57 protein-coding genes, 3 tRNA genes and 1 pseudogene (1 of these 61 cut by a window edge) are annotated in these 53,938 nt (G+C 75.2%); 37 read left to right on the top strand and 24 right to left on the bottom strand.

Annotated elements, in window-relative coordinates; translation table 11 throughout:
* Position 1, bottom strand: a 1-nt sliver of a protein-coding gene (locus H505_RS0122895) for a DUF397 domain-containing protein (protein ID WP_425248267.1). Its footprint begins 185 nt before the window's first position; a 1-nt sliver of its 186-nt coding sequence is all that appears in the window; the start codon is cut by the window's left edge — 1 of its three bases falls inside, at position 1; its stop codon lies beyond the left edge, outside the window.
* Between the two features lie 232 nt (positions 2-233).
* Here H505_RS0122895 and H505_RS0122890 point away from each other — a divergent pair, with 232 nt between their 5' ends.
* Entirely contained in the window at positions 234-830 is a 597-nt protein-coding gene (locus H505_RS0122890; RefSeq protein ID WP_026403841.1) for a hypothetical protein, read from the top strand.
* On the opposite strand, the gene H505_RS0122885 is transcribed toward H505_RS0122890, so the two are convergent.
* Positions 827-1,471 (bottom strand): TetR/AcrR family transcriptional regulator, encoded by a 645-nt coding sequence (locus tag H505_RS0122885; RefSeq protein ID WP_026403840.1) that lies wholly within the window; start codon positions 1,469-1,471, stop codon positions 827-829. The two genes, H505_RS0122890 and H505_RS0122885, sit on opposite strands and share 4 nt — an antisense overlap.
* A gap of 62 nt (positions 1,472-1,533) precedes the next feature.
* Here H505_RS0122885 and H505_RS43795 point away from each other — a divergent pair, with 62 nt between their 5' ends.
* From H505_RS43795 to H505_RS43790, 3 genes are read left to right on the top strand one after another with little or no spacing between them, the layout of a single operon-like run.
* Positions 1,534-2,166 (top strand): class I SAM-dependent methyltransferase, encoded by a 633-nt coding sequence (locus H505_RS43795; RefSeq protein ID WP_051301059.1) that lies wholly within the window; start codon positions 1,534-1,536, stop codon positions 2,164-2,166.
* A gap of 46 nt (positions 2,167-2,212) precedes the next feature.
* Positions 2,213-2,815, top strand: a complete 603-nt coding sequence (locus tag H505_RS0122875; protein ID WP_084550667.1) for a TetR/AcrR family transcriptional regulator — start codon at positions 2,213-2,215, stop codon at positions 2,813-2,815.
* Entirely contained in the window at positions 2,808-4,097 is a 1,290-nt protein-coding gene (locus H505_RS43790) for a glycosyltransferase (RefSeq protein ID WP_034519379.1), read from the top strand. Before H505_RS0122875 ends, H505_RS43790 begins: the two co-directional genes overlap by 8 nt.
* Here the strand turns inward: H505_RS43790 and H505_RS0122865 are convergent.
* Positions 4,085-4,507 (bottom strand): hypothetical protein, encoded by a 423-nt coding sequence (locus tag H505_RS0122865; protein ID WP_026403838.1) that lies wholly within the window; start codon positions 4,505-4,507, stop codon positions 4,085-4,087. The two genes, H505_RS43790 and H505_RS0122865, sit on opposite strands and share 13 nt — an antisense overlap.
* 90 nt (positions 4,508-4,597) lie before the next feature.
* On the opposite strand from H505_RS0122865, the gene H505_RS47980 reads away from it, so the two are divergent.
* Positions 4,598-5,083 carry a hypothetical protein gene (locus H505_RS47980; RefSeq protein ID WP_157433093.1) on the top strand — a complete coding sequence of 162 codons (486 nt, stop codon included), beginning with the start codon at positions 4,598-4,600 and terminating at the stop codon, positions 5,081-5,083.
* 19 nt (positions 5,084-5,102) lie between these two features.
* Here H505_RS47980 and H505_RS0122855 read toward each other — a convergent pair whose 3' ends face one another.
* From H505_RS0122855 to H505_RS47975, 3 genes are all read right to left on the bottom strand, one after another.
* Positions 5,103-5,372, bottom strand: coding sequence for a hypothetical protein (locus H505_RS0122855; RefSeq protein WP_026403837.1), 270 nt, complete (start codon positions 5,370-5,372; stop codon positions 5,103-5,105).
* 121 nt (positions 5,373-5,493) lie between these two features.
* A complete protein-coding gene (locus tag H505_RS43780; protein WP_034519377.1) occupies positions 5,494-5,706 on the bottom strand; it encodes a hypothetical protein in 213 nt (70 codons plus the stop codon).
* Positions 5,703-8,156 carry a beta propeller repeat protein gene (locus H505_RS47975; RefSeq protein WP_157433092.1) on the bottom strand — a complete coding sequence of 818 codons (2,454 nt, stop codon included), beginning with the start codon at positions 8,154-8,156 and terminating at the stop codon, positions 5,703-5,705. The genes H505_RS43780 and H505_RS47975 overlap by 4 nt, the downstream gene beginning before the upstream one ends.
* A gap of 1,051 nt (positions 8,157-9,207) precedes the next feature.
* Between H505_RS47975 and H505_RS0122840 the strand changes: the two genes are divergently transcribed.
* The 8 genes from H505_RS0122840 to H505_RS0122805 all read left to right on the top strand — a co-directional run bounded on the left by H505_RS0122840 (position 9,208) and on the right by H505_RS0122805 (position 16,793).
* On the top strand, positions 9,208-9,552 hold the full coding sequence (locus H505_RS0122840; protein WP_026403835.1) for an NADH-quinone oxidoreductase subunit A: 345 nt from the start codon (positions 9,208-9,210) through the stop codon (positions 9,550-9,552).
* Between the two features lie 85 nt (positions 9,553-9,637).
* The gene (locus tag H505_RS43770; RefSeq protein ID WP_051301057.1) at positions 9,638-10,492 is read left to right on the top strand and encodes a hypothetical protein; all 855 of its coding nucleotides are present in this window, start codon (positions 9,638-9,640) and stop codon (positions 10,490-10,492) included.
* Positions 10,485-11,348, top strand: coding sequence for an NADH-quinone oxidoreductase subunit H (locus H505_RS0122830; RefSeq protein ID WP_026403834.1), 864 nt, complete (start codon positions 10,485-10,487; stop codon positions 11,346-11,348). The genes H505_RS43770 and H505_RS0122830 overlap by 8 nt, the downstream gene beginning before the upstream one ends.
* Positions 11,349-11,843, top strand: a complete 495-nt coding sequence (locus H505_RS43765) for an NADH-quinone oxidoreductase subunit J (protein ID WP_034519375.1) — start codon at positions 11,349-11,351, stop codon at positions 11,841-11,843. It abuts the gene before it with no gap.
* On the top strand, positions 11,833-12,135 hold the full coding sequence (gene nuoK, locus H505_RS0122820) for an NADH-quinone oxidoreductase subunit NuoK (RefSeq protein WP_026403833.1): 303 nt from the start codon (positions 11,833-11,835) through the stop codon (positions 12,133-12,135). Before H505_RS43765 ends, nuoK begins: the two co-directional genes overlap by 11 nt.
* The gene (locus H505_RS0122815) at positions 12,132-13,904 is read left to right on the top strand and encodes an NADH-quinone oxidoreductase subunit 5 family protein (protein WP_026403832.1); all 1,773 of its coding nucleotides are present in this window, start codon (positions 12,132-12,134) and stop codon (positions 13,902-13,904) included. Before nuoK ends, H505_RS0122815 begins: the two co-directional genes overlap by 4 nt.
* A 4-nt stretch (positions 13,905-13,908) precedes the next feature.
* Positions 13,909-15,414 carry a complex I subunit 4 family protein gene (locus H505_RS0122810; protein ID WP_026403831.1) on the top strand — a complete coding sequence of 502 codons (1,506 nt, stop codon included), beginning with the start codon at positions 13,909-13,911 and terminating at the stop codon, positions 15,412-15,414.
* Between the two features lie 2 nt (positions 15,415-15,416).
* Positions 15,417-16,793: an NADH-quinone oxidoreductase subunit N gene (locus H505_RS0122805; RefSeq protein WP_026403830.1), complete on the top strand. Its 1,377-nt coding sequence runs from the start codon at positions 15,417-15,419 to the stop codon at positions 16,791-16,793.
* A gap of 13 nt (positions 16,794-16,806) precedes the next feature.
* On the opposite strand, the gene H505_RS0122800 is transcribed toward H505_RS0122805, so the two are convergent.
* Positions 16,807-17,097, bottom strand: a complete 291-nt coding sequence (locus H505_RS0122800) for a putative quinol monooxygenase (RefSeq protein WP_026403829.1) — start codon at positions 17,095-17,097, stop codon at positions 16,807-16,809.
* Between the two features lie 195 nt (positions 17,098-17,292).
* On the opposite strand from H505_RS0122800, the gene H505_RS0122795 reads away from it, so the two are divergent.
* The 6 genes from H505_RS0122795 (at position 17,293) to H505_RS0122770 (ending at position 25,220) form a co-directional block, all read left to right on the top strand.
* Positions 17,293-18,726 carry an MFS transporter gene (locus tag H505_RS0122795; protein ID WP_026403828.1) on the top strand — a complete coding sequence of 478 codons (1,434 nt, stop codon included), beginning with the start codon at positions 17,293-17,295 and terminating at the stop codon, positions 18,724-18,726.
* Between the two features lie 63 nt (positions 18,727-18,789).
* Positions 18,790-20,370 (top strand): FGGY family carbohydrate kinase, encoded by a 1,581-nt coding sequence (locus H505_RS43760; protein ID WP_051301056.1) that lies wholly within the window; start codon positions 18,790-18,792, stop codon positions 20,368-20,370.
* A complete protein-coding gene (locus H505_RS0122785) occupies positions 20,367-22,049 on the top strand; it encodes a glycerol-3-phosphate dehydrogenase/oxidase (RefSeq protein WP_026403827.1) in 1,683 nt (560 codons plus the stop codon). Before H505_RS43760 ends, H505_RS0122785 begins: the two co-directional genes overlap by 4 nt.
* Entirely contained in the window at positions 22,046-23,596 is a 1,551-nt protein-coding gene (locus H505_RS0122780) for an FAD-binding oxidoreductase (protein WP_026403826.1), read from the top strand. Before H505_RS0122785 ends, H505_RS0122780 begins: the two co-directional genes overlap by 4 nt.
* Positions 23,597-23,605: 9 nt before the next feature.
* Positions 23,606-24,220 carry a glycerol-3-phosphate responsive antiterminator gene (locus H505_RS0122775; RefSeq protein ID WP_199747944.1) on the top strand — a complete coding sequence of 205 codons (615 nt, stop codon included), beginning with the start codon at positions 23,606-23,608 and terminating at the stop codon, positions 24,218-24,220.
* Positions 24,221-24,281: 61 nt separating this feature from the next.
* Complete coding sequence (locus H505_RS0122770; protein ID WP_245592608.1) at positions 24,282-25,220, top strand: DMT family transporter; 939 nt, start codon at positions 24,282-24,284, stop codon at positions 25,218-25,220.
* A gap of 124 nt (positions 25,221-25,344) precedes the next feature.
* Here H505_RS0122770 and H505_RS0122765 read toward each other — a convergent pair whose 3' ends face one another.
* From H505_RS0122765 to H505_RS0122745, 5 genes are read right to left on the bottom strand one after another with little or no spacing between them, the layout of a single operon-like run.
* Positions 25,345-25,761: an NUDIX hydrolase gene (locus H505_RS0122765; RefSeq protein WP_034519371.1), complete on the bottom strand. Its 417-nt coding sequence runs from the start codon at positions 25,759-25,761 to the stop codon at positions 25,345-25,347.
* 21 nt (positions 25,762-25,782) lie between these two features.
* Positions 25,783-26,532 carry an amino acid ABC transporter ATP-binding protein gene (locus tag H505_RS0122760; RefSeq protein ID WP_026403822.1) on the bottom strand — a complete coding sequence of 250 codons (750 nt, stop codon included), beginning with the start codon at positions 26,530-26,532 and terminating at the stop codon, positions 25,783-25,785.
* Positions 26,529-27,413 (bottom strand): amino acid ABC transporter permease, encoded by an 885-nt coding sequence (locus H505_RS43755; protein WP_034519369.1) that lies wholly within the window; start codon positions 27,411-27,413, stop codon positions 26,529-26,531. Before H505_RS43755 ends, H505_RS0122760 begins: the two co-directional genes overlap by 4 nt.
* Positions 27,410-28,264 carry an ABC transporter substrate-binding protein gene (locus tag H505_RS0122750; RefSeq protein WP_051301055.1) on the bottom strand — a complete coding sequence of 285 codons (855 nt, stop codon included), beginning with the start codon at positions 28,262-28,264 and terminating at the stop codon, positions 27,410-27,412. Before H505_RS0122750 ends, H505_RS43755 begins: the two co-directional genes overlap by 4 nt.
* Positions 28,265-28,324: 60 nt before the next feature.
* The gene (locus H505_RS0122745; RefSeq protein ID WP_026403820.1) at positions 28,325-29,152 is read right to left on the bottom strand and encodes an SAM hydrolase/SAM-dependent halogenase family protein; all 828 of its coding nucleotides are present in this window, start codon (positions 29,150-29,152) and stop codon (positions 28,325-28,327) included.
* A gap of 147 nt (positions 29,153-29,299) precedes the next feature.
* Here H505_RS0122745 and H505_RS0122740 point away from each other — a divergent pair, with 147 nt between their 5' ends.
* The gene (locus tag H505_RS0122740; protein ID WP_034519416.1) at positions 29,300-30,223 is read left to right on the top strand and encodes a LysR family transcriptional regulator; all 924 of its coding nucleotides are present in this window, start codon (positions 29,300-29,302) and stop codon (positions 30,221-30,223) included.
* Here H505_RS0122740 and H505_RS0122735 read toward each other — a convergent pair.
* The 5 genes from H505_RS0122735 to H505_RS0122715 all read right to left on the bottom strand — a co-directional run bounded on the left by H505_RS0122735 (position 30,220) and on the right by H505_RS0122715 (position 33,292).
* A complete protein-coding gene (locus tag H505_RS0122735; RefSeq protein WP_026403818.1) occupies positions 30,220-30,621 on the bottom strand; it encodes a RidA family protein in 402 nt (133 codons plus the stop codon). The genes H505_RS0122740 and H505_RS0122735 overlap by 4 nt on opposite strands.
* Positions 30,622-30,700: 79 nt before the next feature.
* Entirely contained in the window at positions 30,701-31,006 is a 306-nt protein-coding gene (locus tag H505_RS0122730; protein ID WP_026403817.1) for a DUF202 domain-containing protein, read from the bottom strand.
* Positions 31,007-31,061: 55 nt separating this feature from the next.
* Positions 31,062-31,451, bottom strand: a complete 390-nt coding sequence (locus H505_RS0122725; protein ID WP_026403816.1) for a YidH family protein — start codon at positions 31,449-31,451, stop codon at positions 31,062-31,064.
* A 425-nt stretch (positions 31,452-31,876) separates the two neighbouring features.
* The gene (locus H505_RS0122720) at positions 31,877-32,500 is read right to left on the bottom strand and encodes a MerR family transcriptional regulator (RefSeq protein ID WP_026403815.1); all 624 of its coding nucleotides are present in this window, start codon (positions 32,498-32,500) and stop codon (positions 31,877-31,879) included.
* A 72-nt stretch (positions 32,501-32,572) separates the two neighbouring features.
* Positions 32,573-33,292 carry an IclR family transcriptional regulator gene (locus H505_RS0122715; protein ID WP_026403814.1) on the bottom strand — a complete coding sequence of 240 codons (720 nt, stop codon included), beginning with the start codon at positions 33,290-33,292 and terminating at the stop codon, positions 32,573-32,575.
* Between the two features lie 116 nt (positions 33,293-33,408).
* On the opposite strand from H505_RS0122715, the gene leuC reads away from it, so the two are divergent.
* The 4 genes from leuC to H505_RS0122695 all read left to right on the top strand — a co-directional run bounded on the left by leuC (position 33,409) and on the right by H505_RS0122695 (position 36,256).
* Positions 33,409-34,806: a 3-isopropylmalate dehydratase large subunit gene (gene leuC, locus H505_RS0122710; RefSeq protein WP_026403813.1), complete on the top strand. Its 1,398-nt coding sequence runs from the start codon at positions 33,409-33,411 to the stop codon at positions 34,804-34,806.
* A gap of 9 nt (positions 34,807-34,815) precedes the next feature.
* The gene (gene leuD / locus H505_RS0122705) at positions 34,816-35,403 is read left to right on the top strand and encodes a 3-isopropylmalate dehydratase small subunit (protein WP_026403812.1); all 588 of its coding nucleotides are present in this window, start codon (positions 34,816-34,818) and stop codon (positions 35,401-35,403) included.
* Between the two features lie 182 nt (positions 35,404-35,585).
* The gene (locus tag H505_RS0122700) at positions 35,586-35,819 is read left to right on the top strand and encodes an SCO5555 family protein (protein WP_026403811.1); all 234 of its coding nucleotides are present in this window, start codon (positions 35,586-35,588) and stop codon (positions 35,817-35,819) included.
* A 158-nt stretch (positions 35,820-35,977) separates the two neighbouring features.
* Positions 35,978-36,256, top strand: a complete 279-nt coding sequence (locus tag H505_RS0122695) for an HU family DNA-binding protein (protein ID WP_026403810.1) — start codon at positions 35,978-35,980, stop codon at positions 36,254-36,256.
* A gap of 122 nt (positions 36,257-36,378) precedes the next feature.
* Here the strand turns inward: H505_RS0122695 and H505_RS50680 are convergent, their stop codons facing one another.
* Together H505_RS50680 and cofC are read right to left on the bottom strand one after the other, a co-directional pair.
* Positions 36,379-36,591: a cold-shock protein gene (locus H505_RS50680; RefSeq protein WP_026403809.1), complete on the bottom strand. Its 213-nt coding sequence runs from the start codon at positions 36,589-36,591 to the stop codon at positions 36,379-36,381.
* A gap of 29 nt (positions 36,592-36,620) precedes the next feature.
* A complete protein-coding gene (gene cofC / locus H505_RS0122685; RefSeq protein WP_026403808.1) occupies positions 36,621-37,295 on the bottom strand; it encodes a 2-phospho-L-lactate guanylyltransferase in 675 nt (224 codons plus the stop codon).
* An 85-nt stretch (positions 37,296-37,380) separates the two neighbouring features.
* Between cofC and H505_RS43750 the strand changes: the two genes are divergently transcribed.
* The 3 genes from H505_RS43750 to H505_RS0122670 all read left to right on the top strand — a co-directional run bounded on the left by H505_RS43750 (position 37,381) and on the right by H505_RS0122670 (position 40,415).
* Positions 37,381-38,211 (top strand): lysophospholipid acyltransferase family protein, encoded by an 831-nt coding sequence (locus H505_RS43750; RefSeq protein WP_051301054.1) that lies wholly within the window; start codon positions 37,381-37,383, stop codon positions 38,209-38,211.
* Between the two features lie 17 nt (positions 38,212-38,228).
* Positions 38,229-39,218 carry an NAD(P)H-dependent glycerol-3-phosphate dehydrogenase gene (locus H505_RS0122675; RefSeq protein WP_034519411.1) on the top strand — a complete coding sequence of 330 codons (990 nt, stop codon included), beginning with the start codon at positions 38,229-38,231 and terminating at the stop codon, positions 39,216-39,218.
* Between the two features lie 78 nt (positions 39,219-39,296).
* Positions 39,297-40,415: a D-alanine--D-alanine ligase family protein gene (locus tag H505_RS0122670; protein ID WP_026403806.1), complete on the top strand. Its 1,119-nt coding sequence runs from the start codon at positions 39,297-39,299 to the stop codon at positions 40,413-40,415.
* 18 nt (positions 40,416-40,433) lie between these two features.
* Here H505_RS0122670 and H505_RS0122665 read toward each other — a convergent pair whose 3' ends face one another.
* Complete coding sequence (locus H505_RS0122665; protein WP_026403805.1) at positions 40,434-42,335, bottom strand: beta-propeller domain-containing protein; 1,902 nt, start codon at positions 42,333-42,335, stop codon at positions 40,434-40,436.
* A 144-nt stretch (positions 42,336-42,479) separates the two neighbouring features.
* Between H505_RS0122665 and H505_RS47970 the strand changes: the two genes are divergently transcribed.
* The 5 genes from H505_RS47970 (at position 42,480) to H505_RS0122640 (ending at position 45,025) form a co-directional block, all read left to right on the top strand.
* Entirely contained in the window at positions 42,480-43,868 is a 1,389-nt protein-coding gene (locus H505_RS47970; RefSeq protein WP_051301053.1) for a protein kinase domain-containing protein, read from the top strand.
* A 223-nt stretch (positions 43,869-44,091) separates the two neighbouring features.
* Positions 44,092-44,165: transfer RNA gene (locus H505_RS0122655), tRNA-Leu, on the top strand.
* Positions 44,166-44,170: 5 nt separating this feature from the next.
* Positions 44,171-44,243, top strand: a tRNA-Leu gene (locus H505_RS0122650).
* Positions 44,244-44,281: 38 nt separating this feature from the next.
* A tRNA-Tyr gene (locus H505_RS0122645) sits at positions 44,282-44,364 on the top strand.
* Positions 44,365-44,443: 79 nt separating this feature from the next.
* Positions 44,444-45,025 (top strand): TetR/AcrR family transcriptional regulator, encoded by a 582-nt coding sequence (locus H505_RS0122640; RefSeq protein ID WP_233617736.1) that lies wholly within the window; start codon positions 44,444-44,446, stop codon positions 45,023-45,025.
* 18 nt (positions 45,026-45,043) lie between these two features.
* Here the strand turns inward: H505_RS0122640 and H505_RS0122635 are convergent, their stop codons facing one another.
* Entirely contained in the window at positions 45,044-45,508 is a 465-nt protein-coding gene (locus tag H505_RS0122635) for a DUF3515 domain-containing protein (RefSeq protein WP_034519364.1), read from the bottom strand.
* A gap of 18 nt (positions 45,509-45,526) precedes the next feature.
* The gene (locus H505_RS0122630; RefSeq protein WP_026403802.1) at positions 45,527-45,760 is read right to left on the bottom strand and encodes an Lrp/AsnC ligand binding domain-containing protein; all 234 of its coding nucleotides are present in this window, start codon (positions 45,758-45,760) and stop codon (positions 45,527-45,529) included.
* Between the two features lie 117 nt (positions 45,761-45,877).
* On the opposite strand from H505_RS0122630, the gene H505_RS0122625 reads away from it, so the two are divergent.
* The 3 genes from H505_RS0122625 to thiD all read left to right on the top strand — a co-directional run bounded on the left by H505_RS0122625 (position 45,878) and on the right by thiD (position 48,683).
* Positions 45,878-46,798 (top strand): thiamine-phosphate kinase, encoded by a 921-nt coding sequence (locus H505_RS0122625; protein ID WP_026403801.1) that lies wholly within the window; start codon positions 45,878-45,880, stop codon positions 46,796-46,798.
* Positions 46,799-46,899: 101 nt separating this feature from the next.
* Positions 46,900-47,808 carry a cellulose binding domain-containing protein gene (locus H505_RS52470; RefSeq protein WP_051301051.1) on the top strand — a complete coding sequence of 303 codons (909 nt, stop codon included), beginning with the start codon at positions 46,900-46,902 and terminating at the stop codon, positions 47,806-47,808.
* A gap of 59 nt (positions 47,809-47,867) precedes the next feature.
* Positions 47,868-48,683 carry a bifunctional hydroxymethylpyrimidine kinase/phosphomethylpyrimidine kinase gene (gene thiD / locus H505_RS0122615; RefSeq protein WP_026403800.1) on the top strand — a complete coding sequence of 272 codons (816 nt, stop codon included), beginning with the start codon at positions 47,868-47,870 and terminating at the stop codon, positions 48,681-48,683.
* Positions 48,684-48,831: 148 nt separating this feature from the next.
* On the opposite strand, the gene rpmB is transcribed toward thiD, so the two are convergent.
* Positions 48,832-49,026, bottom strand: a complete 195-nt coding sequence (rpmB, locus tag H505_RS0122610) for a 50S ribosomal protein L28 (protein WP_026341916.1) — start codon at positions 49,024-49,026, stop codon at positions 48,832-48,834.
* 220 nt (positions 49,027-49,246) lie between these two features.
* On the opposite strand from rpmB, the gene recG reads away from it, so the two are divergent.
* Positions 49,247-51,433, top strand: a complete 2,187-nt coding sequence (gene recG / locus H505_RS0122605; protein WP_026403799.1) for an ATP-dependent DNA helicase RecG — start codon at positions 49,247-49,249, stop codon at positions 51,431-51,433.
* Positions 51,434-51,601: 168 nt separating this feature from the next.
* On the top strand, positions 51,602-53,503 hold the full coding sequence (locus H505_RS51110) for a serine/threonine-protein kinase (RefSeq protein ID WP_051301050.1): 1,902 nt from the start codon (positions 51,602-51,604) through the stop codon (positions 53,501-53,503).
* Between the two features lie 70 nt (positions 53,504-53,573).
* On the opposite strand, the pseudogene H505_RS51105 reads toward H505_RS51110, so the two are convergent.
* Positions 53,574-53,938 (bottom strand): annotated as a pseudogene (locus H505_RS51105) (hypothetical protein); the annotation flags it as partial.

Here is a 53,938-nt window from a genome sequence, read left to right as displayed (position 1 = left end):
CACCGCTCTGGTCCATGATCCGTGCCTGCCCTTCCGGGGGTATCGGGGGAACGGTTCGTGAACATGAACTTCCCTCAAGACACGCATTCATGCAGGATGAGAGCCATGTTCTCGGCCTGATTTCCCCCGGACGGGGGAGCGGGCTCCCTCCGGCGGGTGGCGATGGCGGCCGGGCCCGGTTGCGATCGTCGACGCGGAGCGGGCACCGGGCCCGCCCGACCGGAGGACCGACGATGACCGCCCCGACCGATCCGCCCGCGCCCCGTCCGCCAGCAAGCACCGGACGGCTGCGCGCCGCGTGGCGGGCCGCGCACGCCCCCGCCGCCGGAGTGCCCCGCTGGGCGCGGATCGCCGCCCTCGCCGTCCCGCTCGTCGTCCTGCCGTCCGGCCTCTGGCGCCTCCCGATCGCGTTCGGCTACGACCACGGGATGGGCGCCGAGGCCGGGATCGGCGAGCGCGTGTACATCGTCCTGCTGTCGATCGTCTCGGAGCTGCTCGCGTTCACCGCCGTGGGCCTGGTCGCCTCCTGGGGCGAGCGGTTCCCCCGCTGGATCCCGGTGCTGGGCGGCAGGAACGTGCCGCCGATGGCCGCCGTCGTGCCCGCGTCCCTCGGCGCGGCCGTCCTGACGGTGCTGTGGACGCACGCCTTCATCGGGCAGCTCGAGGGCCGCACCCTCCAGGGCGGGCGGCTGCCCGCGAACTTCCCCTCCGAGCAGGGCGCCGTGGAGGCCGCGATCTTCTACCTGGCCTACACGCCGCTCCTGCTGTGGGGGCCGCTGCTCGCCGCCGTCACCTTCGCCTACCACCGCCGCCGCCGGGCCGCCCGTTAACCGTTCGTGGGGCCGGCGCAGAGCTGGGCGGCGAGAGTCTCGTACGCCCACGCCGCCCACGCGTCCGGAGACCAGCCGCGGTCGTGCACGAAGAGCCGGTACAGCTCGGGGCTGAGCAGGCCGAACAGCAGGTCGGCCGCCGTCGCGACGGAGACGCCGGGCCGGAACCCCGGCTTGCCGGCGAGCGCTTCGGCGGCGGCGCGGTGCACGGTGAAACGCGGGTCGGGCCCCTTGGGCCACTGCGCCGCGATCTCCGGGTCGGTCGCCGCGGCGGCCCCGATCAGCGGCAGGATCGGGGCGATCCGGCCGAGGATCCCCCGGGTGCCGTCCACGTGCGCCCGCAGCTGCGCGTCCGCCGTGGGCGCGGCGCACGCGTCCCGGAACCACGCGCGGTCCATGGTGGCGACCGGCTCGGCGTCCCCGGCGACGGCCGTGTCGACGACGCCCTTGAACAGCGTCCGCTTGTTCGAGAAGACGTAGTAGACGGTCTGCACGGCCACGCCCGCGCGGTCCGCGACCTCCTGCAGGCTCGTCGCCCCGTACCCCTGCGCGACGAACAGCTCCCGCGCCGCCTCGATGACCTTCTCCCGGGTGCGGCGCGACCGCTCCGCCCGTCCGTCCGGACGCTTGACCACATCCATGGTGCGAGCCTATATCTAGAGTGCGTCACTAAAGTTCAACTCTAAAAACATGGAGGTGTGCCGTGACGGACGAAGGGGAAGCGGCCGCGCGATCGGACCTGGAGCGTGCCCAGGAGGAGGCCGTCCGCCGCGAGCTGGAGGGGTTCTACGCCGCCGGCAGGCCGCCGTGGGACTCGGGCGTGACGCCGCCCGAGCTGGTCGCCCTGGTGGAGGGGGACGCCGCGCCGCCGCCCGGCCGCGCCCTCGAACTCGGCTGCGGAACCGGGACGAACGCCGTGTACCTCGCGCGCCGCGGCTGGGAGGTCGTCGCCGTGGACCTGATCGACGGCGCCGTCCGGCAGGCGCGGGAGAAGGCGGCCGCCGCGGGGGTGCCCGTGCGGGTCCTGCACGGGGACGCCACCCGGCTCGACGACCTCGACGTGCCGGGCCCGTTCGACCTGTTCTTCGACCTGAGCTGCTACTGCGGCGTCCCGCCGCACCGCCGCGCCGCCTACGCCGCCGGACTCGCCCGCCGCGCCGCCCCCGGCGCGCGCCTGCTGATGTTCGGCTACGGCCCCGAGGCGTTCGACGACCCCGTCTCCGGTGTCACCGCCGACGAGCTGCGCGCCCGGTTCACCGGCTGGACGCTCACCGAGGTCGTGCCCGGCATGAACGACGTGCCCACCTTCTGGTTCGCCCTCCGCCGCGACGGGTGACCACTTTCATTTGACTCCTCCCTCAAATGAATATAGTTCTTACTCCATGGAAAGTGCAGGGAGGCGCCCGTACCGCATGGGCGCCCGCGCCGCGGCGCTGGAGGCCACGCGGACGCGGATCATGGACGCCGCGATGCGGTTGTGGACGCGGCACTGGTACGACGACGTGACGCTGCAGCACATCGCCGACGAAGCGGGCGTGTCGGTGCAGACCGTCGTCAACCACTTCGACGGCAAGGACGGGCTCACCGAGGCCGTCGCCGACCTCGTGGCGTCGCAGACGGCGGTCGTCCGGCGGGCCCCGGCCGGCGACGTGGACGCCATCGTCGCCGTGCTGTTCGACGACTACGAGCGGCACGGCGACGCCAACGCGCGGTGGACCGCCCAGATCGACCGCGTGCCCGCGATCGCCCGCGCGGCCGCGCACGCGCGCGTCCAGCACCGGGCGTGGCTGGAGGAGGTCTTCGCCGACCGCCTCCCGGCCGACGGCCCCGACCGCGAGCATGCGCTCGCCCTGCACTACGCCGCCACGGACGTCTACCTGTGGAAGCTGTGGCGGCGCGACCTCGGGCTGTCGCGCCGGGACGCCGAACGCGCCATGCGGGACCTGGTGGTCTCGATCGACCCGCGAAAGGGAGACGATGGGTAAGAAAGTCCTGTTCGCCCTGTGGGCGGGCGGTGGCGCCGTGCCGCCGGCCCTCTCGATCGTCCGCGCGCTCCGCGAACGGGGCCACGGCGTCCGGGTGCTGGCCGACCGGTCGCTGCACGGCGAGGTCGCGGCCGCCGGCGGCGAGCCGGTCGCCTGGACGACCGCGCCCCAGGGCGACACGTCCGACCCGGCCGCCGACGTCATCAAGGACTTCGAGGCCCGAACGCCGCTGGGCGAGTTCGCGCGGCTGCGGGACCGCATCGTCTGCGGCCCCGCCGCCGACTACGCCCGCGACACGCTCGCCGAACTGCGCGCCCGTCCCGCCGACGTGCTGGTCGCCGAGCACGTCCTGCTCGGGGCCCTCACCGCCGGTGAGGCCGCCGGCGTCCCGGTGGCCTCGCTCGTCACGACGATCTACCCGCTGCCCGCCGAGGGGGCGCCGCCGTTCGGCCCGGCCTTCGCGCCCGCCGCCGGCCCCCTCGGCCGCGCCCGGGACCGGATCGCGGGCGGGCTGATGGTCAAGCCGTGGGCGAAGGGGCTGCCCGCGCTCAACGCCGCGCGCGCCGCGAGCGGCCTCGCGCCGGTCGACTCGGTCGTCGACGCGTTCGGCCGCGCCGACCGGTGCCTCGTCCTGTCCCCGCGCGCGCTGGACTACCCCGGACGGCGCTTCCCCGGCAACGTCCGCCACGTCGGCCCGCGGCTCGACGACCCCGCCTGGGCGGGGGACGAGCCGGAACTCCCGCCGGGCGACGCGCCGCTGGCGCTCGTCGGCCTGAGCTCGTCCTTCATGAACCAGCGGCGGCCGCTCGAGCGCATCGCCGCGGCCCTCGGCACGCTGCCGGTGCGGGGCCTGCTGACGACCGGGCCCGCCGTGGACCCGCGCACGATTCGCGCCCCCGGCAACGTCCTGGTGGTCAAGGCGGCCCCGCACGGCCCGGTGCTCCGCCGGGCGGCGGTGACGATCACCCACGCGGGGCACGGGACGGCCGTCAAGTCGCTGGCCGCCGGGGTGCCGCTCGTGTGCCTCCCGCAGGGCCGCGACCAGCGGGAGGTCGCACGGCACGTCGAGCACGCCGGCGCGGGGGTCACCGTGCGCGGCAACGCCTCGCCCCGCGCGATCGCCCGCGCGGTCGGCCGCGTCCTCGACGACCCCGCCCCGAGGCGCGCGGCCGGGCGCATGGCCGCCGCGATCGCCGCCGAGACGGCCGCCGACGCGGCGGTCGCCGAGATCGAGGCCCTCGCCGGGCGGACGCCCGCCTCCGCGGCGGGCTACGCCCCGTAGTCGTACGCCATCAGCGCGGCCACGGCGACCAGGAGCACGGCGAGCAGGAACCCGCAGATCCACGCCGTCGCGAGCACGTCGGTCTTCAGCTCGGCGCCCGGCTCCCGCCGCTGCGCCGTGTACGTCCTGGACAGCCGCCCGCGCACCGGGAGGAGCGCGACCGGGATCGACACGAACGCGACGCTGTAGAGGAACAGGATCCGGTCCCCGGAGTCCGGCCGCAGCAGGCTCGCCCACAGGACGACCGCGGCGAACAGCGGCGTCAGGATGTGGAAGAGCTTCATGTTCGGCCGGGTCTCCCGCTCCGGCATCGGAAGCCCCGTGACGAACACGTGCATGCCCGCCATGAAGGAGGCCGTCGCCACGATCGCGATCAGCGCCCAGCTCGTCTCGGATATCGAGAACAACATGTGATTCGTCCCCCCGCCGCTCCGGCGGACGATCTTAGCGCCCGGCGCGTGTCCTTGGCTGACGAGGAAGGATGTGGTCAACTCTAGTCGTTGAGCGTTCGAGACGGGGAGGACCTGACGATGCCGAACGAGACGGGGGCCGGAGGCGTGGCGCCGGGGGCGGCGCTCGCGGAGAAGGTCGAATGGCTCATCCGCCACCAGTGGCCCGCCTCCGCCGGACCCCCGCGCAACAACGTCGAGACCGCGGCCGCGATCGCCCGCGCCACCGGCGAGGACATCTCCTCCACGACCGTGTGGAAGCTCCGCACCGGCCGCCAGGAGAACCCGCAGCTCAAAACCCTCACCGCGCTCGCCACCTTCTTCCGCGTGCCGATCGGCTACTTCGGCTTCCCGGTCGAGGCCGCGCCCATCGAGGAGGACCTCACCTTCAAGGCGCTGCGGCGCGAGGTCGAGCACGGCGCCATCCCCGCCGAGGTGCTGCGCGCGCTCGTGGACCTCTCGGACGACGCACGCTGGCTCGTCCACGAGATGATCCTCGGCGCCGCCGCCGCCGACCGCCGCCGCACCCCCGACTGACCCCCGTCCCGATCAGCGATCAAGCATCTCGGATGTCCGGTTTCGCGGCCGACAGGAGGCGCCCGGAGATGACCACGAGGCGTTCGTCCGAGCCGATGCTCACTCCCGGCGGAAGCCGATCACGGTAAGCGCCGGTGGCGTCACGTCCGATAACGGCGATGTCGCCGTTGTCCAGTTCCCAGATCTCGGGGCAGTCCTGGGTCGTGCGGCTGTCTCCGACCTCGGCGGCCGTCTTGCCCAGCCTCCGATGGAACCCCGCGCCGTGATCGGCTTCCCATGGCCTGGTCACGATGTCGCTCACTTCCCGTCGCCTGATCCAACGGAAAGATCCTTACCCTCCGCTTCGTGGCGACAAGCCCTCGATCCGCGGAAATGGGGGGATGGGTGGGGCCTCATCCGGCCAGGCTCGACTAGGTGGCGCCGATGTCGGTTCGGCATGCGGGGCAGTGGTGGTGCGGGCGGTCCGGACGCGTCGTGCAGCCGCCCAGGACGGCCTCGCCGCGTTCGGCCTTCTCGGCGAGCTTCGGCCCGGGCCGGCCGTAGACGATCGGGACGAGCGCGCCGCCGCACCGCGGGCAGGCAGGGGCGTCGTTCGGCTCTTCCCGGCCCCGCTGGGACGTCACGGCAGGTCGGTGCGCCACAGGGTGGGTGTCGTGCCGTCCGTCCCGGTCGCGAGGAGTTCGTCGCCGAGGGCGGTCAGTCCGGTGAGCCGCTGGGAGCCTTCGCCGTTCAGGCCGCTCCCCTCGGGCCGCCGCACCTGCCACGACGTCCCGTCGGGCGACGTCCAGAGCGCGACGTCCGAGGTGCCCGCCGGAGTGCCCGTCAGGACGAACCCGGTGCCCGTCGCGAGCGACGCGGTGATCGACGAGGCCTGGAGGGTGCTGAACGCCCAGGTCCGGCCGCCGTCCGCCGACACCCCGACGAGGTCGCCGTCGCCCGTCGCGACCAGCGTGTCCCCGCGCGCGACGACCTTCGTGAGGGCGCCCGCCGCCTGCGGGACCCGCACCGGCGTCCACGCCTTCCCGTCCGCGGACGTCCAGGCGGCCGGGGCGTTCGCGGCGCCCTCGCCGACCGCGGCGTAGCCCGACTTCGTGGCGACGACGTCGCGCATGCGGCCGTCGCCGAGGTCGCCGGTGCCCTCGGTCCAGGAGGCGAGGTCGGCGGAGTGCCAGACGACGGGCGCGCCGTCGGCCGCGCCGACGACCACGTACCCCGCCGCGCCGTGCGCCGCGCCGGACAGTTCGGCCTCGCCCGCCTTCGGCGGGGCCGCCGGATTCCAGGCGGTGCCGTCGGCGGACGTGACCAGCAGCGGGGCCCCGGAGCCGCCGCCCGCGGCGACCCAGCCCTGCGGGCCGTGGGCCGCGTCGGCGAGGCGCTGCACGCCCGGGCCGGCGAGCCCGCCGCCGCCCGCGCGCGTCCACGACGCGCCGTCCCGCGTGTGCCACACCGCCGCGTCGCCCGCGCCGCTGCCGATGGCGAGGGTCGTCCCGCCGGCGGAGACCAGGCGGGTCAGGGTCCGGTCGGGGGTGACGGCGCCGGGGACGGCGAGCAGGTCGATGTCGTCGTGCCGCGCGCCGGGCGCCGCGAGGTACGCGCCGTTGTCCTGCGCGCCCGCGACCAGCACGCCCTTGGGCAGCGCGGCCGTCGTCGCGGCGGCCTTGCCGCCGTCCGTGTCGAGCCGCTCCACCGACTTCCACTTCACGCCGTCGTCGCTGCGCTGCACGGCGATGCGCCCGTCGGTCAGCGGGACCAGCGCGGTCAGGCTCTCGGACGTGCCGTTCAGCGCGGCGAGCCGGTCGTAGGTGCGGCGGTCGATGGTGCTCGCGCGGGTCCAGCCCACGCCGTCCGCCGACCGGTAGAACACGGCCCGGCGCCGGTCCCCCTTCTTGCCCTCGCGGGCCGCGAAGAAGCCGCCGGGCCCGTTCGTCAGCGCCACGACCGGCCCGTACGAGCCGTCCGCGTCGGGCACCTCGGCCCGCGTCCACGTGGCGCCGCCGTCGGCGGACCGCCACAGCTCGCCCTTCTCGGTGCGGACCACCACCGCGCCGCCGTTGGCCGCCACGTTCGCCGGCGCCCCCTCGGCGGAGGCCGCGGCCCGCTGCCAGACGGCCCCGTCGGCGGACGTCCACAGCGCCGGGCGCCCGTCGTGGCCGGTGCCCGCGGCGGTGAAGCCGGTCTGCGCGGCGGTGAGGGAGGCGACCTCGTCGCCCCGCTGGAAGCCCTGCGGGGACGAGCGGTGCGTCCACGTCCGGCCGTCGGCGCTCGTCCACACGGCCACGCCCGCCGGACCGGCGCCGAGCGCCGCCCACGCCTTGCCGGACGCCGCGACGACCCGCGGGACGTCGAACGGGCTCGCCCCGCCCTCCCGCTTCACCTCCGCGACGCTCCACTGGTCGGCGCCGTCCGCCGACACGAGGATCTGGCCGCGCGGGCGGTCGACGGTCTCGCTCCCGACCGTGACCGCCGTCTCCCCGGCGACCGCGACGCCCGTGATCGCCTGCTCGTGCCCGTCGTAGAGCGCGGCCTGCACGGCGAAGACGCCGCTCGCGTCGGCCGCGCCGTCGGCGCCCGGCCCCGAACCCACGCCGGGGACGCCGTCGCCCTTCAGCAGGTACGCGACGCCGCCCGCCACGAGCGTGGCGACGGCCGCGACCGCGATCCCCGACCGCAGCCCGGGCCGGAACACGCGCTGCCCCGCCGGTCCGGGGGGCGTCGGCATGCTCTGCGGACGATCGAACGCGGGCGCCTCCCGGCCCGGCGCCGGAGGCGGCGGCTCGGGCGCCTCGCGCACGCGCGCCCGGTCCTGGGCGGGCGGCGGCGCCGCCTGCGGCTTCGCGCCCAGCCACGAAGCGTTCCCGGACGCCGGCTGCGGCGCGGTGAACCGCGCGGGCGCCGCCTGCTCGCCCGTCCGGACGACCCACTGCGGCCCCGTCCCGGACGGCGCCGGATCCACGCGCGTGGCCGCCGCGTCGTCCCGTCCCTGCGCGGGCGGCCCCGCCGGGGGTGCGCCCGGAGCCCGGTGCGGCCCCGACGACCCCCCGTCCGTCCTCCCCTGGACGGGCGCCCCGGGCACGCGCCGCTCCGCGTCCGATCCCGGCACCGAGTGCGGCGGGGCCGCCTGTGGGGCAGCGGGCGCGGACGGGGTGGCGTGGGGTGCGGTGGGTTGGGCCGTGCCTCGTGTGGGTTCGGGGACGGGTGGTGCGGGCGTTTGCGCGGTGGGTGCAGGCCCCGTGGGTTTCGGCGGTTCGGTGACCGGCGTGCGAGGCGGGGGCGCTGGGTGTGGCTGTGCGGCGGGTGCGGGTCGGTCCGCGGGTTGCGGTGGCTCGGCGACCGGCCTGGTCTCGGGGGCCGAGCGTTGCCCCACGGGTGTCTGCGCGGTGGGCGTTTCCGCACCTTGTGTGGGGTTGGGGACGGGCGGTGCCGGGTGTGGTTGCGCGGTGGGTGCAGGCCCATCGGTGCGTGAGCCTGCGGGGTGCGGCGGTTCGGTGACCGGCGTGCTCTTGGAAGTCGAGGGGGCCGGGTGTGGTGGTGCGGGCGTTTGCGCGGTGGGTGCAGGCCCCGTGGGTTTCGGCGGTTCGGTGGCCGGCGTGCGGGGCGGGGGCGCTGGGTGTGGTGCGGGTGTTTGCGCGGTGGGCTTGGGACGGTCCGCGGGGGGTGGCGGCTCGGTGGCCGGGGCGGCGGACGTGGGTGGGGGCGCCGGTGGTGTGGCGGGCCGTGTGGGTTCTGTGCCCGGTGCGGCGGCCGGGGTGGTCTCGGGTGGGCCGCTGGTGGGGGGTGCGGCGGCGTCCATGACCGTGGGGACGGGGTTGGGGCGCGTGGGGGCCGTGCCGCGCGGTGGGGCGGACGGCGGACGCGGGGGTGCGGCGCGGCCGGGGGACGTGCGCCAGCTCGCGACCAGCTTGTCGTCCTCGGTGCCGTCGGAAACGCGGCCCCAGCTCGGCGGTGGGGCGTCGGAGGGACGCCCGTCGTCATTCGTGCTCACGTTCGCCCCCCTTGCGATGGCACAAAAGCGAAGTGTACGGAAACTCGGTCAAGCGTAGGAAGTGCCGTGCCGTCCCGCGCATGTTTTCGCGTCCGCCGATCAGGTACATGGTCCCGTATCGGTCGCCGGAACAGGAGGGACGATGGCTCCCTACGTCGCGCTCCTGTCGCTGGCCGGGCTCGCGGGCGCGGTGGTGGCGGGCGTGTACGCGGTGTCCGCGGCGGTGGCGCCGCGGACGGTCGAGTGCGGGCCGTTCCTGTCCGGGGGAGCGCCGCGGGAGCACGCGGTGTCGCGGTACCACGTGCGCTGGTACGCGGTGTCGATGCTGTTCCTCGCCTTCGACATGGAGATGGTGTTCATGTACCCGTGGGCGCTGGTGGTCGCGTCGGTGGGCGTGAAGGCGGTCGTGGAGATGTTCCTCTTCCTCGCGCTGCTGCTCGTCGGGGTGCTGTACGCGTGGCGTGAGGGGGCGCTGCGATGGACGTGACGGAAGTGTCGCGGAGAAATGCGGCGCCTTTCTCGTCCGTTTCGCCGGTTGGGGTTCTTGACAGCGCGCGGAATGGAATGTCGCCGTGGACGTGACCCGATGGCTGCGGGGGTATGCGGTGCCGCGCCCGTTCGTGGTGTCGGCGGCGGACGGGACGGGCGTGCGGCTGGACGTCGAGGCGGAGCTGCGGGCGCGCGGGTGGGGGCGGGCGGCGTCGCCGGGGGAGACGGGGCTGCTCGTGGTGTGCGGGAATCCGGGGCCGGAGCTGGCGCGGGCCATCGACCGGGTGTGGCGGTCGATGCCCGCGCCGCGGACGCGGGCGGCGGGGCTGGACGGGGGGGACGCGGGGCCCGGGGAGCCGCCGGACCTCGGGGGCGTCGGCATGGCCGACCGGGGCGACGACCGGGACGGGCTGCGCCTGGACGTCCTGCACGTGCCGCTCGGGCCCGTGCTGCCGGACTGGCCCGCGGGCGTGCGGCTCGACGTGGCGCTGCAGGGCGACGTGGTCCGGGAGGCGGAGGTCGCGGTGGTGGAGTCGGCGCCGCCGTTCTGGACGGACGGGCGGGCGGCGCGGCGGCTGGACGCGGTGGCGCGGCTGCTGCGGGTCGCGGGGTGGGGCGCGGCGGCGGACCGCGCGGAGGTCCTGCGGGACGCGGCGCTGCGGGGGGAGGACGGGCTCGCGGCGGGGTTCGCGGGGTTCCGGCGGCGGGTCGGGCGCTCGCGGACGCTGCGGTGGATGACGCGGGGCGTGGGGGTTGCGGACGGCGCCGACGTGCACGGCCGGTTGTGCGGGTGGCTCGACGAGATCGGCGCGGTGTTCGGCGGCGCGGACCCGGGGCGGGTGCCGCCGGGGTCGGTGGACGCGCTGCCGGGGCTGGTGGCGGGCGAGGAGCTGGGGCGGGCGCGGCTGATCGTCGCGAGCGTGGACGTCGATGGCTGAGGTCGCGGTGCTGGGCGTGCTGGCGGTGGCGGCGGCGTCGCTGGACGCGGTGCTCGGCGGGCGGTCGTGGGACGCGCCGCTGCGGGAGGCCGCGCGCCTGCTCGGCACGGCGCGGCGGACGACCGTCCGGTCGGACGTGCTGCTCATGCGGGCGGGCGTGGTGGTGCTGCCGGTGGCGGCGGCGGTCGCGGCGGCGGTGGTGCCGGTCGGGGACCGGGCGGTCGGGGTGCCGGTGGGCGTCGTGTGGTTCAACGCGATGGAGGTCGTCGCGTGGGCGTCGGTGTGGCTCGTGGGGTGGGGGACGAACTCGGCGTTCGCGCTCGTGGGCGGCTACCGGTTTCTCGCGCAGGGGCTGGCGTACGAGCTGCCGCACATGTTCGCGCTGGTCACGGTGGCGCTGGCGGCGCACTCGCTGGACTTCCGGGAGATCGCGGCGGCGCAGGACGGCCTGTGGTTCGGCGTGTGGATGCCGGTGGCGTTCGCCGTGTTCCTGGTGTCGGCGGCGGCGATGGCGTTCTGGGGGCCGTTCGGGCATCCGGTGGGCGGCGACGCGGCGGGGGGCGCGGCGCTGGAGCTGTCGGGCGCGGACCGGCTGGTGTTCTTCGCGGGACGGTACGGGCTGCTCGCGGTCGCGGCGGCGGCGTCGGTGCCGCTGTTCCTCGGGGGCGGGGCGGGGCCCGTCCTGCCGGGGTGGGCGTGGTCGGTGCTGAAGGCGGCGGCGGTGCTGGCGCTGCTGGTGTGGGCGCGGCGGCGGCTGCCGGTGCTGCGGATGGAGCGGTTCATGGCGGCGGCGTGGACGGTGCTGATCCCGGCCGTGGTGCTGCAGATGCTCGTCGTGGCGATCGTGGTGGTCTGAATGGTGTGGGGCGTGGGCGCGGCGGCGGCGGCTTTCGGCGTCGCGGTGTTCGTGGTGGATTCGATGGCGCGGGCGACGTTCGCGCTGCTGGCGTCGTTCCTGTGCACGGGCGGCCTGCTGATGCTCGCGGGCCTGCACTACCTGGGCGTCCTCGTCGTACTCATGATGATCATGGAGATGCTGGTGATGGCGGTCTTCATGGTCATGTACATGATGAACCCGGCCGGGCTGGTGCCGATGTCGATGGTGCACAACCGGCGGGGCGCCGCGGCGATCGCGGGGACGGCCTTCGCGGTGCTGGTCGCGGGGATCGCGGCGGTGCCGTGGCCGGAGCGGACGGGACGCCGGCCGGACGATCCCGCGGTCGCGCTCGGCGAGGCGATCATGGGCGAGAAGATGCTGGTCATGATGGTGCTCGGGGTCGCCATCCTGGCCACCATGATCGCGACGGTGGTGCTGGCGACGCGGCCGGGGCGGTACGGCGATGACGCTTGAGGCTTTCCTGACCGCGGCGGCGGCGCTGTTCTGCGTCGGGCTGTACGGGGCGCTGTCGCAGCGGTCGGTCGTGATGCTGATGATGGGCATCGAGCTGATGGTCAACGGGGTGCTGGTCGCGGCGGGCGGGTTCTGGTCCGCGGTGCGCCCGGCGGTGGACGGGCAGGTGCTGGTGCTCGTCGCGGTCACGGTGATGGCGCTGGAGATGGCGATGGGGTTCGCCGTGGTGACGGCGCTGTTCCGCGCGCGGGACGCGGACCAGACCGACGACGCCGGGGACCTGCGGGGATGATCGCCGCCGTCTGCGGGACGCCGCTGCTGGCCGGGGCGCTGCTGCTCGTCGCGGGCCGCCGCGCCGACCGGGTCGCGCCGGCGGCGGGCGTCGCGGTCGCGGCGGCCGTTCTCGCGCTCGCGGGGGCCGCGGCGGCGGCGCGGCCGGCGGCGCGGGTCGCGGTGCTGCCGGGGGCGCCGGGCGGGCTCGCCGTGGACGGGCTGTCGGCCGCGATGGTCGTGACGGTCGCGGCGGCCGTCCTGCTGGTCCTGCTCCACGCGGCGGCGGAGGGGTTCGGCGCCCGCTTCTCCGGCCTGATGCTGGTGTTCGCGGGCGCGATGCTCGTCACGGTCACGGCCTCCGACCTGCTGCTGCTGTTGATGGGCTGGGAGGTCATGGGCGCGATGTCGTACGCGCTCATCGGGTACCGCTGGACGGACGACGGCGCCGTGCGCTCGGCCGCCGCGGCGTTCGTCACCACGCGCGCCGCCGATACGGGCCTTTACCTCGCGGCCGGGTTCGCGTTGGCGGGGACGGGTTCCTTGAGCTTGGCGGGATTGGAAGCGGCGCGGTCGCCCTGGATCGACCTCATCGCCGCGGGCGTCGTCGTTGCGGCGCTGGGCAAGTCGGCGCAGCTTCCGTTCTCGTTCTGGCTGTCGCGGGCGATGGCGGGACCGAGCGCGGTCTCCGCACTGCTGCACTCGGCGACGATGGTCGCGGCGGGCGGCTACCTGCTGCTGCGCCTGCACCCGCTCCTGGCGGCGAGCGGGTGGGCCGGCGCGGTGGTGTGCTGGGCGGGCGCGCTCACGGCGCTGGTGCTGGGGGTCGTTGCGCTGGCGCAGCGCGATCTCAAGCAGCTGCTCGCCGCGTCGACGTGCGCGCAGATCGGGTTCGTCGTGCTGGCGGCCGGGGCCGCGGCCGTGGCGGGCGGGGCGCTGCACCTGGTGGCGCACGCGGCGGTGAAGAGCCTGCTGTTCCTGTGCGCGGGCGTGTGGCTGGCGCGCACCGGCACGCAGCGGCTGGACGGGCTGGGCGGGGCCGCGAGGACGTCCCGGTGGGTCGGCGCCGCGTTCGCCCTGGGGACGCTCGCGCTGGCCGGGGTGCCGCCGCTGTCGCTGTGGTTCACGAAGGACGCCGTGCTGGCGGCGGCGCTCGACCGGTCGCCCGGCCTGTTCGCGGTCGGGCTGGCGGCGTCCGTCGTGGCCGCCGGGTACGCGGCGAAGGCGCTGGTCGCGGTCTGGGCGGGCGGGGGAGGGCGGCGCGGGGACGTGCCGGCCGTGCAGAAGGCGCCGCTGGCCGTGCTGGCCGCCGCCGCGTGCGCGGCGGGGTTCGCGGTGCCGTTCGGCGGCGGGTGGGAGGTGCGGCCCCGGCCGTCCGCGTGGGAGCTCGGGCTGTCGGGGGTGCTCGCGGCGGCGGTGGTCGCCGCGGTGGCCAAGGGCGTGCGGGTGCGGGCGCCCGCGTGGGGCCTGCACTGGGCGTACCTGGAGCGGGCGGCGCACGCGGGCGTCGTCCGTCCGGTGCTCGCGCTCGCCCGGGGGCTCGCCCGGTTCGACGACCGCGTGGTGGACGGGACGGTCGCGGCGATCGCGCGCGGGGGCCGCCGGGCCGCGGAGTTCGCGGCGCGGGACGCCGAGCCGCGGGTGGACGGCGTGGTCGCGGCCGTCGGGCGCGGCGCGCGCGCACTGGGCGCGCTCGCGCGGCGCCCGCAGACCGGGCAGGTCCACATGTACTACGCGCAGGCGGCGGTCATGCTCGCGGTGCTCGTCCTGATCGCGGTCCTGGCGGGGTGACCGGGTGCTGACGCTGGTGATCTTCCTGCCGCTGGCCGCCGCGCTGCTGCTGCCCGCCGTCCCGCGCCGGGCGGTGCCGTGGGCGTGGGTCGCGGCCGGCCTCGCGGACCTCGCGCTGATCGCCGGGATGTGGGCCGCGCACGGGACGCGCGGCGGCACGTCGTACGAGGCGGACGTGCGGTGGATCCCGTCCGTCCGGGCCGGATACCACGTCGGCGCGGACGGCCTGTCGCTGCCGCTGCTGACGCTCACCGCGCTGCTGTTCGCGGCGTGCGCGGTGTACTCGGTGCGGCGGGAGCGCCGGACGCGGGCGTTCGCGATGCTGTTCCTGTTCCTGGAGACCGTCTGCCTGGGCGTCTTCGCGGCCCTCGACCTGCTGCTCTTCTTCGTCTTCTTCGACCTGTCGATCGTCGGGATGTACTTCGTCATCCTGGTGTGGGGGCACGGCGACGGGGCCGCGCGGTCGGCGCTGAAGTTCTTCCTCTACACGTTCCTGGGCTCGCTGTTCCTGCTGCTGGGGTTCATCGGCCTCTACCTGGGCTCCGAACCGCGCACGTTCGACATCGCGGAGCTGACCCGCGACCCGCCCCTGGAGGACGCGCCCGCGCTCGCCGGGCTCACGCTGCTCGCGCTGGGCGTCGGCCTCGGGATCAAGACGCCGGTCGTCCCGTTCCACACCTGGCTGCCGCCCGCGCACACCGACGCGCCCGCGCCCGGCTCGGCCATCCTGGCCGGGGTCATGCTGAAGATGGGCGCGTACGGGCTCGTGCGGATCGCGATGCCGATGCTGCCGGGCGCGTGGCACCGGTACGCCCCGGCCGTCCTGGTCGTCGGGCTGGTGTCGGTGCTGTACGGGGCGCTGGTGGCGCTCGCGCAGGACGACGTCAAGCGGCTCGTCGCGTACACGTCGGTCAACCACATGGGCTACGTCGTGCTGGCGCTCGGCGCCGCCGGGTACGCGGACGGGACGGACGGCGGCGCGCCCGCGAGCGGCCCGCGGCTCGCGGTGACCGGGGCGGTCACGCAGATGGTGAGCCACGGGCTGATCACGGGCGCGCTGTTCCTGCTGTGCGGCGTCCTCCACGCGCGCGCCGGGACCCACGACCTGCGGCGGTTCGGCGGCGTCGCGCGGGCCGCGCCCGTGTTCGCCGGGACGTTCGCCGCCGCGGCGTTCGCGTCCCTCGGGCTGCCCGGCTTCTCCGGGTTCGTCGCCGAGTTCCAGATCTTCGCCGGGACGATCGGGACGGGCGCCGCCGCGACCGCCGCCGCGGGCGCGCTCGCGGTCCTCGGCATCGTCGTCACGGCCGGGCTGTTCCTGCGGGTGCTGCACCGGCTGCTGCTCGGCGGCCCCGGCGAGCTGACCGGGCGGGTCGGCGACCTGCGGCGCGGGGAGGCGGCGGCGATCGTCCCGCTGCTCTCGCTATCGCTGCTCATCGGCCTCCTTCCGGGCCCCCTGCTCGACACGATCGAGCCGCTGTCGGCGGCCGTGACCGGGTGGGTCGCGCGGTGACGATGAACGAGAACCCGGCCGACCTCGCGCCGGAGCTGTGCCTGCTCCTCGCGGCCGTCCTCGGCCTGGTCGGCGGGATGTTCCTGTCCCGGACGGGCCAGTGGCGGGTCGCCGTGCTCGGCGCGGCGGGCGCGCTCGGCGGGCTGGCCGCCGCGGGCGCGGCCGCGACGCGCCCCGACCTCATGGCGTTCGGGTCGTTCGCGGTGGACCCGGTCACGCACGTGACGCGGATCGTCGTGCTCGCGTCCGTTCCGCCCGTCCTGGCGCTCGCGGCGGGGGCGGTGCGCGGGCACCCGCGCGAGAGCGAGCACTACGTGCTGATCCTGCTGTCGGCCCTCGGGACGGTCATGCTGGGCGGCGCCGCGGACCTGCTCGTGATCGTGGCGGCCTACCTGCTGGCGAGCATCCCCGCCTACGCGCTCGCCGGGTTCGGGAAGGACGCGCCCGGCACCGAGGCGGCGCTGAAGTACTACCTGATGGGCGCGTTCCTCGGCGTGCTCATGCTCGCGGGCGTCACGCTGCTGTCGGGCGTCGCCGGCGGAACGGCGTATCCGCAGCTCAGGGCGGGGCTGGCGGGCGCGCCGGACGCGGCCGTCGCGGCGGGCGCCGTCGCCCTGCTCGCCGGGCTGCTGTTCAAGGCGGGCGCCGTCCCGGGCCACTTCTGGGTGCCGGACGTGGCGCAGGGAGCGCCCCCGGCCGTTGCCGCGTTCGTCACGACCGTCCCCAAGATCGGCGCGTTCGCCGCGCTGTACCGGTTCGGCGCGGACGCGCTCCCGGACGGCGCGGCGGGATGGCCGGTGCTCGTCGCGGTGGTCGCCGCCGCCGCGATGACGCTCGGGAACCTCGCCGCGTTCGGGCAGCGCAACGTGCGGCGGCTGCTCGCCTACTCGACCGTGAGCCAGGCCGGGTACCTGCTCGTCCCGGTCGCGGCGGCGGGCCGCACCGGCCTCGCCGAACCCGCCGTGCTGTTCTACCTCGGCGCCTACGCGGTGACGAACGTCGGCGCGTTCGCGGTCGTCCTCGCCGCCGGACGGGACGACCTGCGCGGCTACACCGGGCTCCTGCGGGCCGCGCCGGTCACCGGGCTCGCGCTCGCGGTGTGCCTGCTCGGGTTCGTCGGGACGCCGCCGACCGCCGTGTTCGCGGCGAAGGTGCTCATGTTCGGCGCCGCGATCGACGGCGGCCTCGGCTGGCTCGCGGTCGTCGCGGCGGTGAACACCGTCGCGTCCGTCTTCTACTACCTCCGGTGGATCGTCCCGATGTGCCGCGCGCCGGACGGCCCGTTCCGCCCGGCGCGCGGCGCGGCGCTCGTCGCCGCGGGCGCCGCCGTGTGCTCGCTGCTGCTCGGCGCCGGCGCCGGCGTCGCGCTGGCCCTGTGACCTGGCGGAACGCTCAGGCCAGCCGCTCCAGGACGGTGATCTCCCGGGACGCGAGCCGGGCGAGGCAGTCGCCGGCGACCAGCTCCCGGAAGTGGGGGCTGGCGCGGTGCGCGGCGAACGCGTCGGCGTCCACGTACTCCTCGATGATCACGAAGCGGCGCGGGTCCTCGGCGTCCACGTGCGCCACGTAGGAGAGGTTGCCCGGTTCCTCCCGGGACGGCGGGGTCATCCGGCGGACGATGTCGGCGACGGCGGCCTCCTCGCCGTCCCGAGCGGTCCACACGGCCTGCACTATGTAGCTCATGACCAGGCACTTTAAGGGGGTGGCCGGAGAAACCGGGCATCGAGGTGTGTCGGTTGACACACCGGATGTTCACCTCGTAACCTCCGAGCGTTCGACAGGCACAGACGAAGACATCCCTGTCAGTGGTCTTCGTGCTGTGCCTTTTCGCTTTCCCGACCGCTGGCAAGGGCTACCACCCCCTGAAAGGCGGCGGGCATGAACGACGCCCCCTCGAGTACGACGGTCATCCGCAACGCGGGTGACGTTGCCGGCCTCATCGACACGCTCAAGGCCATGCGCGGCCGGACCAACTGGATCTGGTTCCTCGCGCTGGCCGGGCTCTTCCTGGACGCCTACTCCAACGCGGCGCTCGGCGCCGGGCTGTCCACGATGGTCGACCAGCTCGAACTGTCCCCGACCCAGGTCAGCGTCCTGACCGCGATGGCGCCCGCGATCGCGATCCTGTCCAACCCGTTCGGCGGCTGGCTCGCCGCCCGGATCGGCCGGCTCAAGCCGCTGCTGCTGACCAAGGTCGTCTTCGCGGTCGGCGCGCTGCTGACCGCCGTCGGCTCGGACTTCCTGACGGTCTTCGCCGGCCGCGGCCTCGTCGGCATCGCCTACGGCATCGACTTCGCCGTCGCGATGGCCCTGCTCGCCGAGTACACCCCGGCCAAGCTGAAGGGCAGGCTGAACTTCTGGCAGGGCGTCTGGTACACCGCGACCACGACGAACCTCGCGCTGACCCTGCTGTTCTACTCGTTCGACGTCGGCGCCGACATCTGGCGCTGGTCGGTGGCGTCCTCCGCGGTGTTCGCCTTCGTCCTGCTGGTGGGCCAGCTCGTCTTCCTCGTCGAGAGCCCGACCTGGCTCGCGTCCAAGGGCCGGCTGACCGAGGCCGCGGCGAGCCTCCGCAAGATGTACGGGTTCGACGTGCGGGCCGGCGAGCCCGACACCGGCGACGCCGCGGCGGCCCGCCGCCAGGTCGGCTTCAAGGACATGGGCGTGCTGTTCCGCGGCCCCTACCTGCCGCGCACCGTGCTGTCCACGATGATCTCGCTGACCCAGGGCATGCAGTACTTCGCCGTCGGCTGGTACCTGCCCGTCATCAGCCTCGAACTGTTCGGCGAGCAGTTCGAGAAGGCCACCCTCGGCTCGATGATGTTCAACGCGGTCGGCATCGTCGGCGGCTGCCTGTCCGCCTACTTCGGCCGCCGGATGGGCCTGCGGGTCAGCTCGATGGGCGGGTACGCGGTGGTGTTCGCCGCCCTGCTGGTCATGGGCGCCACCTTCAAGGAACTGCCGGTCTTCCTCGCCGCGCTGCTGCCGGTGCTGTTCATCTTCTTCCACTCGGCCGGTCCCGGCCCGAACGGCAAGTCGATCGCCGCGCTCTCCTACCGCAGCGACATCCGCACCCTCGGGACGGGCGTCACCGGCATGCTCGGCAGCTTCGGCTCCGTCGCCGGCCTGTACCTGTTCCCGCAGCTCGAGTCGGGGCTCGGCATCGGCACGAGCCTGATGCTGCTGTCGGTCGTCCCGCTGGCCGGCTTCCTCACCTGCCTGGTGATCAAGTGGGAGCCGACCCGCACCACGATCAACCTCGAGGAAGAGGCCGTCGGCCTCGGCCGCCGCCGCCAGCCGGCCGGTGTCTGACCCGTCCCGTCCGACCGCGGGCCCCAGCGGCCGCGCGTCCATGTGAGGAAAGGACCTTCGCTGATGATCGGGGCGCTGAGCAAGGGGCGACGCCGCCGCGGCGTGCTGAGCATCGATGAGGGCACCACGGGCACCCGTGCCGCCGTCGTCCTCGACGACGGCGGCGCGGCGCCCCCCGCCTACCTGCCCATCTCGGTCAGCTCGCCCGACCACCTGCGGGTGGAGCAGGACGCCGCCGAGATCTGGGCGAACACCGTCGCGGTGTGCCGGCGCGCCCTGGCGTGGGCCGCCGCCGAGAACGTCGAGGTCGTCGGCGTGTCGGTGGCGACGCAGCGCGCGACCGTCCTGGTGTGGGACACCGCGACCGGCGAGCCGCTCAGCCCGGCCGTCGTGTGGCAGGACCGCCGGTACGCCGCGCGGCTGCGCGCATTCGAACCCGCGTGGGACGACCGGCTCGTCGAGCACACCGGACGTCCCGTCGGCTCGCGCGCGCCGCTGCTGTGGGCCGCCGAGGAGATCGCCCGCAACGACGCCGCGCGCCGCGCCCACGCGCGGGGGCGGCTCGCGTTCGGGTCGGTCGACACGTGGCTGGTGTGGAAGCTGACCGGCGGCGCGCGGCACGTCATGTCCGCGACGAACGCGGTCGCGGCGGGCGCCTACGACCTGCGCAGCGGCACCTGGTACGACCCGTGGGTCGAGTTCCTCGGCTGCCCCCGGGACGTCCTGCCCGAGATCGTCGACGAGGACGCCGACCTCGGCGGCACCGACCCGGCGGTGCTCGGCGCCCGGCTGCCGATCCTGTCGGTCATGGGCGACCAGCACGCCGCGATGATCGCGCTCGGCGCGCACCGCCCCGGCCAGGCCACCTGCGTGCACGGCACCGGGACGTTCGTGGACGCCGTCGCCGGCGCCGCGCCGCCCGCGCACCGCCGCGCCGTCCCGGGGATCCTCACGCTCGTCGGCTGGCGGTCGCGGGGGACCAGCGTGTTCAGCCTGGAGGGCTACGCCTCCACCACCGGCTCGGCGATGCGCTGGCTCTGCGAGGAGATCGGCCTGTTCGAGTCGCCCCGCCACCTCGCCGAACTCGCGCGCGGGCACGACGGGCCGTCGGACGTCCTGTTCGTCCCGGCGCTCGCGGGCCTGCGCACCCCGGAATGGGTGCCCGAGGCCACCGGGATCCTCACCGGGCTCAGCCTGTCCACCACCCGCGCCGCGCTCGCCCGCGGCATCCTCGACGGCTTCGCGCACTCGGTGTGCGACCTGCTCGAAGGCGTCGAGGCGGCCGGCGGCGCGCCCGTCACCGACCTGTCCTGCGGCGGGGGCCTCGCCGCCAGCGACGTCCTGATGGCGAGCCAGGCCGACCTGATCGGACGCCCGGTGCGGCGCGCCCCGGGCAACGAGACCGCGAGCCTGCGCGGCACCGCCTACCTCGGCGGGGTGAAGGCCGGGCTGTGGCCCGACCTCGCCACCGCCGCCGCGCTCGAGGACGCCCCCGTCTTCGAGCCGACCCTGTCGGGCTCCCGGCGGGCCGAGGCCCGCGCCGCGTGGCGCGACCTCCTCGCCCGGCATCTCGCCCGCCACCCGCACCCGTCACCCCCCAGCACGTCACCCGCCAGCACGTCACCGGAGGAATCGAAGCCGTGATCCGACTGCCCGAACGCAAGGCGAGATCCGAGACGCGGAACGCCATCCGCCGGACCCCGCTGCTCCTGGACCGCGCGCGGCAGGCCGACCGGCTCGCCGCCCGCCCCGTCGACGTCCTCGTCGTCGGCGGCGGCGTGACCGGCTGCTACACCGCGCTGGACGCCGCCACCCGCGGCCTGTCGGTCGCCCTCGTCGAGCGCGACGACTTCGCCTCCGGGACGTCGTCCAAGTCGTCCAAGATGGTGCACGGCGGGCTCCGCTACATCGAGCAGGGCAACCTGCCGCTGGTGCGGCGGTCCCTGCTGGAGCGCCAGCGGTTCCGCCGCAACGCCGCCCACCTGGTGCAGCGGCTGCCGTTCGTGTTCCCCGTCCTGACGCAGGACGGCGTGTTCGACCCGAAGATCGCCAAGGCGTTCGAGGGCCTGCTGTGGACGTACGACCTGGCCGGCGGCTGGCGCATCGGCCGGCTGCACCAGAAGCTGACCGTCCCCGAGGTCCTGACGCGCGCGCCGAAGCTGCGCGCCGACCGGCTCAAGGGCGGGCTGCTGTACTACGACAGCCGCACCGACGACGCCCGCCTCACGCTGACGATCGCGCGGACCGCCGCGCACTTCGGCGCGACCGTCCTGAACGGCGCCGCCTGCACCGGCCTGATCCGCGAGGGCGGCCGGGTGCGCGGCGCGACCGTCGAGGTCGACGGGCGCGCGGTCGAGGTCCGCGCCGGCGTCGTGGTGAACGCGACGGGCGTCTGGTCCGACACGGTGGACGCCCTGTCCGACCCGGCGCACGAGCCGACCGTCCGTCCCGCCAAGGGCGTCCACATCGTGGTGCCGTGGACGCGGCTGCCCATCGACGGCACCGTCACCGTGCCCGTCCCGGGGCGGGCGCGCCGCGCGACCTGCACCCGCTGGGGCGACGTGGTGGTCGTCGGCACCACCGACACCGACTACGACGGGCCGCTCGACGAGGTGCTGTGCACCAGGGAGGAGATGGACTACCTCCTGGACGGCGCCAACACCGCGTTCGACGCCGACCTCACGCCCGCCGACGTCGTCGGCTCGATCGCCGGGCTGCGGCCGCTGGTGGGCGCGAAGGACGGCAAGGAGGGCGCGACGCTCGACATGAGCCGCGACCACCGCGTCACCACCGACGCGCACGGGATGGTGACCGTCACCGGCGGCAAGCTCACCACCAGCCGCCACATGGGCGAGCTGGTCGTGGACGAGGCGCTCAAGGTGCTCGGCCGCAGGGCCCCCTGCCGCACCGCGAAGCTGCCGCTGCTCGGCGCCGCCGGGTACGACGCCGAGGCGACCGCCGCGACCGGCGGGACGGGCGCCCACCTGGGCGAGCGCTACGGCACCGAGGCCCGCTTCGTCGCCGCGCTGTTCGCCGAGGACGCCTCGCTCGCCGAGCCGATCGTCGAGGGCACCGCCTACCTGCGCGCCGAGGTCGTCTACGCGGCGCGCTGCGAGCTGGCGCGGTCGGTGGACGACGTCCTGTCGCGGCGCACCCGCATGCGGCTGTTCGCCCGCGACCTGTCGGTGCGGGCGGCGCCCGAGGTCGGGCGGCTGCTGCAGCGCGAACTGGGCCTGCCGGACGACGAGGTCGCGCGGCAGGTGGAGGAGTACGTGTCCGGCATCGACCGGGAGAAGACCGCTCTGATGGAGGGACTTTCATGATCAGCAGGCAGACCGTCACGCACCCGTTCAACCGCGGCGACTACGTCGTCGGCGCGCCCACCCCGCCGCGCTGGGCCGCCGACTGCCCGCCCGGGGACGGGCCGGCGAGCCTGCAGGGCGAGGTCGTCCGCGTCCCGGACGCCGTCGTCGCCGAGCTGCGCGCCGTCGCGGCCGCCGTCCACGCCGAGCGGGACGAGGTCGTCTGGCGGACCCGCGACTGGTGGGCGGGGACCTCCATCGGCGAGACCGACGGCGCCCCCGCCACCCCCGACGCCGTGATCGTCGAGGCCGCCGACGAGGACCAGGTCGCCGCCGTCGTCCGCGTGTGCGGCGCGCACGGCATCCCGCTGACCGTCTCCGCCGGGCGCAGCAACGTGCTCGGCGCCGCGCTGCCGGTCCACGGCGGGGTCGTGCTGGACGTGTGCGGGCTGAACCGCATCGTCGCGTTCGACGCCGAGTCGATGATCGTCGAGGTGCAGGCGGGCATGTTCGGCGACCTGTTCGAGAAGGAGCTGCAGGAGGTGCACGGCGCCACCACCGGCCACTGGCCGTCGGCGTTCGCCATCTCCACGGTCGGCGGCTGGGCCGCCTGCCGCGGCGCCGGGCAGCTCTCCACCCGCTACGGCAAGATCGAGGACATGGTGGTCGGGCTGGACGTCGTCCTCCCCGACGGGTCCACCGCCTCCTACGGCACCTACCCGCGCGCGGCCACCGGCCCCGACCTGCGGCAGCTGTTCATCGGCTCCGAGGGCACCCTCGGCGTGATCACCCGGCTGCGGCTGCGCGTCCACCGCCTCCCCGAGTACGCCAAGGGCCTCGCCTACGGGTTCGCCACGTTCGCCGCGGGCCTGGACGCCTGCCGGGAGATCCTGCAGCGCGGCGCCACCCCCGCCGTCCTGCGCCTGTACGACGCGCACGAGAGCGGCACGCACTTCGGCGAGCCCGGCACCAACCTGCTGCTCATCGCCGACGAGGGCGACCCGGCGCTCGTCGACGCCACGATGGCGATCGTCGCGGAGGTCTGCGGCGCCGCGGCGTCCGCCGCGCTGGACGGCGACGCGGTGTTCGAGCGCTGGCTGGACGAGCGGATGCTCGTCGGCAAGTCCGGCGACGGCTTCGCCAAGGGCCCCGGCTTCGTCGCCGACACCTGCGAGATCGCGGCGCCCTGGTCGGACCTGCCGGCGATCTACACCGAGGTCGTCGAGGCGATCGAGGCCGTGCCCGGCACGCTGCGCGCGTCCGCGCACCAGTCCCACGCCTACACCGACGGCGCCTGCATCTACTTCTCGCTGCGCGGCGACGTCGAGCGGTCCCGCCGCCGCGAGTGGTACCGGGCCGCGTGGGACGCCGCCAACGACGTCCTCATCCGGCACGGCGCGGCGATCAGCCACCACCACGGCATCGGCCTGCTCCGCTCCCCGTACATGGAGCGGGCCCTCGGCAGCGGCTTCGGGACGCTCGCGCTGGTGAAGCAGGCCCTCGACCCGGCCGGGATCATGAACCCGGGCAAGCTGGGCCTCCCGTCCCGTTTTGGTGCGGGTGCGTAGCATTTGGCTGTGAGCCCACGCCCGAAACGTCCGGTGGACCGCCGCCTGCTGACCGCGCTGGCGGAGTACCCCGTCATGGCCTCCCTCGTCGGCACGGCCATGGCGGAGCGGTTCACCGCGACGCCGGCCCCGCTGGGGGTCCTCGCCTCGGTACCGCTGGTCGACCTCCAGGCCACCGTGGCGACGACCCGGTCCGCCGGGAAGATCGTGTTCGTCAACATCGACTCGACTCCCGGTCTCGGCCACGACCCGGGCGCGCTCACCTACCTCAAGGGCATCGGGGCGGTGGCGGTCTGCTCCACCCGCGCCGGGATCGTCGAGCGGGCGAGCGCGCTGGGCCTGCTGGCGATGCAGAAGGTCTTCGTGACGGACCGTTCCAACCTGCACCGCAGCATCCAGTCGATCGCCCGCTCGCAGCCCGACCTCGTGCAGCTCATGCCCGCGGTCGTCCTGCCGTACGTGGAGCGCCAGGCGCGGGACCTCGGGGTCCCGTACCTGGCGGCCGGGTTCGTCCAGGGCGCGGCGGACGTCGCCGCCGCGCTCGGCCACGGCGCCGCGGGCGTGTGCACGTCCGACGAGGACCTCTGGGACCTGCGCCGCGCCGCGCTCCCCGCCGCCCGCTGACGCCGCCCGCCGACGCCGGCCGCCCCTTCGCCCCCCGTCTCACGACCCTCAAGGATCGCCCATGCCGTCGGCCCCGCCGACACGCCTCCGCGGCCGCACGCCCGTGCCGTCCGCGCCGTCCGACCCGCCCGCGACGCCCCGCCGGGCCGGGCCGATGGCGCTCGCGCCGCCCCTGTTCGTCGTGCTGTGGAGCAGCGCGTTCATCGCGGGCGTGCCGGGCGTGGAGTCGGCGCCGCCGCTGCTGCTGATGTTCGCCCGGTTCGGCCTCGCCGGGCTGCTGCTCGCCGCGTACGCGCTGGCCGTCCGCGCGCCGTGGCCGCGCGGCCGGGCCCTCGCGCACATCGCCGTCACGGGCCTGCTCATCCAGGCCGTCCAGTTCGGCAGCTTCTACACCGCGCTCGACCTCGGCTTCCCCGCGGCGGTCGTGTCCCTCGTGCAGGGCCTCAACCCCGTCGTGGTCGCGTTCGCCGCCCGGTTCCTCGGCGAGACCGTCACCGTCCGCCAGTGGCTCGGCTTCGCGCTCGGCGCCGCCGGCGTCACCCTCGCCGTCGCCGACCGGCTCAGCCTGTCGGCCGGGGGCGTGCTGCTGTGCCTGGTCGGCCTCCTCGGCCTCAGCGCCGGGACCCTCTACCAGAAGCGGTTCGTCCCCGACATGGACGTCCGCTCCGGCACCGCCGCGCAGCTGCTCGCCGCCGCCCCGGTCGTCGGCGTGCTCAGCCTGCTGCTCGAGACCCCGCACGTCTCGGACTGGACGAAGTTCGGCGGCTCGGTCGCCTGGATGGTCCTGGTCAACGCCATCGCCGCGTTCCTGCTGCTCAACACGATGCTGCAGCGGTTCTCCGCGAGCCGCGTCAGCACCCTGTTCTTCCTCACGCCGTCGGTCACCGCCGTCATGGCGTGGCTGCTCATCGGCCAGTCCCTGCACCCGCTGGCCGTCGCCGGGCTGGTGCTCGGCGGCGCGGGCGTGCTGCTGGCGAACCGGCCGGCCAGGACGTCCTGACCGGCGGGACGATCCGGGACGCGCGGGGCCGCGTCGTGGAGCACGGCGCCCGGCCGTCCGGCCGTCCGGCCGTCCGGCCGTCCGGCCGTCCGGCCGGTGCCCGGCACCGCGGCGCGGTCGCGGCTCACCCGCGGGCGAGCAGCCCGTGCTCCGCGGCGAGGTCGAGGGCCGCCCGCGCGGCGGGGGCGAGCAGCCCCCGCTCGTCCGGTCCGACGAACCGGAACTCGTCCACCTCGCCGGACGCGGCCATGTCGCCCCGCCCGTCCGCCGTGAAGCACGCCATCCGGACCCGCGCGAACGCCGGCTGGTCGTGCGCGGGGGCCCGCACCACGCCCAGCTCGCGCAGCGACGCCCGCTCCAGCTCCAGCCCCAGCTCCTCGCGCACCTCCCGCGCCAGCGCCGACCAGTCGCTCTCGCCGGGCTCCCGCTTGCCGCCCGGCAGGTACAGCAGGTCGCGGCCGCGGGACCGGACGGCGAGCAGCCGCCCGTCCACGATCCGCACCCACGCGACGACGTCCAGCTCGGCGATGGAATCAGACATGCCGCCCAGTATCCCGGCGCCCTACAGCCGCCGGGACTCCAGGACCCGGCTCAGGAACTCGCGGGTCCGCGGCTCGGCCGGCTCGGAGAAGATCTGCTCGGCCGTGCCGCGCTCCAGCAGGACGCCGTCGTGCAGGAAGCACACCGTGTCCGCGATGTCCCGGGCGAACCCCATCTCGTGGGTCGCCAGGATCATCGTCATCCCCGACTCCTTCAGCTCCCGGATGATGCCCATCACCTCGGTGACCAGCTCCGGGTCCAGCGCCGACGTCACCTCGTCGAGCAGCAGCAGGCTCGGCCGGCCCGCCATCGCCCGGATGATCGCCACCCGCTGCTGCTGCCCGCCCGACAGCCGGTCGGGGTACTCGCCGGCCTTGTCGGCCAGGCCGAACCGCTCCAGCAGCTCCCGCGCCTGCTCCTCGGCCTCCCGCCGCTTCCGCCGGTGCACCCGGACGGGCGCCAGCGTGATGTTGTCGAGCACCGACATGTGCGGGAACAGGTTGTACGACTGGAACACCATCCCGATGCGCTTGCGGACGTCGTCGGGATCGGCGTCCGGGTCGGTGATCTCCTCGTCCTCCAGGAAGATCGCCCCGTCGTCGACCGCCTCCAGCACGTTCACGCAGCGCAGCAGCGTCGACTTGCCCGACCCGGACGCGCCGATCAGGCACACCACCTCGTGCCGCGCGACGTCCAGGTCGACGCCGCGCAGCACCGGATGCGACCGGTAGGTCTTCCAGACGCCCTCGACGCGCAGCAGGGGTCCGCTCATGAGCCGCCTCCGGGGGCGCGGCGGCGCTCCGCGCGCGCCGCGAGATGGTCGGTGAACCGGGCCAGCGGCACCGTCAGCGCGACGAACAGCACCGCGGCGGCCAGGTAGGGCGTGTAGTTGAACGTCTCCGCCGAGTGGATCTGCGCCTGCCGCAGCGCCTCCAGCGGGCCGAGCACCGCGATCAGCGCCGTGTCCTTCTGCAGCGACGCGAAGTCGTTCAGCAGCGGCGGCACGACCCGGCGCACCGCCTGCGGCAGCACCACGAACCGCAGCGCCTGCGGCTGGCTCAGCCCCAGCGACCGGGCCGCCGCGCGCTGGCTCGGATGGACCGAGTCGATCCCCGCCCGGAACACCTCCGCGACGTACGCGCCGTACGACAGGACGAGCGCGAGCCCGCCCAGCACCGCCGGGCTGTCCGGCACGCCCTGCAGTTGCAGCGCCGGGAGCCCGAACCCCACGAGGTACACCAGCAGGATCGTCGGGATGCCTCGGAAGACGTCCGTGTACGCGGTCGCCAGCGCCCGCAGCGGGAAGAACAGCGGGTTGCGCAGCCCCCGCGCCAGCGCCACCAGCAGGCCCAGCAGCAGGATGATCGGCTCGGCGATCAGGAAGATCTGGACGTTCAGCCAGAAGCCGCGCAGGACGTCCGGCAGCGCATCGACGAACTCGCTCCAGTCGAAGAACGTCTCGTGCACCCGGGGCCAGCCCGGCGACGACACCACGACCCCCGCGACGACCGCGACGAACAGCAGGCTCGACACGGTCGCCAGCGACGCCGACCGGACGCCCGCGCGGCGCCGCCGCCGCTCGCGCTCCCGCTGCCGCTCGCTCTTCACCCAGGCGGCGCCGTCCGGCGCGCCGCCCTCCGCCGGCGCCTTCACTTCAGCAGCGGCGCGTCGGCCTCGTCCGCCAGCCACTTGTCCTCGAGCTTCTGCAGCTCACCGGACGACTTCAGTGCGCCGACGGCCTCGTTGAGGCAGGTCACCAGGGGATTGCCGCGTTCCAGCAGCAGCCCGAAGTGCTCGGTGTCGCCCGCGCGGTGCGGCAGCTGCCCGACGATCTTCGAGCCGTCGATCTGCGCGGCGGTGACGTAGAACGCGGTCGGCAGGTCGACGACCAGCAGGTCCACCTGCTCGTTCTTCAGCGCGTTCACCGCGTCGATCTGCGTGTTGAACACCTTCGGCTCGTCGCCGGGCTCGATCTGCTCCTTGACGGCCCGCAGCGAGGTCGTCCCGACCTGCACCGCGATCCGGGCGTCCTTCAGCTCGGCCAGCGTCGTGGCGCCCGCGTACTTCGAGCCGTCCATCGTCACCGCGGCCTGCCGGACGGTGTAGTAGCCGTCGCTGAACGTCACGGCCTTCGCCCGCTCCGGGGTGACCGAGATCTGGTTGATGTCGAAGTCGAACTTCTTCGGGCCGGGCGCGTACGCCGAGTCGAACGGCTGGACCGTCCAGGCCACCTCGTCCTTCCCGAACCCGAGCTCGCCCGCGACCGCGTACGCCACGGCGCTCTCGAAGCCCTCGCCGTTCGACGGGTCGTCGCCCGCGAACCACGGCTCGAACGCGGGCTTGTCGGTCGCGACCGTGAGCTTGCCGGGGGTCGTGAGGTTCAGGTCCTCCTTGGCGCAGGACGCGGGCGCTTCGGCGGTCGAGGCCTCCTCGGGGGCGCAGGCGGTGCCGGCGAGGACGACGGCGGCGAGGCCCGTCAGCAGGGGCAGGCGGCGGCGGGACACGGGGGCTCCAAGGGGTGCTCGGTGGTGGAGGTGTTCGGTGGTGGAGGTGTTCGGTGGTGGTCAGGCGGCCGGGACGGCGCGCAGGACGATCGAGGTCACGCCGGCGAGCCCGAGGACCTCGGTCGCCGACCCGCGGTTGACGGCCAGGCCGAGCCAGCCGGACGAGTCGGTCCACAGCAGCGCGCCGCCGGGCGGCACGCCGCCGAAGGTCTCGGCGAAGGGGACGCGCGCGGTGCGCTCGGCGCCGTCCGGTCCCGTCCAGGCGACGTCCAGCGGGGTGCCGGGCTCCGGCGCGCCGAGCGCGGCGGCGAGGTCGTCCGGCCGCGCGCCGAGCACGAGGCTGCCGAACCGGTCCGTGTACAGGACCGGGACGGTCAGCTCCCCGGCGGCGGCGACCGGCGCCGGGACGTCGAGGGGCAGCGGCTCCACGGCCGGGCCGAACGCGTCGACGGGGACGCCCGCGGCGGCGTGCGCGGCGGCGGGGGAGAAGACGTCGCGCCCGTGGAACGACGCCGACACGTCGGGCAGCCGGTAGGCGGGGTCCTCCAGCGCGTGCGCCGCGGCGGCGCCGCCGAGCGCCTCGGCCGCCGGGAGCAGCAGCCCGTTGTCCGGGCCGACCAGCACGTCCCCGCGTCCGGTGCGGAGCGCGACCGGCCGCCGCGACGTCCCGACGCCCGGATCGACGATCCCGACGTGCACGCCCCGCGGCAGGTACGGCAGCGCCTGCCGCAGCAGCATCGCGCCCTCCCGCACGTCGAACGGCGTGATCTCGTCGCTGAGCACCAGCACGTTCGCGTCCGGGACGATGCCGTACATCACGCCCGCGCAGACGGCGGTGTAGGCGGCGCCGAAATCGGTCGCCAGGCTGATGAACGGACGATCGGGCATGGACACCTCGGGACCTGCGGTGATGACGGAGGGTGAGGTGCAAAAGGGTACCAACCGGTGATCACGCTCGGCACGCCGCGCACCCCGGGGGCCGTCCGGCCCGGCGTCCCGCGCCGGCCGCCCGCCCCGCCCGTATCCTCGCGGGTGATGCGCCCCGAAGCCCTCGACCCCGTGCTGCTCCGCACGTTCGTCGCCGTCGCCGACCTCGGCTCCTTCACCGCCGCCGCGTCCGCCGGCGGCTACACCCAGTCGGCCGTGTCCCGGCAGATCGCCGCCCTGGAGGACCTCTGCGGCGTCGAACTGTTCGCGCGCGGCGCCCGCGGCGTCCGCCCGACCCCCGCCGCCGAGCACCTCCTGCCGCACGCCCGCGCCCTCCTCGACCGGCTCGCCGACACGGCCCGCGCCCTCGACGGGCTGCGCCGCCTCGACGCCGGGACCCTCCGGATCGGCGCGTTCCCGACCGCGAACGTGGCGCTCGTCCCGGACGCCCTGGCCCGCCTCCGGGCGCGGCACCCCGGCGTGCGGGTCGTCCTGCGCGAGGACCTGACCGAGCGGCTGGCGCCGATGCTCGACGCGGGCGACCTCGACATCGCCGTCGTCAGCACGCACAAGGTCCCCGCCCCCGCCGGGGACCCGGTCCGGCTCCTCGACGACGAACTGCTCGTCGCCCTCCCGCACGACCATCCGCTCGCGGCGCGGCGGCGCGTGCCCCTCGACGCCCTCGCGGACGACCCGTGGATCGTCGCCGACGACCCCGCGGCCGTCGCCGCCCTGCACGCCCGCTGCGAGGCCGCCGGCTTCACCCCGCGCACGCCGCTGCGGGCCGCCGAGTGGATCTCGAAGCTCGGCCTCGTCGCCGCGGGCTTCGGCGTCACGTTCGTCCCGTCCCTGGCCGCCCCCGGCGCGGCGCGGGAGGGCGTCGTCCTGCGGGCGGTCGCGCCGGAGCCGCCGCGCCGCACCGTGTACGCGGCGGTGGGCCGGCACGCCCGCAGGTCCCCGCCGGCGGCGGCGTTCCTGCGGGACCTGCGGGACGCCGCGGCCGCCGCGGCCGGCCCGGCCGCGTCCGGCTAGACGGCCGCGACGACCTCGACCTCGAGCAGCGCGTCCGGGTGGAAGAGCCGCGCCACCTCCACCGTCGTGCTCGTCGGCGCCGGGCTCGGCAGGTACCGGGCCCGCACCGCGCCGTACTCGGGCAGCCGGTCGAGGTCGGTGAGGAACGTGCGGATGCTGACGATGTCGGCGAACCCGGCGCCGTGCGCGGCGAGGATCCGTTCCAGCAGGGAGAAGATCACCTCCGACTGCCGCGTCATGTCGCCGGGCGCCGCCACCGTGCCGTCGTCCAGGAGGGCGATCTGCCCCGAGACGTACAGCATCGGTCCGGACGCCACATGGACGGCGTGCGAGTAGAGCGGCGTCGGCGGCGCCGGGACGGTCGTGGGGTCGCTGTGCGTGATTCGTGTCTGGGTCATGGCGCGACCGACGCTAGGCGGCGGCGAGCCATGACACCAGCGAAGGATTCGCACATCAGGCATGCGTACCGCGCATGCCTCAGACCGCGAACAGGATCACCGCGACGGCCAGCAGGATCGTCAGGCCCGTCGCGATCAGGACGGACTCCGCGTCGGCGATCCGCCCGCCGTTCGGCAGCCGCTCCCCGCGCCGCCGCAGGTTCGCGCGCGTCCGGCGCACCTGGAGCGCGGCGGCTCCGCACACGACCGCCGCCGCCGTCGCCGCGGCCACCGCCGACGGCGCCAGCCGCACGCAGAACAGCCCCGCGACGACCAGCGCGAGCGTCGTCCGCGACCAGGCCAGCGCCGTCCGCTCCGGTTGCGCGCCCCGGTCCCAGAGCTTCACGGCCGCCCGCCGCCGGGCGCGGCGCGCCGCCGGCGGGACGGTGCCGGGGGGGCGGTCATCGGGTGAGCAGGAGGGCGACGACGAGGGCGACCGCCCCGACCGCCAGGCCGTACGACATGAGCGGGGCGAGGGCCGGGGGCGGGAGGGTCTCGTCGCGGCGCAGCGCGCGCTCGGTGCGCAGCCAGCGGCGGAACGCCAGCGCGGCCACGAGCGCGCCGGCGGCGGAGAAGCCGATCGCGAGGACGTGCCGCAGCGGCGCGTCCACGAGGTCGCCGGCCAGCGCCACGCCGACGCCGCCCGCGACCAGGGCCAGCGCCGTCCGGATCCAGGCGAGGAAGGTCCGCTCGTTGGCGAGGGTGAAGCGCGGGTCGGGGTCGCTGCCCTCGGCGAGCAGGCGGTCGGTCCATCGGCCGCCCGGGGACTCGGGGGAACGCGTCGCGGTCATCGGTGTGGCGAACCTGCATTCGGGGAAAAGGGGCGGCCGGTTGCCGCTCTCGTCCCTTCATATTAAGTGATGACCGCAATTCTCGATTTGTCGGCTTTTCCCATCCAACAGCTGGGAAAAGTTCGCTCGTGTCGGGCGGCGCCCGCTGGACCGGCCGGGAGCGTCGCAGTATCGGCCCAGGTCAGGACGGGCGCACCGGCCGCTCGTCCCGCCCGTCTTGCGTGCTCGGCGCCACGCGGAAGCCGCTCGTTTTCGACCGTCGGTCAGAGGGGCCGGCAGGTCGTTGTAGGCGCACGGACGAGCCGCGTCGGGAATGCCGTTCCGGGGCTCGTTCGTCCACGGGACGAACCATTCGCCGGGGGCGGCCGGAAGCCGAAGAAGCAGGGGAGGCCCCGGCCCGGCAGGATCGGCGGACACGTGTCACGTCACGGGGCGAACCGGCGGGCGGAGGCGTCCTCCTGGGCCAGCCGGTGCAGGGCCGCGAAGACCCGCTCGTACACGACGGTCGTCACCAGCAGCGACCGGGCCGTCCGGGCGCGCGGGGCCGCCTCGTCGATGCGGGCGACCTCGTGCTCGGCGACGCCCGCGGCGGCGCGGACGTACGGGCGCAGGTCGGCGAGCGTGACCGGGTACCCGAGGCGGCGCAGCGAGACGAACGCGGCGGCGAGCAGGTCGCGGGCGGGGGCGTCGGCGGCGACGCGCCAGTCCAGTTCGCGGACGAGCGCGTCGACGTCCTGCCGGGCGGCGCGCCAGTCGGGATCGGCGGGGGCGGCGGCGTCCGGGCCGACGGCGCGCTGCGCGGCGCCGACCAGCCCGTGCGGGCCGCAGTCGCCGTCGACGGCCGCGACGACCTCGCGGATCGCCGCGACCGGCAGGTCGCCGACCTCGCGCAGCGCGTTGATCAGCCGCAGCCGCTCCAGGTGCGCGGGGCCGTACTCGGACCGGGTGGCGCTCACCGCCGAGCCCCCGGGCAGCAGCCCCTGCCGGATGTAGAACTTGATCGTCTGCACCGTCAGGCCGCTGCGGTCGCTCAGCTCGGAGATCTGCACCGCGCACCCCCCTCGCCCGGAGGGTAGCTCCGATCCGGCCGCCCCCGCGGGCGGTTCGGCGCTATTCGCAGGTCAGGACGCGGTGCGGCGCATCCCCTCGGAGATCTTCTCGGCGGCGGCGATGACGGGACCGGCGTGCAGCCGGCCGGGGGAGCGGGTGAGGCGCTCGAGGGGCCCGGACACCGACACCGCGGCGATCACCCGTCCGGCGGCGCCGCGGATCGGGGCCGACACCGAGCCGACGCCCTGCTCCCGCTCGCCGACGCTCTGCGCCCAGCCCCGGCGGCGGACGGACGCGAGCGTCGCGGCCTCGAACTTCGCGCCGCGCAGGCCCCGGTGCAGCCGGTCGGGGTCCTCCCACGCGAGCAGGATCTGCGCGGCGGACCCGGCGGTCATCGGGAGGGCGGCCCCGACCGGGATGGTGTCGCGCAGCCCGCTGCTGCGCTCGGCCGCGGCGACGCAGACCCGGACGTCCCCCTGGCGGCGGAACAGCGACGCGCTCTCGCCCGTCAGGTCGCGGAGCTGCGACAGGATCGGCTGGGCGATGGCGAGCAGGCGGTCCTCGCCGGCCGCGACGGACAGTTCCGCGAGGCGCGGGCCGAGGATGAACCGGCCCTGCGCGTCGCGGTGCACGAACCGGTGGTGCTCCAGCGCGACGGCGAGCCGGTGGGCGGTCGGCCGGGCCAGCCCGGTGCTCTGGACGAGCTGGGCGAGCGACGCCGGACCCGCTTCGAGCGCGTTCAGCACGAGAACCGCTTTGTCAAGTACGCCGACTCCGCTAGAGTTGTCCATGTCCTGATATTGCAGTCTCGGAATGTGAGATGCAAATCGGGGCGGACAAGACCAGCGGTGCGCGGCGGCATCCACCGCGACGCGCCGGACGAATCATGACAGGTGAGGTGGGAGCGATGGGCCGGACACTGGCCGAGAAGGTGTACGACGCGCACGTCGTACGGCGTGCCGAGGGCGAGCCCGACCTCCTCTACATCGACCTGCACCTGGTGCACGAGGTCACCAGCCCGCAGGCGTTCGACGGGCTGCGGATGAACGGCCGCCGGGTCCGCCGCCCCGACCTGACGATCGCCACCGAGGACCACAACGTCCCGACGACCGACCTGCTCAAGCCGATCGCCGACCCGGTGTCGCGCACCCAGGTCGAGACGCTGCGCAAGAACTGCTCCGAGTTCGGCGTCCGCCTGCACCCGATGGGCGACGACGGCCAGGGCATCGTCCACGTCATCGGCCCGCAGCTCGGCCTGACCCAGCCGGGCATGACGGTCGTGTGCGGCGATTCCCACACCTCCACGCACGGCGCGTTCGGCGCGCTCGCGTTCGGCATCGGCACCAGCGAGGTCGAGCACGTCCTCGCCACCCAGACGCTGCCGCAGGTCAAGCCGAAGACGATGGCCGTCACCGTCGAGGGCGAACTGCCCGCGGGCGTCACCGCCAAGGACCTCATCCTGGCGATCATCGCCCGGATCGGCACCGGCGGCGGCCAGGGCCACATCATCGAGTACCGCGGCGAGGCGATCCGCTCGCTGTCGATGGAAGGCCGCATGACCGTCTGCAACATGTCGATCGAGGCCGGCGCCCGCGCGGGCATGATCGCCCCGGATGAGGCGACCTTCGACTACATCAAGGGCCGCCCCCACGCCCCCCAGGGTGCCGACTGGGACGCGGCCGTCGAGTACTGGACGTCCCTGCGCACCGACGACGACGCGGTCTTCGACAAGGAGATCGTCATCGACGCCGCCGAGCTGACCCCGTTCGTCACCTGGGGCACCAACCCCGGCCAGGGCCTCCCGCTCGGCGAGTCCGTGCCCGACCCGGCGTCCTTCACCGACCCCGTCGAGCGCCAGGCCGCCGAGCGCGCCCTCGAGTACATGGGCCTCACCGCCGGGACGCCCCTGCGCGAGGTCGCCGTCGACACCGTCTTCGTCGGCTCCTGCACCAACGGGCGCATCGAGGACCTGCGCGCCGTCGCGGACGTCCTCAAGGACCGCAAGGTCGCCGACGGCGTCCGCATGCTGGTCGTCCCGGGGTCCATGGAGGTCAAGAAGCAGGCCGAGCAGGAGGGCCTCGACGGGGTCATCTCCGCCTCGGGCGCCGAGTGGCGGGAGGCGGGCTGCTCGATGTGCCTCGCCATGAACCCCGACAAGCTCACCCCGGGCGAGCGCAGCGCCTCGACGTCCAACCGCAACTTCGAAGGACGGCAGGGGCCGGGCGGCCGCACCCACCTGGTGTCGCCCGCCGTCGCCGCCGCCACCGCCGTCACCGGCCGCCTGGCCGCTCCCGCCGACCTCTGAGGAACCACGATGGAAGCGTTCACGACCTACACCGGGCGCGCGGTCCCGCTGCGCCGCAGCAACGTCGACACCGACCAGATCATCCCCGCCGTCTGGCTCAAGCAGGTCAGCCGCACCGGCTTCGACAAGGGCCTGTTCTCCGCGTGGCGCGAGGACCCCGGCTTCGTCCTCAACCAGCCGCAGTACGCGGGCGCCGGGATCCTGGTCGCCGGCCCCGACTTCGGCACCGGCTCGTCCCGCGAGCACGCCGTCTGGGCCCTCCAGCAGTACGGCTTCCGCGTCGTCATCGCGCCCCGCTTCGGCGACATCTTCCGCAACAACTCCACCAAGATGGGCCTGCTGCCGGTCGTCCTCACCGGCGAGCAGGTCGAGCGCCTCCAGGCCCTCGTCGAGCAGGACCCGGCGCTGGAGATCACGGTCGACCTCGAGAAGCGCGAGGTCCGGTACGGCGCCGAGACCGCGTCCTTCGAGATCGACGACTACACCCGCTGGCGCCTGATGGAGGGCCTGGACGACATCGGCCTCACCCTCCGCCACGCCGAGGCCATCGCCGACTTCGAGGCCACCCGCCACCCCTGGAAGCCCGTCACCCTCTGAGACCCGCGCGGTACACCTTTCGCGGTGGCGGGGGGTGCGTCGTGGGGCGGAGAACGGGGAGGTTGGAGCCCGGGCCGTGGGGGCGGTCCGGGCCTTCGGCGTACCCGGGTGCGGGGGGCGAATCGCGGGGCAGGGACAATCGAGGTGTGCGGAGGCCCGAACGAGTGTTGGGGGGGATACACGTGACCTCGGCCCCGTGGGACGGACCGGCGTGGGAGGACCCGGAGCTGACCCGGCTCGCGCGCCGGTTGCGCGACGCCCATCGCGCCGTCGCGCCGCTCCCGCCGTCCGTCCGGCAGCGGCTCATCCGGCACCTCTTGGCGATCACCGATCTGGCGAAGCGCGACGCCGCCCTGGCCGCACGCAGGCTGGAGGCGTTCCTCGCCGATTTCCAAGACGCGCCCGACGTCCGTTAGCGTGCGCAGTGGCCGGATCCGGTCCGGTCACCCGGCGAGACGGGGACGAGAACGACAAAAACGGCCGCGACACGCCAGTCATTGCGTGCAGGTGATTGTGTCGGTGCTGAGGGTCCCTTAGTTTCGTTCGGGCAAGGGGGGAACTAGAGGAGTAACCCATGAACAAGCGTGAGCTGGTCGACGCGATCTCTGACCGGCTGGGCAGCAAGAAGGCCGCAGCCGAGGCCGTCGACGCCATCCTGGAGGCGATCCAGACCGCCGTCGCCAAGGGCGACAAGGTCGCGATCACCGGGTTCGGTTCGTTCGAGAAGGCCGACCGGCCTGCCCGTACGGCCCGTAACCCCGCAACGGGCAAGACCATCGAGGTTCCGGCGACGTCCGTGCCGAAGTTCAAGGCCGGCGCGGACTTCAAGAACCTGGTGGCCGGAAAGAAGTAGCCGCACGGCGAAGGCGCCCGGGACCGATCGGCATGGTCCCGGGCGCCTTCGCTTCTGTCCGGGGGCCGTGCGTCCGGGGGCCGTGCGTCCGGGGGCCGTGCGTCCGGGGTCGTGCGTCCGGGTCAGGGGGACGCCGGCGGCAGCGGGAACGTCGAGAGCGTCACCACCGCGACCCGGCCCTCGTGCAGCGCGAGGTTGACCCGCTGCCCGAACCGCAGCAGCCGCAGGCCGCCCGCGTCGAACGCGGCGGCGTCGAACGGCAGTTCCGTCCCGTCGTCCAGCAGCACGCTGCCCGAGCGCGTCTCGTCGTCGAACGTCCGCACCGTCGCCTGCATGCCGATCACCCTACGCCGGGGCCCGCCGCTCACGCGTCGGCGGCGAGGGCGGGCAGCCGGGCCGCGACCGACGCGGTGTGCGGGCCCGCCCCGAGCGCGAGAACCGCTCGAAGATCGTCCGGCGTGTCCACATCCCGGCGTACGCTGTCGATGGAGTCCAGGACCAGTTCCCGGGCGCCCCCGGCGCGGTGCGCGGCGCGCGAGCCGTGCCCGAACGCCGGGGCGAACGGGACGCCGGGACGCGCGGTGTACAGGGTGGTGCCGACGCCCGCCGCGTCCGGGACGAACGCGTGCGGCGCGGCCGCGGCGGCGTCGAGGACGCGCGCGAGTTCGTCCGGTCGCAAAGCGGGCAAGTCAGCAGAAAGCGCCCCCACACCCGCGTCCGGGGCGGCCTCCCGGCCCCGCGCGGCCCCGTACTCCAGGGCCGGGTTGAGGCCCGCGTCGGGCTCGTCGGGCACGATCCGGGCGCCGAGGGCGGCCAGTTCGGCGGCCGGAAGGGGATCGTCGGTGACGACAATCACAGCGCGGACGCGGGCGCAGCGCAGTGCGGCGGCGACCGTGTCGGTGGCCACGGCCAGGGCGAGGTCCCGCCGGTGCGGGCCCGCAGCCGCGGACATCCGGGTCTTCGCCCTGGCCAGGACCTTGACCGGCACGACGAGCGACCACTGGAGGCGGGGCGCGCTGGGCGCAGCTTCAGAAGACATGGCAACTCGACACTATGCGCACGCAACCACGAAACTTGAGGACACCCCGCGTTCGTCCGGGGTACGGATCGGAAGGGGACGGGGCATGAGCCACGGGTATTCGCCGGCCTGGCGCAAGCTCACGATCGTCATCCTGCGCCCGCTGCTGTTCGGGCTGCTGAAACGGGATTGGCGGGGCCGGGGCAACGTACCCGGGGAGGGCGGTGTGATCATCGCCGCGAACCACATCTCCGAGTCCGATCCGCTGGCGCTCGCCCACTTCGTCTACGAGGCGGGCCGCTACCCCGTCTACCTGGCCAAGTCCACGCTGTTCGACGTGCGGTTCTTCCGGACCGTCCTGCGCGGCACCGGGCAGATCCCCGTGTACCGGGACAGCGCGGACGCGTCGATGGCGCTCCGGGACGCCGAACGCGCGCTGCTGGACGGCGAGTGCCTGATGTTCTACCCCGAGGGGAGCTGCACCCGCGACCCCGAGCTGTGGCCCATGACCGGCCAGACGGGCGTCGCGCGGATGGCGCTGAAGACGGGCGCGCAGGTCGTCCCGGTGGCGAGCTGGGGCGCGCACGAGCTGCTGCCGTACAAGAAGGGCGAGCAGACCGGCCTCGCGGGCTCCCTGAAGAAGGGCTTCCACCCGTTCCCCCGCAAGACGATGCGGGTCATCGCGGGGCCGCCCGTCGACCTGTCGGAGTACGCGGGCCGCCCGCTCGACCGCGAGACGCTGCGCGCCGCGACCGACGACATCATGACGGCGATCGCCGGGCTGCTCGGCGAGCTGCGCGGCGAGGAGCCGCCGGCGGAGCGCTACGACCACCGCCGCGTGCTGGCGGAACGGCGCGGCGCCGCGGTGCCCGGCGCCCGTCCGGCCGCGGACGACGCCGGGGCGCGCCCGTCCCGGAGCGAGGCGGCGGGCTCGTGACGTTCAAGACCGCGGTGATGGGCGCGGGCTCCTGGGGCACGACGTTCGGCAAGCTGCTGCACGACGCGGGCGGCGAGGTGGTCCTGTGGGGCCGCCGGCCCGGCGTCGTCGAGGCGATCAACGACCGGCACGAGAACACCGACTACCTGCCGGGCATCGCGCTGCCCGAGGGGATGCGCGCCACGCTCGACCCGGCCGAGGCCCTGCGCGGCGCCGACTTCGTCGCGCTCGCCGTCCCGGCCCAGACGCTCCGGGCGAACCTCGCCGGGTGGCTGCCGCACCTGCCGCCCGGTGCCGTCATGGTGAGCCTGATGAAAGGCGTCGAGGACGGCACCACGCTGCGGATGTCGGAGGTCGTGCGGGAGGTCGCGGACGTCCCGCAGGAGCGGGTCGCGGTGTTCTGCGGGCCGAACCTGGCGCGCGAGATCGCGAGCGGGGAGCCCGGCGCGGCCGTCGCGGCGTGCGCGGACGAGGACGCCGCCCGCCGCCTCCAGGCGGCGACGATGACCCCGTACTTCCGCGTGTACACGTCCACGGACGTCATCGGCTGCGAGCTGGGCGGCGCGGTGAAGAACATCGTGGCGCTGTGCGTCGGGATGTCGGTCGGGCTCGGGTTCGGCGCCAGCACGCAGGCGGTGCTGATGACCCGCGGCCTCGCCGAGATCACCCGGCTCGGGGTGGCGATGGGCGCGGACGAGCACACCTTCGCGGGCCTCGCCGGGATGGGCGACCTCGTCGGGACGTGCATGTCGCCGCTGTCGCGCAACCGGACGTTCGGGGAGAACCTCGGCCGGGGCATGACGCTGGAGCAGGTCATCTCGGTGACGAAGCAGACCGCCGAGGGCGTCAAGTCGGCGGAGGCGGTGATGGAGCTGGCCCGCAAGCACAACGTGGAGATGCCGATCACGGAGGCGGTCGCGGCCGTCCTGCACCACGGCATGCCGATCAAGGAGGCCGCCGTGTCGCTGATCTCCCGGTCGCCGAAGGCGGAGCGTTATGGCGTGTGACCTGCGGCGGGCGTCCCGGCGGGCGGGCTCGGGGCGGCCGTGGCCGACCCCGGCCCGGCAGCGGTAGGGTCGGGGATCATGTCCCCATCCAAGATCCGCGTGGCCGTCGTCTTCGGCGGACGCAGCAGCGAGCACGCGATCTCCTGCGTCACCGCCGGAGCCGTGATGGCCGCGATCGACCGGGACCGCTACGACGTGGTGCCGATCGGCATCGCCCGCGACGGCCGCTGGGTGCTGGCGTCCGGCGACCAGCGGCTCGCGATCGAGGACGGCGTGCTGCCCGAGGTGGACGGCGGCGGCACCGCCCTCGCGCTCCCGTTCGACCCCGCCGCCCGCGGCCTCATCGCGGTCGCCCCGGGCGAGGTCCCCGCCGCGCTCGGCGAGGTCGACGTCGTCCTGCCGCTGCTGCACGGCCCCTTCGGCGAGGACGGCACCATCCAGGGCATGCTCGACCTGGCGGGCATCCGCTACGTCGGCGCCGGGGTGCTGGCCAGCGCGGTCGGCATGGACAAGGGCTTCATGAAGCTCGTCTGGCAGGCGCGGGGCCTGCCCGTCGGCCCGTACGTGCTGGTCGGCGACCGGGAGTGGCGCCGCGAGCGCAAGCGCAAGATCGACGAGATCAAGGAGCTCGGCCTGGACGCGGGCCGCGCCGTGTTCGTCAAGCCGGCGCGGGCCGGGTCGAGCATGGGCATCAGCCGCGTCACGTCCGAGGACGCCCTGGAGGCGGCGGTCGAGGCGGCCCGCGAGCACGACCCGAAGGTCATCGTGGAGGCCGCGATCGAGGGCCGCGAGATCGAGTGCGGCGTGCTGCAGGGCGAGGGCGACGGCCCGGCCGAGGCGAGCCTGCCCGCCGAGGTGCTGACGTCCGGCGACAGCGACTTCTACGACTTCGAGACGAAGTACCTCGACGGCGGCACCACGATGGCGATCCCGCCCGACCTCCCGGACGCAGCCGTCGAGGAGGTGCGGCGCGTCGCCGTCGAGGCGTTCGAGGCGCTGGACTGCGAGGGCCTCGCCCGCGTCGACTTCTTCTACACGCCGGACGGCCGCTGGGTCCTCAACGAGATCAACACAATGCCGGGGATGACGCCCACGTCGGCGTTCCCGCAGATGTGGGCCGCGACCGGCCTGGACTACCCGGCCGTCGTCGACCGCCTCATCCGGACCGCCGCCGCCCGCTCCACCGGCCTGCGCTGACCCCGCGGACCGCGCAGGTCACCCGTACGGGAGCCAGGCGCGGTCGGCGAGCGTGGCGGCGTCGGACGCGCGCGCACCGGCGTCGGAGAACGTCCACAGGGCGTCGCCGACCACGAGCGACCGCAGGACGGACGCGCCGGGATGCCCGACGTCCCCGGTCCGCGCGACGCCGTCCCGCGTCACCTTCAGGACGAGCGCCGCGTTCGTCCCGCCGCCGGGTTCGCGCACCGGCAGGACGGTGAGGCCGGTGCGGGCCCAGTACAGGAAGGCGTGCGGGTCGGCCTCCGCGGACGACGTCGCGCCCGGGACCCGGTACGCGTCGATCCGCCGGGGCGGTCCGGCCACGTCGAACAGCGACACCTGGAGGCCCTCGACGCGTCCGGACGCGTCCGCGTCCTGCCCGACGCCGAGGAGGCGCCCGTCCGCCACCGGGTGGAGGTAGGCCGAGTAACCGGTGATCTTCAGTTCGCCGGTGGCGCGGGGGCGGCGCGGGTCGGACAGGTCGAGCGCGTACAGCGGGTCGGTGCGGCGGAACGTCACCACGTAGGCGGTCGGCCCGGTGAAGCGGACCGCGTGGATGCGCTCGGTCTTCCCGAGGCCGCCGACGCGGCCGATCCCGTCGAGGCGCGGCCCGCGCCGCCGGAGGACGTGCAGCGCGCTGCTCGACGCCCGCGCGTCATCGGGCCGGGACGTCGTCGCGACCCGGAGGTGCCCGTTGTGCTCGGACAGCGCGTACTGGTTCAGCAGCCGCCCGGGCACCGACCCGGACGCGGCGAACTCCGGGGGCCCGCCCGGCCGCAGCGCGAGCATGTGGACGTCCGTCCGCTCGGCCGCCGCGGACCGCTCGACGTACGGGCGCGGCCGGGTGCCCGTGATGTACAGGTTCTTTCCGTTGCCGTACACGGTGGACCCGTCGACCGCGACGCCCATCGGCCGCGGGTCGGCGAGGCCGCCCGCGAGGTCGAGGGTCAGCACGCTGAGCATCGCGCCGCTCCCGCCGTACGCGGCCGGGCGGCTGACCCGGTCGCACGGCGCCCGGAACGCGTCCACCCGCCCGCCGCCGCGGTCGACGCGGAACGCGGGCAGCCAGGCGTCCAGCGGCGCCCGCAGCACCGCCCGCCGGTTCGCCTCGATCGCCGCAGCCGCGTCGCCGGGGGCCGCCGGACGGCCCGGCCGCGGCCGGGGGAAGTCGATCCGCGGCGTCGACCGGACGACGACGTGGACGGTCCCGCCGGTGCGCCGCGCGTCCACGTACTCGGTGTCGGACGTCAGCGTCGCGACGACGCGCGGCGCTCCCGCGACGTCCACGAGCGTCAGCCGCGTCCGCGGAGCCGGGGGAGAGGGCGGGGGCGGGACCGGACGCGCCGCCCCGCCGTCCTCCGGGAGCCGCGCCCGGCCCTCGAACGCCACCGCCGTCCGCCGCGACTCCAGCACCAGGACGCGGTCGCCGTCCATCAGCAGCTTCCGGTCGCCGCCCGCGGCGGAGCCGGGCAGGTCCAGCGTGTGCGCGATCTTCCGGGACGCGGGGTCGATGACGTGCAGGCCGCCGCCGCCGAGGGCGACGATGCGGCGGCCGTCCGTCTTGACGAGGTCCGGCTCGTCCGCGCCGGGCTCGTGCGCGTTCGTCAGGGAGTGCTCCGGGACGGGCGCCGCCTCCGCCGCGGCACCCGGCACGGCGGGCGCGGACCGCCGCATCTCGAGCGCCGACGAGTCCGGGGCCGCCGGCCCGTCCGGCCCGACCTGCATCGCGGTCGCCCGCCGCAGGCCGTCCAGCAGCCGCTCGCAGGAGCGGTAGCCGACCAGGGCCATCGGGGGCGGGGGCGGCGGAGCCGGGGGCTCCTCGGCGCGCAGGGCGCAGCCGCCCGCCGCCACCGCCGACGCGGCGGCCATCGCGACCGCCGGGACCGTACGTGCGCGCATTCGCGTGAGACGCGGCCCGGGCGCGTCCGGTTCCCCCGGAAGCCGAAGACAGAGACCCGGTCGAGATCGGTCGCCGCGTCGCGGGGCGTCCGGATATGCAACGCTTGGTGCGACCGCCCCCCCCACCTCGAGGAGAACGCACCCGTGTGGCATGCCGAGACACCGGAGCGCATCGGCCCGTACCGGGTGATGGACCGGCTCGGCGAAGGCGGGATGGGCACCGTCTACACCGGCGCGGACGACACCGGCCGCAAGGTCGCGATCAAGGTCATCCGGCGCGAGTACGCCGCCGACCCCCAGTACCGGGCCCGGTTCGAGTCCGAGGTGCGGGCCGCCCAGCGCGTCCGCCCGTTCTGCACCGCGCCCGTCCTGGACGCCGACCCGCACGCCGACCCCCCGTACCTCGTGACCGAGTTCGTCAACGGGCAGAGCCTCGACGCCGCCGTCGCCGAGAGCGGATCGCTGCGCGGCGCCGACCTGGAGGCCGTCGCGGTCGGCATCGCCACCGCGCTGACCGCCATCCACGACGCCGGCGTCGTCCACCGCGACCTCAAGCCCGCGAACGTCCTGCTGTCCACCTTCGGGCCCCGCGTCATCGACTTCGGCATCGCCCGCTCCCTCGGCGGGACGCGGCTGACCGCGACCGGCGGCATCGTCGGCACCCCCGCGTTCATGGCCCCCGAGCAGCTCGACGGGCGCGGCGCGTCCCCCGCCTCGGACGTCTGGGCGTGGGGCGCCACCGTCGCGTTCGCCGCCCGCGGCGACACCTGCTTCGCGGCCGACTCCCTCCCGGCGGTCATCCACCGGATCATGAGCACGGAGCCCGACCTGAGCGGGCTGGACGGCTCGCTCCTGCACACCGTGCGCCGCGCCCTCGCGAAGGACCCGGAGCGGCGGCCGTCCGCCCAGGAACTCCTCGACGGGCTCATCTCCAGCGGCGTCCGGACGCCGCAGCAGCAGCACACGAGCCCGCCGCGTCCCGTCCCGCGGCAGGAGCAGCAGAGCACGAGCCCGCCGCGCCCCGCCCCGCCGGTGCCGGGCCCGTCCGCCCACCCGGGGCCCGCGCTCGCCGACGGCGAGGCCGAGGCGCTCGTCGAGCGGCAGTACCGGCAGGCCGCCCAGGCCGGCGACCCGGCGGCGATGCGCAACCTCGCCGCGCTGCTCGGCGGCCAGGGCCGCACCGCCGAGGCCGAGTCGTGGGCCCGGTACGCCGACGCCGTCGCGACCCGCCCGTCCTACGGCCCGCCGCGCCACCACGCGCCGCCGAACCCGCACCCGAACCCGCACGTGAAGCCGCCGCTCAACAGCTACGCGATCTACGCCCTGACGTTCGGGCTCGTCGGCCTCGTGACGTGCGGCCTCCCGTCCATCCCGGCGATCGTCGCCGGGCACATCGCCTGGAGCCGCGTGCGCCGCTCCGGCGAACGCGGCCTCGGCCTCGCCATCACCGGCATCGCCCTCGGCTGGCTCATGGTCGCGTTCTGGCTGATCATCCTCATCGGGATCCTGGCGCCGCCGGCCGACGGGGCGTGAACAAACCGGTTGTGCCCCCGCCGCGCCGGATGGCACCGTAGACCACGTCAGCCCGCCGAAGGCGGTGACGCGAGACCCGAGAGGAGGACCGGCCATGGCCCTGCCGCCGTATCGACCGAGCAGCCGACTGCCCTCGGCGTCGCACGTTGGCCCCGGCCGGTATCCCGCCTCCTGAGGCACCCCGGACGAGCCGCCGCGAGCGACGCCTCCCCGCCCGACACGAGCGGCTCTACCCCAACCGGCAGAGGGACCACTTTCAGGAAGTGGACGTTCCGGGTTCGAATCCCGGGAGCCGCACGCACGCCTCCGTAGTCCAACGGCAGAGACGGCAGCATGAGGTGCTGTGTGCTGGGGGTTCGAATCCCTCCGGGGGCACGACGCGGACCGCGTCCTTCGGGACGCCGGCCGCACGAGGGGCGGCGCCGACGCCGGAGAGTCGGGCCTGCCTGTAAAGCAGGTGCCTCGCGCTGAGTGGGTTCGACTCCCACCCGCCCTACCGAACCGGTTCCCCCGAACCGGCCCCGCCGATCCGCCGGTGTTGGCATTCGGGGCCGTCCTGGACTATGTCTAGACGGGTGTCCGGGGAACAGGTGACGATCGAGGCCACGCGGCGGCGCCTCACCGAGCGGCAGGCCGAGACGGTGCGGCGGCTGACCGGCGCCGCCGTCGACGAGCTCCGCGAGAGCGGCTACGACGGGCTGACCGTCCGCAACGTCGCCCGCCGCGCCGGGGTCGCGCCCGCGACCGCCTACACCTACTTCGCCTCCAAGAACCACCTGATCACCGAGGTGTTCTGGCGCCGGCTCGGCGGGCTGCCGCCGGTCCGGGCGGACGGCCCGCCGCGCGCGCGGGCGATCGAGGTGCTGCGGGAGATCGCGCTGCTGGTGTCGGACGAGCCCGAGCTGGCGGCGGCCTGCACGACGGCGATGCTCGGCACCGACCCGGACGTCCGCGAACTGCGGACCCGCATCGGCGTCGCGATCCGCGAGCGGCTCACGGCGGCGCTGGGCGAGCACGCCGACGAGCGGACGCTCGGCGCGCTGGAGCTGGCCTACTCCGGTGCGCTGCTGCACGCGGGCATGGGGTACACGTCGTACTCCCGCATGGCCGACCGGCTCGCCGAGATGGCCGAGCTGATCCTGCCCCGCCCCGAGTGAGCCGCCGGGGCCGTCCGGTCAGATCTGGCCCTCGGGCTTCTGCGGGATCGTGGCCTTGATCGCCGGGGAGAGCTCGATGAGGACGTCGCCCGCCGGGTGGTACTCCGGCGGGACCGTCACCTCCACGTACGCCTGCCGGGCCACCGCCGTGTAGGTGACCGGTGGGTCACTGGGGGTGGGGTACCAGTCGATCCCGTTGATCGTGACGAGCTGCGACTCCGGCCGGAGCGTCGCCGGGCGCGGGACGCCGCAGCGCAGCCCGATCGCGGGCGACCCCCACGCCGCCGTGAGCGCCGACTCCGGCGAGGTGTCCCGCCGGTCCTGCCCGCGCAGCTTCTCCGGCAGCCGCAGCCCCTCGCAGAGCCGCCGCGCCGCCGCGTCCGGCTCCGGCGGCCGGACCTGCACCGCGCCGTCGCCGCACGCCGCGCTGAGCGCGGCCACCAAGGCCAGGGCCGTCGCCGGCGCCCCCCGACGCTTCACCATCGACCGCTTGCTCTCCCGTCAGATGTGCACGATCGGGCAGGTCAGCGTCCGGGTGATCCCTTTGACGGTCTGGATCTGCGCGACGACGAGCTTGCCCAGTTCGTCCACGTTGTTCGCCTCCGCCCGGACGATCACGTCGTAGGGGCCGGTGACGTCCTCCGCGCGCGTGACGCCCGTCATGCCGGAGATATGGCCCGCCACTTCGGCGGCCTTGCCGACTTCGGTCTGGATGAGGATGTAGGCCTGCACCATCACGTCCTCCCCGGGGCGGAGAAAATGCCGTCGGACGGTTCACCGTATCGCGTCGCCGCCCCCGGCGGGCGGCCGGGGCGGTACGAACCGGCGGCCGCGCGGTGAAAACATGGGCGGATGGCGACGATCGGGGAGCTGGGCGAGTTCGGGCTGATCGAGCGGCTGACGGCGCGGCTGCCGCGGGGCCCGCGGGTGCCGCTCGGGCCGGGGGACGACGCGGCGGTGGTCGCGGCGCCGGACGGGCGGGTGGTCGCGACGACCGACCTGCTCGTCGAGGGCCGGCACTTCCGCCGCGACTGGTCGGGCCCCTACGACATCGGCCGCAAGGCCGCCGCGCAGAACCTCGCGGACGTCGCCGCCATGGGCGCCCGCCCCACCGCGCTGCTCGTCGGGTTCGCCGCGCCGACCGCGACCGCGGCGGACTGGGCGGACGGCCTGTACGCGGGCCTCGCCGACGAGTGCGCGGCCGCGGGGGCGTCCGTCGCCGGGGGAGACGTCGTGGCGGCGCCGGAGATCACCCTGGCGGTGACCGCGCTCGGCGACCTCGGGGGCGGCGCGCCGCTCACCCGGGCCGGAGCGCGCCCCGGCGACGTCGTCGCCGTCCGGGGGCGGCTGGGCTTCGCGTCGGCGGGCCTGGAGCTGCTCACCGCCGGACGGGACGGCCCCGCGGAGCTGCTCGCGGCCCACCGGCGCCCGGAGCCGCCCTACGGCGCCGGGCCGCAGGCGCGGGAGCTGGGCGCGACCGCCCTGCTGGACGTCAGCGACGGGCTGCTGCAGGACCTCGGGCACATCGCGGCGGCGAGCGGGGTCCGGGTCGACGTGGAGTCGGCGGCCGTCCCCGTCGCGGACGTCCTCGGCCCCGACGGGCTGCGGCACGCGCTCACCGGCGGCGAGGACCACGCGTTCGCCGGCACGTTCCCGGCGGCGTCCGCCCTGCCGCCGTCCTGGACGCGGATCGGCACCGTCGCGCGCGGAACGGGCGTCCGGGTCGACGGGCGCGTTCCAGAAGGCGGGGGATGGGACCATTTCCGCATGTGAACGGAGCTTCGACCGGAATTAAGGAACGCGGTGCGATCCTCAGGTCGGTAGGCATATTTGGTGCCGGTTTGGTATACATCCCCTGACCGACGAGGAATGGAATGGGACGACACTCCAAGCCCGAGCAGCCCGAGGACGAGCCCGGATCGAGCGCGCAGGCGCCGCCGGGCCGGCCCGTCGGCCCGTCCACCGGACCTCGCTACGACGGCTTCGCCGGCCCCACCGACGATCAGGTGTTCGTGTCCCGGCCGGGCAGCCACCGGCGGCCGTCCGGACCGCCGCGCGGGCACGGCGGCCCGCCGGGCCCGGCGTCCACCGGCCCCCGCGCCACCCTCCCCGACGGCGCGCCCACGATGCCTCCCGCGATGCCTCCCGCGATGCCTCCCGCGATGCCTCCCGGACAGGGCGGCCCGCCCCCGCCCGGGTCCGTGCCGCCCGCCGCCGCGGACCCCGGACCCGAGGAGCCCGACGGGACGGACGCGTCCAAGCCGCGGCGGGTCGCCCGGTTCGTCGGTTCGCTCCCGTTCCCGCTGATGCCGATCGTCGCGCTCGTGATCGCCGTCGGCATCGTGTCGTACGCGCTGAGCACGCAGCAGATCTCCCTCAACTTCGCCGGCGGGGCGCCCAAGAACCCGGAGGCGACGGCCAACGACAGCCAGGTGCTCCAGCACGGTCCCGGGCAGCGCGCCGACGCGGGCGGACGGCCGGACGGGCTCGTCGTCGCGTTCGACGTGGCGTCCAAGAACGCCCAGGGGTTCCGGGCGACCGCCACCATCGCCAACCAGGGGGAGCGGCCGGTCGCCCGGTGGGCCCTCGCCTTCAAGATCCCGAACGCGGTGGTCGCCGAGGTGCAGGGCGCCACCGTCGCCGAGGTCGGGCGGCTCACGAAGGTGCACGGGACCACCGCGATCCCCGCGGGCGACGCCGTGAAGATCGTCTTCACCGCGAGCGGCACGCCCGCCAAGCCCACCTACTGCGTCCTCAACGAGCTGGAGTGCGCGCTCGCCTGAGCGGCGCGCCCCCGGGCCGGGGTGATCCGTAACCGGACGATCCGCAATAAGCTGGACGCATGCCCCACGATGCGCCCGCCCCCCAGGCCCCGCCGCTCGCCCTCACCATCGCCGGTTCCGACTCCGGCGGCGGCGCCGGGATCCAGGCGGACCTCAAGACCATGTTCGCCCTCGGCGTGCACGGCATGAGCGTGATCGCCGCCGTCACCGCGCAGAACTCCCTCGGCGTCCAGGGCTACTGGGAACTGCCCGTGGAGGCCGTGCGCGCCCAGCTCGACTCCGTGCTGTCCGACATCGGGGTGCACGCCCTCAAGACCGGGATGCTCGCCTCGACCACGCTCGTCGAGACGGTCGCCGAGGCCATCGCGGCGTCCGACGCGCCCTCCGTGGTCGACCCGGTCGGCGTGTCGAAGCACGGGGACTCGCTGCTCGCGCCCGAGGCCGTCGACGCCGTCCGCGGGGCGCTGCTGCCCGCCGCGACCGTCGTCACCCCGAACCTGTTCGAGGTCGAGCAGCTCACGGGCGTCAAGGTGGTGGACGAGTCGGGCATGCGGGAGGCCGCGGAGGCGGTCAAGGCGCTCGGCCCGCGGTGGGTGCTGGTGAAGGGCGGACACCTGCCCGGCGAGCCCGCCGACCTGCTGTTCGACGGGGAGCGCGAGCACCGCTTCGCCGCCCCCCGCTACGACAACCGGCACACCCACGGGACGGGCTGCACGCTGGCGTCCGCGATCGCCTCGAACCTGGCGCTGGGCGCGGACGTCCCGACGGCCGTCGCGCGCGCCAAGGAGTACGTGACGGGCGCCATCGCCGCGGGCTTCCCCCTCGGCGCCGGGATCGGCCCGGTCGACCACGCCTGGATGCAGCGGGCCCGGTAGCGGCGACCCCGTGGCGGCGGGCCCGGGCGGCTACAGGCCCGGGTGGCGCCGGGCCCGAAAGGTCTCCGGACATGCGAAAAGTCGGCTCCTCGGACGCTTCCGATGAGCCGACTCGCCGCGCGGGCCGGACCGCCCGTGCCGGACCGTGTCAGACCGTGGGCTTGACGACCTTGCCGGCCTTGATGCAGGACGTGCAGGCGTTGATCCGCTTCGTGCCGCCGTTCACGACGGCGCGCACGCGCTGGATGTTGGGGTTCCAGCGGCGCGGGGTGCGGCGGTGCGAGTGGGAGACGCGCATGCCGAAACCGGGTCCCTTGCCGCAGACGTCGCAAACGGAAGCCACGGGAAACTCCAAGTGGGTGTCGATGCTCTAACCGGAGCGCCGCCCGTCGCCGTAGGGGGCGAACCGGACTTCACCGGCGCTCACGAGGGAACGCCTGGACGAGGCGCATGGATCAGAGTAGCCCACCGCGCCCGCGTTGAGCGAATCGGCCTGCGCCGATGCGGGACATCCGGCCCGCGGCGCCTGATTCGCGTCACCGGCATGGGCTAGAAAGGACGGCGTGGCGAATCTCGACGAGCCGTTGCGGAAGGTACTCGGCGACAAGACGGCCAAGGTGCTGGAGAAGGGCCTCGACCTGCGCACCGTCGGCGACCTCCTGCACCACTACCCGCGCCGGTACGCGCACCGCGGCGAGCTGACCCCGCTCAGCGGCCTGCAGGACGGCGAGCACGTCACCGTCATGGCCGAGGTCGTCAAGGTGCAGGGCCGCAGCATCACCCGCAGCCCCGGCTACGTCCTGGAGATCACCGTCACGGACGGCACCGGCCGGCTCAAGCTCAGCTTCTTCGGCCGCAAGGGCTCCTACAAGCCCGAGAAGGAGCTGTCGCCCGGCACCCGCGGCCTGTTCGCCGGCAAGATCAGCACGTACGTGCCGCGCAGCGGGCAGGTGCAGCGGCAGCTCACCCACCCGCAGTACAAGGTCGTCGCGGAGAAGACCGCCGAGCAGGCCGCGCAGGAGTGGGCCGACGAGATCATCCCGATCTACCCGTCCACCAAGGGCCTCGACATCGAGGCGATCAGCAAGTCCGTCGGCATGGTGCTGGACGGCCTCGAACTGCCGGCCGACCCGATGCCCGCGCCCCTGCTGCGCCGCCGCGGCCTCATCGGGCTGCGCGAGGCGTACGAGGGCATCCACCGGCCGAAGGGCTGGGACGAGCTGGGCCGCGCGAAGGCCCGCCTCAAGTGGGACGAGGCGTTCGTCGTCCAGGTCGCCCTGGCGCAGCGCCGCCGCGCCGCGGGCGCGCTGCCCGCGACGCCGCGCCCGGTCCGGCCGTCCGGCCTGCTCGCCGACTTCGACGCCCGCCTGCCCTTCGAGCTGACCGACGGGCAGCGCGCGGTCGGCGCGGAGATCGCCGCCGACCTCGCCCGCGAGCACCCCATGCACCGCCTCCTCCAGGGCGACGTCGGCGCCGGCAAGACGGTGGTGGCGCTGCGCGGGATGCTGCAGGTGGTGGACGGCGGCGGGCAGGCGGCCCTGCTGGCGCCGACCGAGGTCCTCGCGCAGCAGCACCACCGGTCGATCACCGGGATGCTGGGGGAGCTGGCGCGCGCCGGGCAGCTCGACGGCGCCGAGAACGCGACGCGGGTGGCGCTGCTGACCGGGTCGCTGGGCGCGAAGGCCCGCAAGCAGGCGATGCTGGACGCGGCGTCCGGCGCGGCGGGCATCGTCGTCGGGACGCACGCGCTGCTCCAGGAGTCGGTGCGGTTCGCCGATCTCGGCCTCGTGGTCGTGGACGAGCAGCACCGGTTCGGCGTCGAGCAGCGCGACGCGCTCCGCGAGAAGACCGCCGGGGGGCGGCCGCACGTGCTGGTCATGACGGCGACGCCGATCCCGCGGACCGTCGCGATGACCGTGTTCGGCGACTTGGAGACGTCCGTTCTGGGGCAGCTCCCGGCGGGCCGCTCGGGGATCCAGACCGTCGTGGTGCCGCCGGAGAAGCCCGCGTTCCTCGCGCGGACGTGGGAGCGCATCAAGGAGGAGGCGGGGCGGGGCCGGCAGATCTACATCGTGTGCCCGCGCATCGGCGAGCAGGAGGGCGACGAGGGCGACGCGTACGGGGCCGAGGACGGGCGCCGGTCCCCGCTCGGGATCATGGAGCTGCTGCCGAAGCTGGAGGAGCTCCTCGCCGGGCTGCGCATCGGCGTCCTGCACGGCAAGCTGCCGCCCGACGAGAAGGACGCGGTGATGCGCCGGTTCACCGACCGGGACCTGGACGTCCTGCTCGCCACCACGGTCATCGAGGTCGGCGTCGACGTGCCCAACGCGACCGTCATGGTGATCATGGACGCGGACCGGTTCGGCGTGTCGCAGCTGCACCAGCTGCGCGGCCGGGTCGGCCGAGGGTCCCTGCACGGGCTGTGCCTGCTGGTCACCGACGCAGAGCCGGGGTCGAAGGCCCGCGAGCGGCTCGACGCGGTGGCGTCCACGACCGACGGGTTCGAGCTGTCGCGCCTCGACCTGGAGCAGCGCCGCGAGGGCGACGTCCTCGGCGCCGCGCAGGCGGGCCGCGCGTCCAGCCTGCGGCTGCTCACCCTGCAGCGGGACGAGGACGTCATCCGCGACGCCCGCGAGGAGGCGACCGCGCTCGTCGCGGCCGACCCCGGGCTCGCGGACCACCCGGGCCTGGCCGCCGAGCTGGCGTCCCTGCTGGACGAGGAGCGCGCCGACTTCCTCGAGAAGGGCTGACCGCCCGGGGGCGGCCCGGCCTCCGACCTGACGTCCGACGTGACCGTCGGTCATGCAGAACGCACGGCTCGTCACACGCGTCCAACTTTATGGCGGATGCGGAGTGGCCATCCGGTGCCGCCGCGGGTACGAGTCCCGTGGCGGATCGCCTGCGACGGAGGAGCACCCATGACGGGCGTCGACCCCCTGCTGCCCGGGGACCCCGCGCGGCTGGGCCCGTACGAGCTGGCCGGGCGGCTGGGCGAGGGCGGGCAGAGCATCGTCTACCTGGGGCGGAGGGAGGACGGGTCGGAGGCGGCGGTCAAGCTGCTGCGCGCGCAGCTCAGCGGCAGACCCGAGTGGCGGTCGCGGTTCGAGCGCGAGCTGGGGGTGATCGGGCGGGTCGCCGGGTTCTGCACCGCGCAGGTCCTGGACGCCGACTTCTCCGGCGACACCCCGTACGTGGTGAGCGAGTACGTCCCCGGCCCGTCCCTCAGCGCGCTCGTCGCCGGACGCGGCCCGCGCACCGGGACCGACCTGGACCGGCTCGCGATCGGCACCGTCACCGCGCTCGCCGCGATCCACCGCGCCGGGATCCTGCACCGCGACTTCAAGCCGTCGAACGTCCTGATGGGGCCGGACGGCCCGCGCGTCATCGACTTCGGCATCGCGCGGGTGCTGGGCTCGCCGTCGTCCCGGGGCAGCGGCGTCATGGGGACGCCGTCCTACATGGCGCCCGAGCAGATCGCCGACGGCGACCTCGGCGCGGGCGTCGACATGTTCGCGTGGGCGGCGACGATGCTGTTCGCCGCGACCGGGCGGCACCCGTTCGGCAACGACAACATCTCCGCGGTGTTCCACCGGATCCTGCAGTACGAGCCGGACATGTCCGCGCTTCCCGACTTGCTGCGCGCCGTCGTGGCGGCCTGCCTCGCCAAGGACCCGGCGGGCCGCCCGGAGGCCCAGCAGGTGCTGCTCGACCTGCTGGGCGGCGCGGCCCCGGCCGCGTCCGGCGCGCCCGGCGGGGCGCGGGACGACCGGGCGCTCAGCACCGGCGCGCAGTTCGCCGCCCCCGCGCACGTCCCCCCGCACGCCCCGACGCACCCCGTGCCGCGCCCGTCCGCGCCCGCCGAACCGAACCCGCACGCCGCCCCGGTGCACCACGCCGAAGGCCCGGGGCCGTCCGCGCCGCCGTTCACGGACCCGCACGGGGCGCCGTCCACGAACCCCCGCACGTCCCCGCCCGGGGTCGGCGAGCACGCGGCGAACGCGGTCGACACCGTCCCACCCGGGCGGCGGCGGCGCGGCCTGCGGATCGCCGCGCTCGCGCTGCCGCTGGTGCTGCTCGCCGGCGGCGGGACGACCTGGGCGGTGCTGGCCGCCGGGGACGGCGAGCCGGACCCGCCCGCCGCCGACACCGCCGACACCGCCGCGCCGCCGCCCGCCGCGGCCGCCGCCGTCCGTCCGGCCGAGCACGCGATCACGACCGTGCTGAGCTTCGACCACGCGTCCTACGAGCGGAACGTGACCGCCGCGCACGGGGTCGCCACCGAGCGGTACGGCGCCGACTACGACCGGCAGCTCGCCGCCCGCGACTACCGCGCGGAACTGGAGGCGAAGGACGGCTCGGTGACCACCGACATCGCCGACTCGGCCGTCGTCTCCGCCACCCCGGAGGCGGTGACCGTGCTGGCGTACGTGAAGCGGACGGTGCGCGCGTCCGGCGCCGAGCCGGACCTCCTCGCGGACCCGATGCGCGCCACCATGGTCCGGCGCGGCGACCGCTGGCTGCTCGACACCCTCTACACGCTGAAGGCGGCCTCCCCGCTCGCCCGGACGACCGGCGCGGCGTGGCCGGGAGACCGCGCCCGGGACGTGCTGTCCGCCGTGGCGCGGCACCCGTCGATCACCGCGGGGACGGTCGTGGGCGCGGGCCTGCGGCCCGGCGGGTCCGGGGACGAGGTCACGGCGCTGGTGGCGCTCGGCGCGTGCACGTCCGCCTGCGACGACGCGGACGGGATCGGCTTCCACCGGCTCCGGGTCGGCAGGGCCGGCGACGGCTGGCGGGTGACGGGCGCGCAGGAACTGTGAGGGGGCGCCTCCCGGCCGGGAGGCGCCCCCTCACACGCGGAGCCGACGGACTTCCGTCACGACGGCACGGTCACGACTCCTCGGCTTCGCGCCTGCGCGTCATGGCCACCGCGGCGCCGCCCGCCGCGATGGCGGTCAGGCCGAGCGCCACCAGCGGGAGCGCGTCGGTGCCGGTGAACGGCAGTTCCTTCGGCGGCGTGATGACGCCCGCGATCGTCCCCTCGCCGTCGCCGCTCCCGGCCGCGCCCGCCGCGCCGGACGGCAGGTAGGGCGGTGCCGGCGACGCCGGCGCCGCCGGGTCGGCGGGCAGCGGCGGCGGCTCCGGGCTCGGCGAGCCCGGGTCCTCCGGCGGGACGGGCGGCGTCGGCGGCGTGGGCGGGGTGGGCGGCGACGGGTCCGGCGGGTCCGGCGGCGTCGGCGGCGTCGGCGGGGCGG

Origin of the sequence: Actinomadura rifamycini DSM 43936 (assembly GCF_000425065.1) — a bacterium.
In the GTDB taxonomy this organism is placed as follows: Bacteria; Actinomycetota; Actinomycetes; order Streptosporangiales; family Streptosporangiaceae; genus Spirillospora; species Spirillospora rifamycini.
This window is presented reverse-complemented; position numbering and strand designations above follow the sequence as displayed.

What these genes read in the sequence shown, in the direction of transcription:
- H505_RS0122890 (WP_026403841.1), top strand. Translation starts at nt 234, where the DNA reads ATGACCGCCCCGACCGATCCGCCCGCGCCCCGTCCGCCAGCAAGCACC.
- H505_RS0122885 (WP_026403840.1), bottom strand. Translation starts at nt 1,471, where the DNA reads ATGGATGTGGTCAAGCGTCCGGACGGACGGGCGGAGCGGTCGCGCCGC.
- H505_RS0122875 (WP_084550667.1), top strand. Translation starts at nt 2,213, where the DNA reads ATGGAAAGTGCAGGGAGGCGCCCGTACCGCATGGGCGCCCGCGCCGCG.
- H505_RS43790 (WP_034519379.1), top strand. Translation starts at nt 2,808, where the DNA reads ATGGGTAAGAAAGTCCTGTTCGCCCTGTGGGCGGGCGGTGGCGCCGTG.
- H505_RS0122865 (WP_026403838.1), bottom strand. Translation starts at nt 4,507, where the DNA reads ATGTTGTTCTCGATATCCGAGACGAGCTGGGCGCTGATCGCGATCGTG.
- H505_RS0122840 (WP_026403835.1), top strand. Translation starts at nt 9,208, where the DNA reads ATGGCTCCCTACGTCGCGCTCCTGTCGCTGGCCGGGCTCGCGGGCGCG.
- H505_RS0122830 (WP_026403834.1), top strand. Translation starts at nt 10,485, where the DNA reads ATGGCTGAGGTCGCGGTGCTGGGCGTGCTGGCGGTGGCGGCGGCGTCG.
- H505_RS43765 (WP_034519375.1), top strand. Translation starts at nt 11,349, where the DNA reads ATGGTGTGGGGCGTGGGCGCGGCGGCGGCGGCTTTCGGCGTCGCGGTG.
- nuoK (WP_026403833.1), top strand. Translation starts at nt 11,833, where the DNA reads ATGACGCTTGAGGCTTTCCTGACCGCGGCGGCGGCGCTGTTCTGCGTC.
- H505_RS0122815 (WP_026403832.1), top strand. Translation starts at nt 12,132, where the DNA reads ATGATCGCCGCCGTCTGCGGGACGCCGCTGCTGGCCGGGGCGCTGCTG.
- H505_RS0122805 (WP_026403830.1), top strand. Translation starts at nt 15,417, where the DNA reads ATGAACGAGAACCCGGCCGACCTCGCGCCGGAGCTGTGCCTGCTCCTC.
- H505_RS0122800 (WP_026403829.1), bottom strand. Translation starts at nt 17,097, where the DNA reads ATGAGCTACATAGTGCAGGCCGTGTGGACCGCTCGGGACGGCGAGGAG.
- H505_RS0122795 (WP_026403828.1), top strand. Translation starts at nt 17,293, where the DNA reads ATGAACGACGCCCCCTCGAGTACGACGGTCATCCGCAACGCGGGTGAC.
- H505_RS43760 (WP_051301056.1), top strand. Translation starts at nt 18,790, where the DNA reads ATGATCGGGGCGCTGAGCAAGGGGCGACGCCGCCGCGGCGTGCTGAGC.
- H505_RS0122780 (WP_026403826.1), top strand. Translation starts at nt 22,046, where the DNA reads ATGATCAGCAGGCAGACCGTCACGCACCCGTTCAACCGCGGCGACTAC.
- H505_RS0122770 (WP_245592608.1), top strand. Translation starts at nt 24,282, where the DNA reads ATGCCGTCGGCCCCGCCGACACGCCTCCGCGGCCGCACGCCCGTGCCG.
- H505_RS0122765 (WP_034519371.1), bottom strand. Translation starts at nt 25,761, where the DNA reads ATGTCTGATTCCATCGCCGAGCTGGACGTCGTCGCGTGGGTGCGGATC.
- H505_RS0122760 (WP_026403822.1), bottom strand. Translation starts at nt 26,532, where the DNA reads ATGAGCGGACCCCTGCTGCGCGTCGAGGGCGTCTGGAAGACCTACCGG.
- H505_RS0122745 (WP_026403820.1), bottom strand. Translation starts at nt 29,152, where the DNA reads ATGCCCGATCGTCCGTTCATCAGCCTGGCGACCGATTTCGGCGCCGCC.
- H505_RS0122740 (WP_034519416.1), top strand. Translation starts at nt 29,300, where the DNA reads ATGCGCCCCGAAGCCCTCGACCCCGTGCTGCTCCGCACGTTCGTCGCC.
- H505_RS0122735 (WP_026403818.1), bottom strand. Translation starts at nt 30,621, where the DNA reads ATGACCCAGACACGAATCACGCACAGCGACCCCACGACCGTCCCGGCG.
- H505_RS0122725 (WP_026403816.1), bottom strand. Translation starts at nt 31,451, where the DNA reads ATGACCGCGACGCGTTCCCCCGAGTCCCCGGGCGGCCGATGGACCGAC.
- H505_RS0122715 (WP_026403814.1), bottom strand. Translation starts at nt 33,292, where the DNA reads ATGGACAACTCTAGCGGAGTCGGCGTACTTGACAAAGCGGTTCTCGTG.
- leuC (WP_026403813.1), top strand. Translation starts at nt 33,409, where the DNA reads ATGGGCCGGACACTGGCCGAGAAGGTGTACGACGCGCACGTCGTACGG.
- leuD (WP_026403812.1), top strand. Translation starts at nt 34,816, where the DNA reads ATGGAAGCGTTCACGACCTACACCGGGCGCGCGGTCCCGCTGCGCCGC.
- H505_RS0122695 (WP_026403810.1), top strand. Translation starts at nt 35,978, where the DNA reads ATGAACAAGCGTGAGCTGGTCGACGCGATCTCTGACCGGCTGGGCAGC.
- H505_RS50680 (WP_026403809.1), bottom strand. Translation starts at nt 36,591, where the DNA reads ATGCAGGCGACGGTGCGGACGTTCGACGACGAGACGCGCTCGGGCAGC.
- cofC (WP_026403808.1), bottom strand. Translation starts at nt 37,295, where the DNA reads ATGTCTTCTGAAGCTGCGCCCAGCGCGCCCCGCCTCCAGTGGTCGCTC.
- H505_RS43750 (WP_051301054.1), top strand. Translation starts at nt 37,381, where the DNA reads ATGAGCCACGGGTATTCGCCGGCCTGGCGCAAGCTCACGATCGTCATC.
- H505_RS0122675 (WP_034519411.1), top strand. Translation starts at nt 38,229, where the DNA reads ATGGGCGCGGGCTCCTGGGGCACGACGTTCGGCAAGCTGCTGCACGAC.
- H505_RS0122670 (WP_026403806.1), top strand. Translation starts at nt 39,297, where the DNA reads ATGTCCCCATCCAAGATCCGCGTGGCCGTCGTCTTCGGCGGACGCAGC.
- H505_RS0122665 (WP_026403805.1), bottom strand. Translation starts at nt 42,335, where the DNA reads ATGCGCGCACGTACGGTCCCGGCGGTCGCGATGGCCGCCGCGTCGGCG.
- H505_RS0122635 (WP_034519364.1), bottom strand. Translation starts at nt 45,508, where the DNA reads ATGGTGAAGCGTCGGGGGGCGCCGGCGACGGCCCTGGCCTTGGTGGCC.
- H505_RS0122630 (WP_026403802.1), bottom strand. Translation starts at nt 45,760, where the DNA reads ATGGTGCAGGCCTACATCCTCATCCAGACCGAAGTCGGCAAGGCCGCC.
- H505_RS0122625 (WP_026403801.1), top strand. Translation starts at nt 45,878, where the DNA reads ATGGCGACGATCGGGGAGCTGGGCGAGTTCGGGCTGATCGAGCGGCTG.
- H505_RS52470 (WP_051301051.1), top strand. Translation starts at nt 46,900, where the DNA reads ATGGGACGACACTCCAAGCCCGAGCAGCCCGAGGACGAGCCCGGATCG.
- thiD (WP_026403800.1), top strand. Translation starts at nt 47,868, where the DNA reads ATGCCCCACGATGCGCCCGCCCCCCAGGCCCCGCCGCTCGCCCTCACC.
- H505_RS51110 (WP_051301050.1), top strand. Translation starts at nt 51,602, where the DNA reads ATGACGGGCGTCGACCCCCTGCTGCCCGGGGACCCCGCGCGGCTGGGC.